General features: G+C 69.2%; 47 protein-coding genes, 1 tRNA gene and 1 pseudogene (1 of these 49 cut by a window edge). 27 read left to right on the top strand and 22 right to left on the bottom strand.

The window, feature by feature from the left end; genetic code table 11:
* From D7X30_RS39075 to D7X30_RS39055, 5 genes are all read right to left on the bottom strand, one after another.
* Nucleotides 1–159 carry the 5' portion of a hypothetical protein gene (locus D7X30_RS39075; protein WP_120568076.1) on the bottom strand. 99 nt of this gene lie to the left of the window's left edge, so 159 of the gene's 258 nt are visible here — the first part of the coding sequence; the start codon lies at nt 157–159; its stop codon lies off the left edge, out of view.
* A 52-nt stretch (nt 160–211) separates the two neighbouring features.
* Nucleotides 212–1,699 (bottom strand): NAD(P)/FAD-dependent oxidoreductase, encoded by a 1,488-nt coding sequence (locus tag D7X30_RS39070; RefSeq protein ID WP_120568075.1) that lies wholly within the window; start codon nt 1,697–1,699, stop codon nt 212–214.
* Nucleotides 1,700–1,887: 188 nt separating this feature from the next.
* Nucleotides 1,888–2,652, bottom strand: coding sequence for an energy transducer TonB (locus D7X30_RS39065; protein ID WP_120568074.1), 765 nt, complete (start codon nt 2,650–2,652; stop codon nt 1,888–1,890).
* A 117-nt stretch (nt 2,653–2,769) separates the two neighbouring features.
* A complete protein-coding gene (locus D7X30_RS39060) occupies nt 2,770–3,495 on the bottom strand; it encodes a response regulator transcription factor (RefSeq protein WP_120568073.1) in 726 nt (241 codons plus the stop codon).
* Entirely contained in the window at nt 3,492–5,321 is a 1,830-nt protein-coding gene (locus D7X30_RS39055; RefSeq protein WP_120568072.1) for a HAMP domain-containing sensor histidine kinase, read from the bottom strand. The genes D7X30_RS39060 and D7X30_RS39055 overlap by 4 nt, the downstream gene beginning before the upstream one ends.
* 116 nt (nt 5,322–5,437) lie before the next feature.
* Between D7X30_RS39055 and D7X30_RS43755 the strand changes: the two genes are divergently transcribed.
* On the top strand, nt 5,438–6,805 hold the full coding sequence (locus D7X30_RS43755; RefSeq protein WP_233592081.1) for a hypothetical protein: 1,368 nt from the start codon (nt 5,438–5,440) through the stop codon (nt 6,803–6,805).
* Between the two features lie 25 nt (nt 6,806–6,830).
* Here the strand turns inward: D7X30_RS43755 and D7X30_RS39045 are convergent, their stop codons facing one another.
* Nucleotides 6,831–7,859 carry a lipoate--protein ligase gene (locus D7X30_RS39045; protein WP_120568071.1) on the bottom strand — a complete coding sequence of 343 codons (1,029 nt, stop codon included), beginning with the start codon at nt 7,857–7,859 and terminating at the stop codon, nt 6,831–6,833.
* 160 nt (nt 7,860–8,019) lie between these two features.
* On the opposite strand from D7X30_RS39045, the gene D7X30_RS39040 reads away from it, so the two are divergent.
* Nucleotides 8,020–8,772 carry a pyridoxal-phosphate dependent enzyme gene (locus D7X30_RS39040; protein WP_120568070.1) on the top strand — a complete coding sequence of 251 codons (753 nt, stop codon included), beginning with the start codon at nt 8,020–8,022 and terminating at the stop codon, nt 8,770–8,772.
* A gap of 12 nt (nt 8,773–8,784) precedes the next feature.
* On the opposite strand, the gene D7X30_RS39035 is transcribed toward D7X30_RS39040, so the two are convergent.
* Nucleotides 8,785–9,570, bottom strand: coding sequence for a hypothetical protein (locus tag D7X30_RS39035; RefSeq protein WP_120568069.1), 786 nt, complete (start codon nt 9,568–9,570; stop codon nt 8,785–8,787).
* Nucleotides 9,571–9,788: 218 nt separating this feature from the next.
* On the opposite strand from D7X30_RS39035, the gene D7X30_RS39030 reads away from it, so the two are divergent.
* Complete coding sequence (locus D7X30_RS39030) at nt 9,789–10,715, top strand: triacylglycerol lipase (protein WP_120568068.1); 927 nt, start codon at nt 9,789–9,791, stop codon at nt 10,713–10,715.
* Between the two features lie 22 nt (nt 10,716–10,737).
* Nucleotides 10,738–11,793 (top strand): lipase secretion chaperone, encoded by a 1,056-nt coding sequence (locus D7X30_RS39025; RefSeq protein ID WP_120568067.1) that lies wholly within the window; start codon nt 10,738–10,740, stop codon nt 11,791–11,793.
* A gap of 6 nt (nt 11,794–11,799) precedes the next feature.
* On the opposite strand, the gene nadE is transcribed toward D7X30_RS39025, so the two are convergent.
* The 8 genes from nadE to D7X30_RS38985 all read right to left on the bottom strand — a co-directional run bounded on the left by nadE (nt 11,800) and on the right by D7X30_RS38985 (nt 20,429).
* Entirely contained in the window at nt 11,800–12,795 is a 996-nt protein-coding gene (nadE, locus tag D7X30_RS39020; RefSeq protein ID WP_120568066.1) for an NAD(+) synthase, read from the bottom strand.
* Between the two features lie 2 nt (nt 12,796–12,797).
* Nucleotides 12,798–14,396 (bottom strand): class I adenylate-forming enzyme family protein, encoded by a 1,599-nt coding sequence (locus tag D7X30_RS39015; protein ID WP_120568065.1) that lies wholly within the window; start codon nt 14,394–14,396, stop codon nt 12,798–12,800.
* A 67-nt stretch (nt 14,397–14,463) separates the two neighbouring features.
* Nucleotides 14,464–16,434 (bottom strand): asparagine synthase (glutamine-hydrolyzing), encoded by a 1,971-nt coding sequence (gene asnB, locus D7X30_RS39010; protein WP_120568064.1) that lies wholly within the window; start codon nt 16,432–16,434, stop codon nt 14,464–14,466.
* A 7-nt stretch (nt 16,435–16,441) separates the two neighbouring features.
* Nucleotides 16,442–16,690 carry an acyl carrier protein gene (locus D7X30_RS39005; protein WP_014398060.1) on the bottom strand — a complete coding sequence of 83 codons (249 nt, stop codon included), beginning with the start codon at nt 16,688–16,690 and terminating at the stop codon, nt 16,442–16,444.
* A 108-nt stretch (nt 16,691–16,798) separates the two neighbouring features.
* Nucleotides 16,799–17,395, bottom strand: coding sequence for an acyltransferase (locus D7X30_RS39000; RefSeq protein ID WP_120568063.1), 597 nt, complete (start codon nt 17,393–17,395; stop codon nt 16,799–16,801).
* A complete protein-coding gene (locus tag D7X30_RS38995) occupies nt 17,392–17,934 on the bottom strand; it encodes a DapH/DapD/GlmU-related protein (RefSeq protein ID WP_120568062.1) in 543 nt (180 codons plus the stop codon). Before D7X30_RS38995 ends, D7X30_RS39000 begins: the two co-directional genes overlap by 4 nt.
* A gap of 3 nt (nt 17,935–17,937) precedes the next feature.
* Nucleotides 17,938–18,804: a hypothetical protein gene (locus tag D7X30_RS38990; RefSeq protein ID WP_120568061.1), complete on the bottom strand. Its 867-nt coding sequence runs from the start codon at nt 18,802–18,804 to the stop codon at nt 17,938–17,940.
* A gap of 134 nt (nt 18,805–18,938) precedes the next feature.
* Entirely contained in the window at nt 18,939–20,429 is a 1,491-nt protein-coding gene (locus D7X30_RS38985; RefSeq protein ID WP_120568060.1) for a mechanosensitive ion channel family protein, read from the bottom strand.
* 83 nt (nt 20,430–20,512) lie between these two features.
* Between D7X30_RS38985 and holB the strand changes: the two genes are divergently transcribed.
* The 5 genes from holB (at nt 20,513) to D7X30_RS38960 (ending at nt 26,618) form a co-directional block, all read left to right on the top strand.
* Nucleotides 20,513–21,547 carry a DNA polymerase III subunit delta' gene (gene holB / locus D7X30_RS38980; protein ID WP_120568059.1) on the top strand — a complete coding sequence of 345 codons (1,035 nt, stop codon included), beginning with the start codon at nt 20,513–20,515 and terminating at the stop codon, nt 21,545–21,547.
* Nucleotides 21,548–21,555: 8 nt separating this feature from the next.
* Nucleotides 21,556–22,860 (top strand): DNA polymerase III subunit delta, encoded by a 1,305-nt coding sequence (gene holA, locus D7X30_RS38975; protein WP_120568087.1) that lies wholly within the window; start codon nt 21,556–21,558, stop codon nt 22,858–22,860.
* Between the two features lie 25 nt (nt 22,861–22,885).
* On the top strand, nt 22,886–23,335 hold the full coding sequence (locus D7X30_RS38970) for a hypothetical protein (RefSeq protein WP_120568058.1): 450 nt from the start codon (nt 22,886–22,888) through the stop codon (nt 23,333–23,335).
* A 338-nt stretch (nt 23,336–23,673) separates the two neighbouring features.
* Complete coding sequence (locus D7X30_RS38965; RefSeq protein ID WP_120568057.1) at nt 23,674–25,569, top strand: M4 family metallopeptidase; 1,896 nt, start codon at nt 23,674–23,676, stop codon at nt 25,567–25,569.
* A 158-nt stretch (nt 25,570–25,727) separates the two neighbouring features.
* A complete protein-coding gene (locus D7X30_RS38960; protein WP_120568056.1) occupies nt 25,728–26,618 on the top strand; it encodes a patatin-like phospholipase family protein in 891 nt (296 codons plus the stop codon).
* A 16-nt stretch (nt 26,619–26,634) separates the two neighbouring features.
* Here the strand turns inward: D7X30_RS38960 and D7X30_RS38955 are convergent, their stop codons facing one another.
* Complete coding sequence (locus tag D7X30_RS38955; RefSeq protein WP_120568055.1) at nt 26,635–27,432, bottom strand: NRDE family protein; 798 nt, start codon at nt 27,430–27,432, stop codon at nt 26,635–26,637.
* A gap of 109 nt (nt 27,433–27,541) precedes the next feature.
* Here D7X30_RS38955 and metG point away from each other — a divergent pair, with 109 nt between their 5' ends.
* The 3 genes from metG to D7X30_RS38940 all read left to right on the top strand — a co-directional run bounded on the left by metG (nt 27,542) and on the right by D7X30_RS38940 (nt 31,672).
* Nucleotides 27,542–29,668 carry a methionine--tRNA ligase gene (gene metG / locus D7X30_RS38950; RefSeq protein ID WP_120568054.1) on the top strand — a complete coding sequence of 709 codons (2,127 nt, stop codon included), beginning with the start codon at nt 27,542–27,544 and terminating at the stop codon, nt 29,666–29,668.
* 256 nt (nt 29,669–29,924) lie between these two features.
* Nucleotides 29,925–30,899: a HEAT repeat domain-containing protein gene (locus D7X30_RS38945; RefSeq protein WP_120568053.1), complete on the top strand. Its 975-nt coding sequence runs from the start codon at nt 29,925–29,927 to the stop codon at nt 30,897–30,899.
* Nucleotides 30,896–31,672, top strand: coding sequence for a TatD family hydrolase (locus D7X30_RS38940; RefSeq protein ID WP_120568052.1), 777 nt, complete (start codon nt 30,896–30,898; stop codon nt 31,670–31,672). Before D7X30_RS38945 ends, D7X30_RS38940 begins: the two co-directional genes overlap by 4 nt.
* Here the strand turns inward: D7X30_RS38940 and D7X30_RS38935 are convergent.
* From D7X30_RS38935 to D7X30_RS38915, 5 genes are all read right to left on the bottom strand, one after another.
* Nucleotides 31,659–33,629: an HD domain-containing phosphohydrolase gene (locus D7X30_RS38935; RefSeq protein WP_120568051.1), complete on the bottom strand. Its 1,971-nt coding sequence runs from the start codon at nt 33,627–33,629 to the stop codon at nt 31,659–31,661. The genes D7X30_RS38940 and D7X30_RS38935 overlap by 14 nt on opposite strands.
* Before the next feature lie 5 nt (nt 33,630–33,634).
* Nucleotides 33,635–35,161 (bottom strand): HD domain-containing protein, encoded by a 1,527-nt coding sequence (locus D7X30_RS38930; protein ID WP_120568050.1) that lies wholly within the window; start codon nt 35,159–35,161, stop codon nt 33,635–33,637.
* A 56-nt stretch (nt 35,162–35,217) separates the two neighbouring features.
* Nucleotides 35,218–36,357 (bottom strand): class I SAM-dependent rRNA methyltransferase, encoded by a 1,140-nt coding sequence (locus D7X30_RS38925; RefSeq protein WP_120568086.1) that lies wholly within the window; start codon nt 36,355–36,357, stop codon nt 35,218–35,220.
* Between the two features lie 127 nt (nt 36,358–36,484).
* Nucleotides 36,485–36,859 (bottom strand): hypothetical protein, encoded by a 375-nt coding sequence (locus D7X30_RS38920; RefSeq protein ID WP_120568049.1) that lies wholly within the window; start codon nt 36,857–36,859, stop codon nt 36,485–36,487.
* A 48-nt stretch (nt 36,860–36,907) separates the two neighbouring features.
* Entirely contained in the window at nt 36,908–38,503 is a 1,596-nt protein-coding gene (locus tag D7X30_RS38915) for an NAD(P)/FAD-dependent oxidoreductase (RefSeq protein WP_120568048.1), read from the bottom strand.
* 320 nt (nt 38,504–38,823) lie between these two features.
* Between D7X30_RS38915 and D7X30_RS38910 the strand changes: the two genes are divergently transcribed.
* Together D7X30_RS38910 and D7X30_RS38905 are read left to right on the top strand one after the other, a co-directional pair.
* On the top strand, nt 38,824–39,036 hold the full coding sequence (locus tag D7X30_RS38910) for a hypothetical protein (RefSeq protein ID WP_233592079.1): 213 nt from the start codon (nt 38,824–38,826) through the stop codon (nt 39,034–39,036).
* A 186-nt stretch (nt 39,037–39,222) separates the two neighbouring features.
* The gene (locus tag D7X30_RS38905; RefSeq protein WP_120568046.1) at nt 39,223–39,630 is read left to right on the top strand and encodes a YciI family protein; all 408 of its coding nucleotides are present in this window, start codon (nt 39,223–39,225) and stop codon (nt 39,628–39,630) included.
* 57 nt (nt 39,631–39,687) lie between these two features.
* Here D7X30_RS38905 and D7X30_RS38900 read toward each other — a convergent pair whose 3' ends face one another.
* Entirely contained in the window at nt 39,688–40,332 is a 645-nt protein-coding gene (locus tag D7X30_RS38900; RefSeq protein ID WP_120568045.1) for a diacylglycerol kinase family protein, read from the bottom strand.
* Nucleotides 40,333–40,412: 80 nt separating this feature from the next.
* Here D7X30_RS38900 and D7X30_RS38895 point away from each other — a divergent pair, with 80 nt between their 5' ends.
* The 13 genes and pseudogenes from D7X30_RS38895 to D7X30_RS38825 all read left to right on the top strand — a co-directional run.
* Complete coding sequence (locus D7X30_RS38895; RefSeq protein WP_120568044.1) at nt 40,413–43,283, top strand: N-acetylmuramoyl-L-alanine amidase; 2,871 nt, start codon at nt 40,413–40,415, stop codon at nt 43,281–43,283.
* Between the two features lie 97 nt (nt 43,284–43,380).
* Complete coding sequence (gene gap, locus D7X30_RS38890) at nt 43,381–44,394, top strand: type I glyceraldehyde-3-phosphate dehydrogenase (RefSeq protein WP_120568043.1); 1,014 nt, start codon at nt 43,381–43,383, stop codon at nt 44,392–44,394.
* A 56-nt stretch (nt 44,395–44,450) separates the two neighbouring features.
* Nucleotides 44,451–45,644: a phosphoglycerate kinase gene (gene pgk, locus D7X30_RS38885; RefSeq protein WP_120568042.1), complete on the top strand. Its 1,194-nt coding sequence runs from the start codon at nt 44,451–44,453 to the stop codon at nt 45,642–45,644.
* A gap of 36 nt (nt 45,645–45,680) precedes the next feature.
* Nucleotides 45,681–46,442 (top strand): triose-phosphate isomerase, encoded by a 762-nt coding sequence (gene tpiA / locus D7X30_RS38880; RefSeq protein ID WP_120568041.1) that lies wholly within the window; start codon nt 45,681–45,683, stop codon nt 46,440–46,442.
* A gap of 84 nt (nt 46,443–46,526) precedes the next feature.
* A complete protein-coding gene (gene secG / locus D7X30_RS38875; protein ID WP_120568040.1) occupies nt 46,527–46,925 on the top strand; it encodes a preprotein translocase subunit SecG in 399 nt (132 codons plus the stop codon).
* A gap of 85 nt (nt 46,926–47,010) precedes the next feature.
* Nucleotides 47,011–47,092: transfer RNA gene (locus tag D7X30_RS38870), tRNA-Leu, on the top strand.
* A gap of 681 nt (nt 47,093–47,773) precedes the next feature.
* On the top strand, nt 47,774–52,747 hold the full coding sequence (locus tag D7X30_RS38860) for a type ISP restriction/modification enzyme (RefSeq protein WP_120568038.1): 4,974 nt from the start codon (nt 47,774–47,776) through the stop codon (nt 52,745–52,747).
* A gap of 205 nt (nt 52,748–52,952) precedes the next feature.
* Nucleotides 52,953–54,557, top strand: coding sequence for a Tox-REase-5 domain-containing protein (locus tag D7X30_RS43750; RefSeq protein ID WP_120568037.1), 1,605 nt, complete (start codon nt 52,953–52,955; stop codon nt 54,555–54,557).
* A 12-nt stretch (nt 54,558–54,569) separates the two neighbouring features.
* Nucleotides 54,570–55,283 carry an immunity 52 family protein gene (locus D7X30_RS38845; RefSeq protein WP_120568036.1) on the top strand — a complete coding sequence of 238 codons (714 nt, stop codon included), beginning with the start codon at nt 54,570–54,572 and terminating at the stop codon, nt 55,281–55,283.
* Between the two features lie 243 nt (nt 55,284–55,526).
* Nucleotides 55,527–56,069: a DUF2378 family protein gene (locus D7X30_RS38840; RefSeq protein ID WP_120568035.1), complete on the top strand. Its 543-nt coding sequence runs from the start codon at nt 55,527–55,529 to the stop codon at nt 56,067–56,069.
* 178 nt (nt 56,070–56,247) lie between these two features.
* Nucleotides 56,248–56,583: an IS66 family insertion sequence element accessory protein TnpB gene (locus D7X30_RS38835; RefSeq protein WP_233592078.1), complete on the top strand. Its 336-nt coding sequence runs from the start codon at nt 56,248–56,250 to the stop codon at nt 56,581–56,583.
* Between the two features lie 4 nt (nt 56,584–56,587).
* The gene (gene tnpB, locus D7X30_RS38830) at nt 56,588–56,953 is read left to right on the top strand and encodes an IS66 family insertion sequence element accessory protein TnpB (RefSeq protein ID WP_120568033.1); all 366 of its coding nucleotides are present in this window, start codon (nt 56,588–56,590) and stop codon (nt 56,951–56,953) included.
* Nucleotides 56,954–56,999: 46 nt separating this feature from the next.
* Nucleotides 57,000–57,310: pseudogene (locus tag D7X30_RS38825) on the top strand (IS66 family transposase); the annotation flags it as partial.

Genomic DNA, 57,310 nt, shown 5'->3' with positions numbered 1-57,310 from the left:
GGCGTCGCTGTAGTACCGGTACAGGTTCGCGTTCGGCTCGTTGGAACAGTCCGGCAGCGGCGCCTCCTGCGTGGCCAGGTTCGGCTCGGACTCCTGCTCCATGGGACCGCCACAGCCCACCGCCATCGCCAACAGACCGCCCATCAGAAACGTGCGCATGTGTCCTCCGTGAGGGGGCACAAACCATACGCGGTTTACGTCAGACAATGCTTCAGCGCACCGCGGCGATGCTTGCCGCGGTGCGCACGCCACCCACCGCGGTGGCCAGCGTGCTCTGCCCCGGGAACACGGAGTCCCCCACGAGCCACAAGCCACGCTGCGCCTGGAACGGTCCCAGGATGCGGTAATTGTCCAGCCCCGCGCGCCGGGGAACGCCGCCCACCGCGCCGGCCTCTCGCAACGTGAAGCGCTGGAACGTGCGCGGCGACGCCGTCATGACGTGCACGACGTTGGCCATCCACTCCGGGAGCAGCGCGTCCAGGTTCTCGCGCATGCGCGCATGGAGCCCGGCGAACCAAGGCGCCTGTTCCTCCGGCGTCATGCCCACGAGCTTCTTCAACGACACGTGCGTGGACACCGTCACCGTGCGCTGTCCCGGCCGCGCCCGTCCTTCGTCCGACGCTCCGCTTACTGAGGCGAAGAGGTGGTTGCCTTCGATGAACGGTGCCTGCTCATCGCGCACCAGTTCGAAGTGATGCGCGCTGGCGGAGTCACCTTCGGGAGGCCGCACCACGAGATAGAGCATCGCCGCGCCCCAGCCGTCGTCCACGCGCTCCGCGAGCGCATCCACCCGGGGCATCCGCCCCACCGGAACCTCCAGCAGCGTGCGCAGCCCTTGAGGCAATACGTTGGCCACCACATGCCGGGCGAGCAGCTCACCCCTGCGCGCCGTCACCCGCCAGCCCCCATCCACCGGAGTCACCGCGCGCACCCGGTTCGCCATGAACACGTCACCGCCCCGGGCCGAAATGGCCTTCGTCAGCGCCGTCGCCAGCCGGCCGATGCCGCCCCGGACATGGCCCGTGCCGCGCCAGTAGTAGTCCATCGCCGCGAACGCGAACGGCGCCTCCGCCTCCGCCGCGGGGCACTGCACGGTGATTTGACAGAGCGCATCCAGGTACGTGCGCAGCGGCGTGAAGCCCTCCAGCCCGTGATGCGCGAGCACCGCGCCCAGCGGGCGGCCCAGCCACCGCGCCAGCGGCGCGTACGACCACGCGCGCCCCGCGTGCCGCATCAGCGTCTTCAGGTTCAACGGCGGCAACAGCTCCGGGTCATCGAACAGCGGCCACAGCGCACCGGCCACCTGTCCCTGCAACTCGAAGAAGCGCCGCACGCCTCGCACGGGCGCTCCAGGCAGCGCACAGAGTTCCGCGATGAGCCGGTCCCGGTCGCGGTGCACCGGCAACCGCATCCCCGGGGTTCGCAGCTCCACCAGGGGATCCAACCAGTCCACCGTCACGTCCAGCGCATGCTCGCGGATCCACCGGCCGAAGATCTGATGCTCACCGAAGCCGGAGAACAGCGTGGCGTCGGATTCGAAGCCGTAGCCACCACGCCGGAAGGTGCTCGCGCAGCCGCCCGGGTAGTTGAGCCCTTCGCACAGCGCCACCCGGGCGCCCCGGCGGCACAACTCCAGCGCCGTACCCAGGCCCCCGAAGCCCGCACCCACCACCACCGCGTCGTACCAGGTGTCCGCCATGGCTCGAGTGAAAGGACCGGCACCGGAAGCGGGCCGGGGGAGACCCGCTCCTTCCGGTGCCGGTATCGCGCACATGGCCAGGCGCGACGGGAGTCTCCTAACGGGCCCGCACTCCCGCCGCGATTCTTTTCCCCACTCGAGGGGGAGACAGGCGGCCAGCCGCTTCCACTGGCGGACACCCGCCCCTGCTACCGGGGCATCTTCAGCCTGATGTTGAACGTGTACGACACGTTCACCGGACGGCCCTGGAAGGTCAGAGGCTGATACGTCCGCGAGTAGAGGGACTCCAACACCGCGTCATTCATGAACGGCAGGCCCTTGATGATGCGGCAGTCGCGCACCCGGCCCTCCGTGGTGATGACGCACTTCGCGATGATCATCCCCTCCACGCCCGCGCGCTGCGCATCGAGCGTGTAGCTGAACTGCGAACCACTCAGCATCTTCGGGGGCGTCATCCCACCCTGGAAGGGCAGCACGTCCGTGCCCGTGGGCGCGGTCGGCACGAGGCTCGCCACGGCGAGCGCGCCGATGGGGCTGGTGCTGTTCGGATCCCCGTTCGGGTCACCCACCGGACCGGTCTCGCCCGTGCCCGTCGCGTCGGTGGTGGCCGCCGCGTCCGCGATGGTCGTCGGCTCCGGATCCGGCGTCGCCTCCGGCGGATCCGCGGGCAGCGGCTTCGGGTTCAGCGGGATGCGGTCCGTGCGCGGCTTGGGCTTCGGCTTCGGTGCGGTCGTCGTGGCCGGCTTCGGCTGCACGGCCTGCTTCGTCCCCAGCTGGATGGTAGGCGGACGGAAGACGAGGTCCCCGAGCGGCTTCTCGACGATCTCGGGCGCGCGGCCGGAGATGAAGAACACCAGGCCCAGGAGCCCCGCGTGCACTCCGATGGACACCCACGCGCCCGTGCCGAACCGTCCCGAGCGCACTCCCCGCCGTTCGATGACCGACTCAAACATCTGACCCGCCTCCTGTTCGGGGCGGACGCTCCAGGCGTCCCGTCCCCACAAGATGCAAGGTACGAAGTCCCGCCAGTCGAAAGGCCGACGGGGCTCCATGTGTTGGTCATGGTTGCGTCATGACGGGCCGCCGCCCAGGACCTCCATGCGGTAGCCCACGCCGCGCAGCGTGTGGATGGTGAAGCCGGACGTGCTCGTCCACCCGAGCTTCTTCTTCAGGTTCGACACGAAGTTGTCCACCGTGCGCGGATCCACCACGACGTCGCGGCCCCACACCGCGTCCAGGATTTCGCCCCGGGGCAGGGCGCGGTCGCGGTGGCGCAAGAGGAACGCCAGCAGGTCGAACTCCGTGCGCGTCAGGTCCACTTCACTGCCGTCCGCCCGCAGCACCGCGCGGCGGCCCAGGTCCAGCGTGAAGGCGCCAAAGGTCACCACCTGCGGCGGCGCCGTGCCCGCGCGGCGCACCAGCGCCTGCACACGCGCGAGCAGCTCTCGCAGCCGGTAGGGCTTGGTGAGGTAGTCCTGCGCGCCGGCCTCGAAGCCGCGCACCAGGTCGTCCTCCAGCGAGCGCGCGGTGAGCATCAGCACCATGCTCTTCACGCCCTCCGCGCGCAGGCGGCGGCAGAAGCTGTAGCCGTCCTCGCCCGGCAGCATCACGTCCAGGATGAGCAGGTCGAACACCCGCGACTCCAGGTGCGGCGCGGCGTCCTTCGCGGACGGGGCGTCCGTCACGTCGTAGCCTTCGTCGCGCAGGTTGTCGCGCAGGCCCATGCGCAGGTTGGCGTCGTCCTCGACGATGAGGATGGTGGGGCGGGTGGTGGAGCCTGGCGTCTGCGTCGTCATCGGCGCGTCTCGGGAAAGGTCAGGGCGAAGGTCGTGCCTTCGGGACCGGAGGAGGCCACCTGGATGCTGCCCTGGTGCAGGCCCATGATTCTGCGGCACAGCGCCAGCCCCAGGCCACTTCCATGCACTTCCGGCCCGGGCGTTGTCAGACGGTAGAAGTCCTGGAACACGCGCTCCCATTCCTCCGGGGGAATGCCCACCCCGTTGTCGCTGAAGAGCACCGTGGCGCCAAAGCCCGGCTGCGGATAGGCGCGCACCGTAAGGACCACCGGGCTTCGCAGGTTGTAGAGACAGGCGTTGCGGCCCAGGTTGGCGAAGAGCATCCGCACGAGCGACGCGTCCGCGTCCAGCTCCACGTCCCCCACGTCCGAGCTCAGCTCCACCGGCACGGTGACGGCGTCCATCAGGTCGTCGCGCAGGTTGCCCACCGCCTCCTCCAGCCGCACGCGCGCGGGCCTGAGCGCCCATCGCCCCTTGTCGATGCGGTTGAAGGACAGGATGTTCTCCACCAGGAAGTGCAGCCCCTCCGCCGCGCGCACGATGCGGGTGGGGTAGTCCCCCGCCTCCGGACTCTTGCCCAGCCGGCGCTCCAGCGTCTCCCCCAACAAGCGGATGGACGCGAGCGGCGTGCGCAGTTCGTGGGACACGGTGGAGACGAAGTCGCTCTTGAGCTCCACGAAGCGGTACTTGCGCTGCTGGGCCACCACCGCCAGCGCCGCGATGGCCGACGCGAGCGCGCCGCATGCCGCGACGAGCAGCGTCTTCAGGCCGTACCGCGCCTCGATGTCCGCCTCCGCCGCGGCCCAGCCGGGCGTGGCCACCTCCAGCCCCGGATGCTTCAGGGGCCGCGCCACGCCGCCGGGCCCCAGCCGCACCTGGCCATCCCGGGGGATGAGGTTGCGCCCGCGCAGCTCCTGCGTCAGGTCCGACAGCAGCGCGCCCATGTCCACGGCCAGCCCGTGCACCTGCTCGGCCGCGGGCTCCACGTACCATTGCTCCGCGAGCAGCGTGGGGCCGTCCAGCGGCTCCGGCAGCACCAGGGCGCCCGCGCCGGCCTCCTGCACGCGCGCCACGAAGGCTTCGGACGGCTCCGACAGGGTGCGGCTCAGCGCCACGATGCGCGCCTGGAGGAAGTTGAAGTCCGGCTGCGTGAGCTGGGACCGGGCGCGCAGCAGGTTGCGCTGCAGGCCCGCGTCCCGCGCCATGCCGCCCAGCTCCTCCGGAAGGCCTTCGCGCACCAGCGCCCGGATGAGGGGCTGCGTGTCCTCGCCGCGTTGCAGGTACTCCACCATCAGCAGGGTGAAGGGCAGCTCCTGATCCGCCGGCAGCGGGTGCGCCGCGTGGTAGCGCAGCAGGGACTCCACCGCCGCGTCCTTGCGCGCCTCGCTGCCGGAGGCCAGCGCGGCCTCCGTCGCGCGCAGCCGGGCCAGCCGCTCCTGGTAGGGCGAGGGGGCCTGACCGTCCCCCAGCGCGTGCGCCAGTATCGTGTAGTTGGCCTGGGCCGGGACGTCCGCGCCCTCCCGGGGCCAGTCCACGCGCGGCAGGAACTGGTGGCCGCGGAAGAGCAGGTAGTAGCCCTCGGCGGGCAGCAGCGGGTCGCCCACGGCCGCGTTGAGCTTCGGCAGGTGGGTCTTCATCATCTGCGCGAGCGCGGTGCGCAGCGACTCGGCCGCCAGCTGCTCCAGGGCAATGCGCCGCGAGCGCACCTGGGCGCGCGCGTCCTCACGCTCCTGGGTGAAGATGCGCTGGAGGCTCACCAGCCCCCATCCGAGGGCCAGCAGTCCGCAACCCAGGGCGAGCAATGTGGGGAGGAGTCGGCGCAGCATTCGCGTCCCGCGGGACTGTAGCAGTGTCGACAGGTTTGCGGGCCTGGAGCCTCCAGGGTGAATAAAGTGGGGGAAGCCCGCGTCCCCTCGGGTGTCTGAAGATCGGAGACGGAGTCATGGGTTCTCGATGGTGGATGGGTTTGATTGTCGGCCTGGCGACCCAGGGGGCGTTCGCGCAGACCTCGCCGGTCGCCGCGGATGACTGGGGTGATGACGGTTACGCCCAGCAGTCCAACGCGGATGACTCCGGGCCCATCGCGCCCTCGCCGCCCCCCGACCTGCCCGCCGAGTCACCGACCCCCCGGCCCTATGCCGGCGCGGTCTGGACGTCCGGGCACTGGTACTGGGACGGCGACAACTGGCAGTTCAAGTCCGGCGGCTGGGTGGAGCGCATGCCCGGCTACCAGTACGTCAACGGCTACTGGGCGCAGGACGATGACGTCTGGCGCTGGGTGTCCGGCGGCTGGGCCCAGGAGGGCTCCACCGAGGTGGAGATCCCCGTGGAGGTCGCCAGCGAGGACGTGACGGCCACCCAGGCGCCTCCGGCCCTGCGCGTGGAGTCGCCGCCCCCCGCGCCGGCCGTGGGCTACACGTGGGCGCCGGGCTACTGGTACTGGGGCGCCAACGGCTACGAGTGGGTCTCCGGCTCGTGGATGGAGCCGCCGCGTCCGGGCCTGGTGTTCGTGTCGCCGCACTGGGTGCGCCGCGGCCCGTCCTGGGCGTTCGTGGGCGGTGGCTGGGGCTGGAATGGCTCGGTGCGCGTCGTCGTCCCGGTCTACCGCCACGCGCACATCTCGTTCTCCTTCGGCCGTCCGAACCCGTTCCTGCGCACGTGGTACCGGTACCCGGGCGTGTCGTGGCGCTACTACGGCTACGGGCACAGCCGCTACCGCCCGGGCGGCTACCACTACTCGCGCCCGGGGCCGTACCGGTACAACAGCCCGCGCATGCATGACGCTTCGCCCGGGCGCTACACGTCCAACGGCGGCCGGGGCAACAGCCGTCCCGGGCCCTACCGTCCGCAGGGCAGCGGCGTCCACTCGTCGAACAACGGCAACGGCGGCAACAGCGGCGGCTGGGGTGGCACGCGCGGCCCGCCTCCCGGTGGGCGCGGCACGAGCGGCGGCGGGCACCCGTCCAGCGGCGGCAACAGCGGTTGGAATGGCGGCTCCAGCCCCGGGCGTCCGTCGTCGGGTGGCGGCTCCAGCCCCGGGCGTCCGTCGTCGGGTGGCGGGGGACGCTCCTCGTCCAGCAACGGCAGCGGTTGGGGCGGCGGCAGCTCCGGCCGCGTCCAGCAGACCGGCGGCGGGTCCTCCAGCAGCAACAGCGGCGGTTGGGGTGGCGGCAGCTCCGGCCGCGGCGGTGGCTCCTCCTCGCGCGGCTCCAGCGGCGGTGCGTCTCACGGTTCCAGCCGCGGCGGTGGCAATGGCGGCGGCTGGGGTGGCAACTCCGGCGGTGGCCACGGCGGTGGTGGCCATCGCTGAGTGAAGTGACGGCGGATGGGCCGGGTCAGACCTCGACCTGGCCCATCAGCCACGTCCCCAGCTCTCCCAGCTCGCGCTCCTGCGAGGGGTGACGGGCGCGGACCTCGGCGACGGCCTGCTGCATCCCGTCGCGGCTGTGCGGCTTGCCGGTGATTGCCGTCTGCAGGTCCTGCACGAGGTCCGGGTAGAGCGCATCCGAGAAGACCTGCGCGCGGGTGACGTGTCCGTTCTCCGCGTCGACGTGGACCTCGAAGAAGCCCCACGACAGGTACTCCACCATCTGGTGGCTGAAGCGGGGCGCGTTGCCGAAGCGCCAGTCCCATGACGCGTAGTGATCGAAGGTGCGCTTGAGCGACGGCTGGCCCTCCAGGAACGAGGGCTCCAGGAGCTCCGGCTCCGCGGTGGCGCCGTGGAAGTCGCAGAAGGCGCCAATCATCGCCTTCACCAGCGACTCATGGGAGGCCTCCGGCTGGAGGTCGCGGATGTTCATCACGCGCGAGCGCACCGACGCGCTGCCCTTGGACTCCAGCTTCTTCGGGTGCGGCGTGAGGTAGTTGGCCAGCCGCGACAGGTTGGCGTGGATGAGGAACGTGCCGTGGTGGAAGGCGCGGTCCTTCGTCTCGCGGTACGCGCTGCCGCTGATCTTCCGGGGGCCGTCCTCCAGCGGAATCACCAGGTCGTTGCGCCCGGACGCCTGCGCCGTCACGCCCAGCCGCGACAGCGCGTCCAGCAGGATGGTGACGTTCGCCGTCTTGTTGTAGCCCTCCTTCGCGGACAGGAACGTGAAGCAGGTGTTGCCCAGGTCGTGGAACACCGCGCCGCCGCCGCTGGTGCGCCGCGCGAGGAAGACCTGGTCCTCCTCCATGCGGGAGAGGTTGCACTCGGACCACGGGTTCTGGTTGCGGCCGATGACGACCGTGTTGTCGTTGCGCCAGAGGAAGAGCGTCTGGGTGGAGGGATCCAGCTCGCGGAAGATCCAGTCCTCGGTCGCGAGGTTGAACCAGGGGTTGTACGTCTCCGACAGCAGGATGCGGACGCGCGGGGCTTGAGACATGGGCCCGGAGCATAACCGCCCGCCACGTGCTTGCAGGGACTTGCGCCGTCCCGCGCAGGACATCCGCCCCGTCCCGGGGGCAATGGCCGTGGAGGGGCCCCCTCCGGAAGACTCCGGCGCGTGTCGGGCGCGGAATGCAGGTGCGCGCCAGGGGGCGGCCATGCGTGGAGTGTTTTCCCTGTCGCGTCCGCGAGCGAGCGGTCCGGTGGTGTTGTGGGGCGGGGCGCAGCCGTCCGGCAGCCTCAAGTACCTCACCTTCGCGCGCTACCTGGCCGCGATGCCGCCGGGCTCGCGCGGGCTGGTGGAGCTGTCCGGCGCGTCGAGCGCGCTGGCGCTGGACCTCCTGGGCCGCGAGCGGGGCCTGCCCACGGTGGCGCTGACGGACGCGGCGGGCGCGACGTACCTGCGCGCCCACGGCTTCCAGGGGCAGGTGCGGCAGGTGGACTCGATGGCGGACATGTTCCACCAGGCCCAGTCCCTGGAGCGCGAGGGCTGGTCCTGGCCCCGGCAGCTCACCAACCGGGCGCTGGTGGCGTGCGTGGAGGCCTGGGCGTCGGGGCTGCGCGCGCAGGTGCGCGAGCGCTTCCCCACGGTGCGGCACGTGGTGTGTGGCTTCGGCACGGGCGCGACGCTGGTGGGCCTGACGCGCGTCTTCATGGCCGGTGGCTTCACCGTCACCGGCCTGCAGCCCGCGCCCGGCAATTCGATGCCCGGCTGGCGCACGTGGGGGGCCCAGAACCTGGGCGCGGAGGACCTGTTCTTCGAACACCAGCCGCGCATGCTCCTGGCCACGGCCGCCCCCGCGCCGGATGCCTTCACCGCGCTCCTGGACTGGGCGCGCCGGCAGCCGAATCCCGAGCGGGTGCTCGTCATCGCGCACAACGCCCGGGAACCGGACTCCGCCCGCGCCTGAGGTGCCGCGCGCCTACCGGTGCGCCGCTTCGATTCGCGCCCGCACGGCGGCCACTCCGTCGCGCGGGTACGCGGGCACGTGGGACAGCTCGCGCTCGGCCAGTCGCAGGAGCGTGCGCGCGAGGCCGGGCGTATCGCCCTCCATGGCTCGCGCCAGCTCACCGCCGGTCTCCGGATACACGCGCTCCACGCGCCGCACCGGATCCAACCCGTCCAGCAGCGAAGCAGCAGGGGCGGGGACATGGCGCGCGAGCAGCAGGCAGAACAGGCGCACCGCTTCGTGGAGCCGTGAGCGTCCGCTGAGCCCTTCGCCGCGCGCGTGGCGCCCCACGCCCACCAGCACCTGCGTGAGCCACTGCCCGAACAGCCACGCGTCGTCCGGGGCCGTGCGCTGGAGCTCCACCGCCGTGTCCCGCGCGCGCTCGTTCATGCGCTCCGTCACGCCGCCCTTGTCCAGCAGCACGCGGTAGCGGTTGACGCGCGCGAACGACAGCTCCTCCAGGTCGAACACCGCGAACTCCAGCAGGTGCCCGTCGCGGTACACGACCTTGAGGCCATGCGCCGTCTCGCGGAACGCCAGCGCCACGTCCTCCGCGCGGGGCAGCCAGCCGCGCTCCTGTCTCAATGTTTCAGCGTGTCCGGGCCAGGCGACGACGAAGAAGTCATGGTCGCTGAAGTCATCCGGCGCGTAGTCGCGCGCCGCCATCGAGCCCAGCGCCACGAGCCCGCGGAACCGGCCGTCCGCGTCAGCCCTGCGCGTCAATTCCGTGGTGAAGGCCTGATAGGCGGCGGTGTCCAAGCGAGTGCTCCTCGGGAAGGGCCCGCATGCTGCCACTTTTCATGACGCAACGGGTCGCAGAGGGAAGGGCCGCAAACGCATGCGTCTGTCTTGACCCGGAGCTGACATGCTTTTCGGTTAATTCTGAGGTTGGCTTGATTTTTATCAGTGTCTCGCTTTATGGGCTGATTCGCGGGTCAATCCCTTCGATGATCCGCCCTCCCCAATCAGGAGCCTGTATGCGAAACGCCGTCCGGACCCTCGTTCTGACTGTCGCGGTTCTTGCCCTCTGGGCGCAGCCCGCCCGCGCGGATACGTACACGCAGACGAAGTACCCCATCGTGCTGGCGCACGGCATGGCGGGTTTTGATTCGCTGTTCGGGGTGCTCGACTACTTCTACGGCATCGAGTCGACGCTGAAGTCGGGCGGCGCGAAGGTCTACATCACGCACGTTCCGCAGTTCAACACGAGCGAGGCGCGCGGCGAGGCGCTGCTGGCGCAGGTGCAGGACGTGCTCGCGCGTTCGGGCGCGAAGAAGGTGAACCTGATTGGCCACAGCCACGGCGGCCTGGACGTGCGCTACGTGGCGGCGGTGCGGCCGGACCTGGTGGCGTCCGTGACGACGGTGGGCTCTCCGCACAAGGGCGCGGACCTGGCCACCTACCTGCGCTCGAACATCAAGGGCGGTTCGTTCACGGAGAGCGTGCTGTCGTACTTCGCGAACAACCTGGGCATGGTGCTGGGCCTGCTGTCCGGCAAGACGCAGCCGCAGGACGCGATTGGCGCGCTGTCTGCGCTGTCCGCTTCGGGCGCGGCCACGTACAACGCGAAGTTCCCGGCGGGTCTGCCCACCACCTCGTGCGGCACTGGCGCGGCGACGGGCACGCAGGGGCAGCGCTACTACTCCTGGTCCGGCACGGATCCCTTCACCAACGTCTTCGACGCGTCCGACTACGCGATGAAGCTGTCGTCCTTCTTCTACAGCGAGGCCAACGACGGCCTCGTGGGCCGCTGCAGCTCGCGCTTCGGCACGGTCATCCGTGACAACTACGACATGAATCACCTGGACGAAGTGAACCAGGTGCTGGGCCTCACCGCGTTCTTCACCGACCCGAAGTCCGTGTTCCGCACCCAGGCGAACCGCCTGAAGACCGCGGGCCTGTAATCCGCTCCAGGAGCGCCCCGCCATGAAGAGCCGCGCCGTCATTCTCGTGGTCGCGCTGTGCGCCCTCCTGGGGGCCGGTGTCTTCTCGTGGTGGAAGGTCCGGGCGGAGGATGCGCCCGGACCCGCTGTCCCGCCGTCCGCCGTTCAAGTCGCCCAGGGGCCGAAGCCGCTGGGGACGCCTTCCGCTGTTCCCGGTGCCGCCGCGACGCCGAGCCCGGCTCCGCAGGCTGGCTCGCCGCTGCCGCCGCTGCCCGGTTCGCTGAAGGACACGGAGGAGGATGGCGCGGTGCTGGTGGACGCGTCCGGGCACTTGGTGCCGAACGCGGACCTGCGCCGGTTCTTCAACTACTACCTGTCCGCCACGGGCGAGGAGCCCGCGTCGCTCATCCGCGAGCGCATCCTCACTGCGCTGCGGGCGAAGAAGCTGCCTGCCGCCGCCATGGACGAAGCGGTGCAGGTGCTGGATGACTACCTGGCCTATCTGGAGGGGGCGCGGGGGCTGGCGTCAAAGGGCTCCGCGGCCACGATGGATACCGCCGAGCGCCTGGAGTCCCTGCGCAAGCTGCGCCGGGAGCACCTGGGCGGCGCGGCCGACGGCCTCTTCGGGCAGGAGGAGGCGGTGGACGCGGTCGCCGTGGAGCGGCTGAAGCTGATGCAGGACGCGTCGCTGACGAGGGAGGAGCGCGAGCAGCGCATGGCGGCCCTGGAGGAGCGGCTGCCTCCGGACGTGCGCGCCAGCCGCGAGGAGGCCGTGCGCCCGCTGCGGCAGCAGGCCGTGGAGCAGGAGCTGCTGGCGGGGGGCGCGACGGCGGAGGACCTGCACCAGCACCGGCTGTCCACCGTGGGGCCGGAGGCCACCGAGCGGTTGGAGGCGCTGGACGCGGAGCGTGCGCAGTGGAAGCAGCGGCTGGCGGACTTCCGCGCGAAGCGCGCGGCGCTGGGCCAGAGCGAACCGGACCCTGCCCGGCGTCAGGCCGCGGTGCAGCGGCTCTTGTTCGACTCGTTCACCCCGGAGGAGCGCCTCCGGGTGGAGGCCGCGGACAGCATCGAAGCGGCCTCCGGTTCCGGAGGCGGGTGAAGCGCTTCAGGAGATCTTGAAGGGCTTCAGCTCGCTGACCTCTTCGAGCAGCAGCGGCTGCGCGTGGAGGTACGCGGTGGTGCGGCGCTTCTGGTCGATGTCGTCGTAGACGCGCTGGATCTGCTGCGGCGTGAGGCCCATCTCCGGGGAGACCTCCTCGGGCGTGATGCCGTGGTTCTTCGCCCAGAGGATGAGGTCCAGCTGCGAGTAGTGCACGGAGAAGTAGAAGTCCTCCTGCGACTGCTCCAGGCTGAACGTGTCCGTGGTGGGCTCGCGGTTGAGGATGCCGTCGATGACGCCCAGGTGCCGCGCGAGCTTGTACGTCTGCGTCTTGTAGAGGCTGGCGATGGGCTTCACGTCCGCGGAGCCGTCGCCCAGCTTCACGAAGAAGCCCTGATCATACTCCAGGCGGTTGGGCGTGCCGGACGCGGCGAAGTTCAGCCGGTCCGCGTGGAAGTACTCCATCATCTTGCGCGCGCGCTGCTTGAAGTTGGTGGCGGCGACGATCTGCACGTAGGCCTGGGGCGTGAGGCGGAAGCGCTGCTCCTGCCCGTCCACCTGCACCACCACGTAGAAGACGTTGAGGGCGTCCGTGTTGAGCCGGTCGCCGTGCATGACGATCTTCCACTTCATGTCCGGCTGGAACGCGGGGAACACGGAGCGCACGGCCGCGTCGCGCTGCGAATAGCACCCGGCGGCATCCAGCATGGGCGCGATGTCGTGCAGCGTGTACTGGATGCCCAGCTTCTCGCAGAGCTCGCGGCCCAGCTTGGAGGACAGGCCGCTGGAGTCGCGCTCCGGCAGGAGCAGGCCGAAGACGCGGTCCGGTCCCAGCGCGCGCACCGCCAGCGCGGCGACGCACGCGGAGTCGATGCCGCCGGAGACGGCGACCACCAGTCCGCGCTTGCGCAGCTTCTTGAGGACGGCCTCCTTGAGCCCGTCGGACAGCGACGCGGCCTTGGCCTCCCAGTCCAGTTCCAGCACCTGCTTGGAGAACTTCATCGTCACGACGACCTCGATTCAGGAGAAGAGAGTGAAGACAGCACGCGCGTGCGCAGGTCGGCCTTGAGCACCTTGCCGGTGGGCCCGCGAGGGAGCGCGTCGGTGAACAGCACGTGGCGTGGCACCTTGTGGGCCGGGAGCGCCTCGCGGCAGAAGCGGCGGAGGTCGTCCTCCTTCGTGGTGGTGCCGGGGTGGAGGACCACGGCGGCGCACGCGGCCTCGCCGCCCAGGTCGTCCGGCACGCCCACCACGGCGACCTCCAGCACGGCCGGGTGGCGCGCGAGGACGTGCTCCATCTCCGCGGGGCTCACCCGGTGGCCGCCGACCTTGAGGATCTCCTTCGCGCGGCCGACTAGGAAGAAGAAGCCGTCCGCGTCGCGCCACGCGAGGTCGCCGGTCCACAGCCAGCCGTCATGGAGGATGGCGGCCGTGTCGTCAGGAGCGTTGAGGTAGCCGGAGGTGACGTTGGCGCCCCTGGCCACGAGCTGGCCCACTTCACCGTCGGGCAGGGGTGTGGCGTCGTCACCGACCACGGCCAGCGTGACGCCGGGGATGCCCTGGCCGATGGAGCCCGCCTTGTCGGTGGCGCGCGAGGGCGGCAGGTAGGAGAGCCGCGCGGTGGCCTCCGTCTGGCCGTACATGACGAACAGCTCCGCCGGGTGGAAGGACTCGCGCGTCCAGCGCACGGTGTCCGGGGACATACCGCCGCCGGCCTGGGTGAGGTAGCGCAGCTTCAGGTTCGCGAGCGAGTCCGGTGCGGCCTGACGGCGCAGCAGCTCGAAGGTGAGGGGCACGCCCGCGAAGCCGGTGCAGGACTCGGTGGCCATGGCCTCCAGCACCACCTGCGGGTACATGAAGCGCGGATCCAGGAACACGGAGCCGCCCGCGAGCAGGTGCGTCTGGAGCACGCTCTTCCCGTAGCAGTAGTGCAGGGGAAGGATGAGCATGGCGCGGTCGCGCGGGGTGAGGCCCAGGTACTCCACGATGGAGCGCGTGTTCGCCGCGATGTTGGCGAACGTCTGCACGACGCCACGGGGCGTGCCCGTGCTGCCGGACGTGTAGACGATGGACGCGGGCGCATCCGGAGGCAGCGAGGGCAGGGCGGCCAGCGGCTCCAAGCTGGCCTCTGGATCCACCGCGCCGTCCTCCTGCAACCACGTGCACGGAGCGGGCTTCAGCAGTCCGACCATGCGCTCCGGAGGACGGGAGCCGTGGACGATGAAGAAGTGGGTGAGCTGCGAGCGTCCCGTCCAGCGCCGCGCGTCCTGACCGAAGATGACCGCGTGGCGGGCACCCGTCTGCGCGAGGATGCTGGTCAGGGAGTCCGCGCCCGTCTCACGGTCCAGCTCCACGGCGCAGGCACCCAGGGCCTGCACCGCGAGCCCCGCGACGGCCGCCGCGCAGCCCAGGGGCAGGGCAATGAGGACCCGAGCCCCGGGCTCCACGCCGGATGCACGCAGCTGTCCCGCGAGCGCCAGCATCCGTGCTTCGAGCTGGGAATAGCTGAGCCGCGCCCACGGAGAGTCCACCGCCGGCGCGTCCGGCGTCGCTGCCGCATGGCCACGAACCCATGACGGCGCGGTGTCCGCATGCGCGCTCACGCTCCCTCCCACTGCGCATGCGAGCGTGGCGCGGGCGTGCTCGCCACTTCGGTGCCTGAAGGCGTGCTCACGCGGCCTCCAACTGCACCGCGTCCACGTCCGCCTGGGGCACGGGCTTCGGCTTCAGGAAGTGATGCGCCAGCAACTGCGTGGACGCCACGGCGAACAAGGCCATGGTGTCCGCTTCGCTCTCCGCCGAGTTCGGCGCACGCAGCTTCGCGACCAGCCGCTCCACCTTGCGCGCGTCGAAGACGCCCGTCGCCGCCACCGCCTCCGGGGCCAGCAGCTCGCGCGCCCACGCCGGCGCATCCGGGCCCACCAGCGCTCCCGCGATGGGAGCACGGTACGGGAACTTGCTGCGCTCCAGGATGGACGCCGGCACCCGGCCCTTCGCGAAGCGCTTGAGCAGGTGCTTCTCATCCAGACCCCGGAGCCGCAGCCGCTCCGGCACGCGCGCGGCGAACTCCATCACGCCCGTGTCCAGGAACGGGAAGCGCCCCTCCACCGCGTTGCCCAGCAGCATGCGGTCGCCCTGCGCGGACAGGAGGTAGCCCGACAGCAACGTGCGCGCCTCCAGGTACTGCGCCCGCGCCAACGGCCGCCACTTCGCCACCGCGTCCGGCACCGTCGCGAGCACCGACGCCACCGGATCCTCGTCCGCCACCTTCGCGGCGAACTCCGGCGCGAGGAAGCGCAGGATGCGGCCGCTGTTGCCCCACCGCACCAGGTGCGAGAACCCCAGCGCGTCCGGCGTCTCCAGCCCCGTGCCGAAGAACTCGCGCAGCAGTTCCACGTTCTGCTGGCTCACCGACAGCGTCGGGTACAGCCGGCGCAAGAGCAGCGGCCGGTACTTCGAGCCCGGCTGGCGCGCCCAGAACTGGCGCACCTGCGTCTCCTTGAAGAGGTCGTAGCCGAGGAACATCTCGTCCGACCCTTCACCCGTCAGCACCACCTTGATGCCCTGGTCGCGCACCCACCCGGACAGCCGCAGGAACGGCGCGGGCGCGGAGCGCATCATCGCCTGCTCCGCGTGGAAGATGACGCCCGGCACCAGCGCGCCAATGTCACCGTCGCGCATCTCCACCACGCGGTGCTCGGTGCGCAGCTGCTCCGCCACCGTCGCCTGGTGCGTGCGCTCGTCGAACCGCGCGTGCGCGAAGCCCACGGAGAAGGTCCGCAGCGTCCCGCCCAGCTGCTCCTGCGCCAACGCGCACAGCAGGCTGGAGTCCAACCCACCCGACAGATACGCCGCCACCGGCACGTCCGCGCGCAGCCGCAGGCGCACCGCTCGGTCCAGCACCGCGCCCAACTCCTCCAACAGCCGGGGCGCCTCCGCTGCGTCCGGCGTCACCCCGAAGTCCAGGTCCCAGTAGCGCTGGAGCGTCAGCGCTCCATCGCGCCACTTCGCCACGTGCGCGGGCGGCAGCAGCGACACGCCCTCGAAGGACGTGCGCGGCGCCACCGGCGCCCAGAGCTGGAACGTCTGCTTGAGCCCCCGCGCGTCCAGCGCCGGCGCCACCAGACCTCCAGCGAAGAGCGCCTTCGCCTCCGACGCGAACGCCAGGTGCCCTTGCGGCAGGTGCGCGTAGAACAGCGGGCAGATGCCCACGCGGTCGCGCGACATCCACAGCGTGCGGTCGCGCGGATCCCACAGCGCGAAGGCCCACTGGCCCTCGAAGCGGCGCACGCAGTCGATGCCCCACGTGAGGAACGCCGCGAGGATGACCTCCGTGTCCGAGCGCGTGCGGAAGGCATACGCCCCCGACAGCTGCTCGCGCAGCTCCACGTGGTTGAAGATTTCGCCGTTGAAGACGACCGTGAGGCCGGTGGCCTCGTCGCGCATCGGCTGGTGACCGGAGGCCAGGTCGACGATGGACAGCCGCGCGTGCCCCAGCGCGGCGCCGTCCAGGAGCAGGGCCCGCTGCGCGTCCGGCCCCCGGTGCTTGATGCTGGCGGTCATGCGGCGCAGGCGGTCGGCGTGCTGCGCCGTGCCCGAAGCGTCACCCGCCGGGAAGGTGAACCCCGCGATGCCGCACATGGGCGTCTCAGCTCGCCTTCGCCAGCGACTGCTTGCGGTCCACGAAGGCCACCACGCGCGACAGCGAGTCCAGGTTCTCCGGCACCAGCTCCTTGTCGTCGAGCTTGATGTGGAACTCCGTCTCGATGAAGGCCACCAGCTCCATCATGCCCGTGGAGTCGATGAGGCCCTTGCGCAGGAACGAGTCGTCGTCCGCGAAGTCGTCCACGAAGAAGGTGTCGACGATGAAGGTGCGAAGCGTGTCACGCGTGCTCATGGGTTGGGTCCTGTCGTTGAAGCGAAAAATGGGGTGTGGAAGGGGATGCGGAAAAGAACGCGCCCGGCGCGTTTTGCTGAGCGCCGGGCGAAGCAAGCAAGCGGCCCGTCAGGTGCCCGTGGCGCCGCGGGCCACCAGGTCCAGGCTCATGCTGCGCGCCGGGTTGCCCATGGCGAGCGAATCCGGGGGCACGTCCTGCGAAACGATGCTGCCGGCGGACACCACCGACCGTGCACCGATGCGCACGCCGGGTAGCAGGATGGCGCCGTGGGCCACCCAGACGTCGTCCTCGATGATGATGGGGGCGATGCGCTGGCCGTCCCGGTCGCTCACGCGCACGAACGACGCGAACATGCACCGGTCGCCAATCTGCACCGACTCCCAGGCCTCCACCGACGCGCCGTAGTTGAACTGGGTCTCGTTGCCCACCAGCAGCCGCGCGTGCTCGTAGCAGACCACCGACGTGGGCAGCATGCCGCCCAGGAACGTCAGCTTGTCGCCCAGCTCCGCGTGGCCGTCGTTGCGCGCGGCCACCGGGCCATACGCCGCCACGTCCCGGCCCATGCGGAAGTCGCGGAACAGCCAGCGCGCCCGCGCCACGGCCACCACGCGCTCGGCGCGCGGAAGCACCTCCGTGCGCACCATCTGGAGGCCCGCGCGCGCCATCTGGAGCGCCTCGGCCCGGGAGGGGAGGGGAGGCTTCATCGCGCCACCTCGCGCCGCAGCACGCGGGCCGGAGCCCCACCCACCGTCACGCCCGGCGGGATGCGGCGGGAGATGACCGTGCCGGAGGCCACGCTCGCGCCCTTCTGCAGGTGCGTGCCCGGCAGCAGGATGGAGCGGCTGCCCACCGTGACGCCTTCCTCCACCACCAGCGGCACCGACTGCGGCCGCTCGTGCCGGTTGCCCCGGACCGGGTGGTACATGTTGTCCATCAGCTTGCACCACATGCCCAGGTGGCTGCGCGCGCCCACCGTCACGCATGACTGCGCTTCGATGGAGCTGCCTCCCTCGATGGTCACGTCGTCTTCAATCACGATGCGTCCCCCCCGCTGCGCGTGCAGCTCGATGGGCGCCATCCGCGCGTCGAACAGCACGCGGTCCCCCACCTGGATTTCACCCTCGCCGTGAATCCAGACGCGCCCCCAGACGGTGGGGGTGGCGCCCACGACTCCACAGCGGCGCAGCTTCAAACGCGCGACGGTCGGCCCCAGGCCGAGCAGCATCATCAACGGAACGCGCATGTCTCAGGGCCCGGCCTTCGCGGCGGCGGGCGCCTCGCGTGGGGTTTCCGGCAGGGCCGCCAGGAAGGTGACGAGCGCGGAGGCCACGCGCGCCTGCCCCTGCGCGTTGAGGTGCCCCCCGTCATCCGAGTAGGCCGGCACCATCGCCGGATATGCGCGGCCGTTGACCTCGTACGTCTCACGGGTGCCGTCCGGCTGCGACGACTCCAGCGCCGCCAGGTCGAACAGCGGCTCCTTGCCGCCGTAGGTCTGCCGCATCAGCGCGTTGAACGCCTCGCGCGACACGTTCTCCCCCACGCCGAACACCGCGCGCCCACGCAGCTCGTTGAACCACGCCTTCGCCCCGCGCTGCACCGTCGTCAGCGGCGCGGTGACGTGCACGAAGGTGACGCCCGGGTGGCGCGACTTCAGCCCCGCCAGCGTGGCGCGGTACTTCTCGAACAGTGACTTCGCGTCCGTGCTGGAGGTGAAGTCGATGTAGCAGAACTTCACCAGCGCCACGTCCACCTGCGTGGCGACGCCGCCGTCCAACAGCTGCTCGAAGTGCGCCAGCTTCGTCTCCGGCTGCTCGTTCTGGCCCACGAACGCGTGCGCCAGCGTGCCCCGCGGAATCGTGGCGCTCGCGTCCTTCACCTCCACGATGGCGGGCGCCTTCGCATTCGGCAGGCCCCGCACGCCGTCCAGGATGTTGCCGCCCACCGACTGGTGGCCGAAGAAGACCCGGCGGTGCGTCAGCCGCTCCAGGCCCGCGACCGTCGCGTCTGGCTTCACCTGGGCCGTGGCCGCGGCGTTCTGGGGCAGGGCCATCAGCAGCGCGCCGGGAAGCAGCAGCGCGCCCAATCGCGCGGGGAAGCCACGAATGTCTTGCATGTGTGAACCTTTAGACCTTTCAGGCTCCAAGCGTCAAAGGCCCCGGCGTCGCGGCTGGATGCATGCCTTCCAGGCCGCCACGCAGTGCGTAACAGAGGGTCGTGATTGCCCCGGAGTTGTGCGGGGAAAATCCGCTATTCGTGCTTCAGGCCGAAGAGCGAACGCAGCCTTCCGAGGATGCGGCCCGCCTCGGGCGAGTGGTCCGGCCCGCCACCCGCGGCCTGGGCCACGGCGCGCAGCTGGGTGCGGCGCTGGGCGAGGAGCGCGGAGAGCTGCCGGGCGAGGCCCGGGTAGTCGGAGAACAGGCGCGCGAAGGTGGGCCGGTCCAGCTCCAGCAGCACGGAGTCCTGGAGCGCCACCACCGTGGCGGCACGGGGCTCGCCGGTGAGCAGGGACATCTCCCCGATGTACTGGCCCGGGCCCAGCCGCGTGATTTCGGACTGGAGCGTGCCGGCGCGCACGCTGACCTCGCCGGAGGCCACGACGTAGAAGGTCCCGCCCTCGTCGCCCTCCTGGATGACGCGCTCGTTGCGGCCGAAGCGGCGCACCACCACCTCGCACTGCAGCCGCTCCACCTCCTCCGGGCCCAGCGGCGCGAAGAGGTCCACCTGACGCAAGAGGTCACGCACGGTCTCGTCCGCCAGCTCGCGGCGGCGCTGCTTCGTCTCGCGGCGCAGGGTCACCGTGCGCTGGGCGTGGGGCAGCTCCATGCCCTCGCGGCGCAGGCGGTACCACAGCCGCGTGTGCAGCTCCTCCTTCACGCTGTCCGACAGCGCGAAGTCGTTGAGGAACACGCGCACCATGTACTGCGTGTTGGACTCCGTGAAGCCCACCGTGCGCGCCAGCGGCGGCGGCTGAACGAGGACCTGGGGAATCTCCCGGGCCACCTCCAGCAGCGCCTGCTTCACCTGGTTGGGCGGCGCGTCCAGTGACACGCCCACCTGCACCTCGATGCCCACGGGCTCGCGGTGCTGGGTGAAGTTCTTCACGTGCTCCTTGCCCACCATGCTGTTGGGCAGGGTGATGACCTCGCGCCGGAAGTTGGCGATGCGGATGGAGCGCCACCCGATGTGCACCACCCGCCCGGTGTGCTCGCCAATGCGGATGAAGTCGCCCACCTCGAACGGCCGGTCCAGCTGCAGCGACAGGCCCGCGAAGAGGTTGCCCAGCGTCTCCTGGAGCGCCAGACCGATGACCACCGTCAGCACCGCGGTGGACGCGACCAGGCCCGCCAGGTCCAGGTCGAGCTGGCTCTGGAGGATGGGGACGGTGGCGAGCGCGTACAGCGTGAAGTCGATGACGTCGCGGAGAATCTTGGGCGTCGTCACCGGCGAGCGCATCCGCACCAGCTTCAGCGCGAACGCCACCGCGGCCCGGATGACGCCGTAGACGAACGTGAGCATCCAGCCCACGTTCACGAACTTGCGCAGGCCCTCCGGCGTCGAGGCCTCCGGCAGGAGGCGCGCCGCCAGCCGCAGCACCAGGAAGGCGAGCAGCATCCGCACCGCGCCCCGCAGGTCGTCGCGCAGGTCCGGGTCGCGGGTGGTCCGCTGGATGCCCAGCAGGAGCACCGTCAGGATGGAGCCCGCCAGCAGGGGGAGATAGCCTTCGAGGAAGTTCAACACGCCCGGCGAATCAGACCGGTGGCGCGCGCACGGGTCAAGGTGGCGGTTGACGGGTGGGCCCCGAGCGGGGATACACGCCCCCCATGACGCTTGCCTCGGTGCAGGGACAGTCCCGCGCGATGGACGCGCTCCAATCCGCCCTGCGGTCTGGCTCGGTGCATCACGCCTACCTGTTCGCCGGGCCCGAGGGGGTCGGCAAGGAGCTGGCCGCGGTGGGCCTGGCCCAGGCCCTCACCTGCCCGGAGGCCCCGGAGGTGGGCTGCGGCAAGTGCGCCAGCTGCGTGCGCCTGGCCAAGGGGCTGCACCCGGACGTCACCTGGGTGATGCCGGACGACGAGCGCGTGTCGCGAGGACTCGCGGGCCGCTCCGACTTCACCGGCACGCCCAGCCGTGAGCTGCGTGTGGAGCAGATAAGGCAGCTCCAGGAGCGCCTGGCGCTGCGCGGCCTGGAGTCCAAGCGCAAGGTGGCCATCCTGGTCAGCGCGGAGCAGATGAACGTCCAGGCGCAGAACGCGTTCCTCAAGACGCTGGAGGAGCCGCCCGCGGAGACCACCCTCATCCTGGTGGCGAGCGCCATGGACCGGCTGCTGCCCACCATCCGCAGCCGGTGCAGCAAGGTGTACTTCGGTCCGCTGCCGGTGGACCTGGTCGCTCGGCGCGTGCAGCAGGAGCGCAAGCTGGACGCGGACACCGCCGCCCTGGCCGCGGTGATGTCCGGCGGCAGCCTGGGCCGCGCGCTCGCGCTGGACGTGGACGCGCTGAAGGAGCGCAAGGACGTCCTCACCGCCTTTGAAGCCCTGAGCGGCAACGACATCCCGGCCCTGCTGCGCTTCGCGGAGGCGCACGGCGGCTCGCGCGAGGACGCGGACGCGGCGCTGGAGCTGCTCATCCTGTGGACGCGGGACGTGGCGCTCGCCAAGGCCGGGGCGCTGGAGTCGCTGGCGAACCGCGACCTGACGGCGCTGGCGGAGGACGCGGCGAAGCGCACGTCGGAGGCCGCGCTGCACCGGCGGCATTCGCTGCTGGAGTCAGCGCGCACGGCCATCGGCTCGCGCAACGGCGCGCCAAGGTTGCAGCTGGAGCGGCTGCTCATCGAACTGTGCGTGGAGGGCCGGTGAGCGCGGACATGGACGAGGTGCTGGCGGAGGTGAAGGGCGGCAAGGTGTGGCCGCTGTACCTCCTGTGGGGCGAGGAGTTCCTGGTCAGGAAGGGCGCCGACGAGCTGGTGAAGACGCTGGTGCCGGACGCCGCCATGGGGCTGAACCTCGCGGTGCTGGACGCGGCCTCCCCGCGCGAGGTGGCGCAGGAATTGGCCACGCTGCCGCTGTTCCCCGGGCGCAAGGTGGTGCTGGTGCGCGACCCGGAGTTCCTCGCGCCCAAGAAGGGCAAGGGCGACGCGCTGGCCAAGGCGCGCGACGCGTGGAAGGCGGGCAAGCGCAAGGAGGGCGCCCGGCGGCTGCTGGCGCTCGCGGGCCGCGCGGGCTGGGGCGTGGACCAATTGGACCCCCGCGTGCCGGGCGCGCCCTCGGTGGAGCAGTGGAAGGAAGAGCTCAACGTGGACCTGGCGGAGGCGGACCTGGCCTTCCTCCAGGAGGCGGCGGCCTTCTGCCGCGACGAGCGCATCAGCGCTCCGGAGGGTGACGCGTCCGCGCTGCTGGAGCTGCTCCAGAAGGGCGTGCCGCCGGGGCACGCGCTGGTGCTCGCGGCCACGGACGTGGACTCGCGCAGCCCGCTGCTCAAGTTCGCGCAGGACAAGGGCCGCCTCTTCGAGCGCAAGGTGGCCGCGCGCCACAAGGACCTGGACCTCAGCGAGATTTCGAAGGAGTTCCTCGCCCCCTTCAAGAAGAAGCTGGGGCCGGGCGCGCTGGAGGGCTTGAAGGAGCGCATCGGCGGCAACATCCGGCTGCTCCAGTCGGAGCTGGAGAAGCTGGCCGTCTACGCGGAGGGGCCCACCATCGAAGCGCAGCACGTGGCGCTGCTGGTGCACCACGCGCGCGAGGAGGAGTTCTTCGAGCTGACGGAGGCGCTCCAGAAGCGCGAGCTGCGCGACGCGCTCTCCTACGCCGAGGACGCGATGGGGCAGGGCACGCACGCGCTACAGCTCTTGGGCGCGGTGACGTCCATCGTCCGCTCGCTCCTGGAGAACCACGCCTGGCTGGAGAAGTACGCGGGCGGCCAGCCGCCGCGCACCGGCCGCGACGTGGAGGCGCGCATCCTCCCCAAGCTGGAGGCGGAGCTGAAGGCCACCAAGCGCAAGACGCCCAACGCGTGGGCGCTCGCGTTCGGCATGCAGGCCGCCGCCCGCTACGAGCGCCGCGAGCTGCTCAACGCCCTGGTGGCGTGCGCGGACGCGGACCTGGCCCTGAAGTCCTCCGCCAGCGGGAAGCTCGTCATCGAGCGGCTGTTGTGGACGGTGTGCACCCGCGCCTGAAAAGGCCCGGGCTGAAGGAGCCGCCATGGCGGACAAGCGACGCTTCGACCTCTTCGCGGACCTGCTCGTCACGCGCTTTCCCCAGGCCCTGCGCGTCTATGACATCGCCGGCGGCATGGGGAAGCTGAACGAGTCCCTCACCCAGCGCGGCCGCACGGTCACCACCTTCGACCTGCGCCACAAGCACCTGCCCGTGAAGTACGCGCAGCGGCTCTTCACCCTGGAAGAGCCCTGCGAGGCGGAGCTCGTCGTGGGCATGCACCCGGACGGCGCCACGCGGATCATCATCGAGTACGCCGCGCGCCACGGGCTGGGCTTCGCCGTCGTCCCTTGCTGCTCCGACAATGGGATGCCCTACAAACCGTGGATGCGGCACCTGGCCGACGTGGCCCGCGACGCCGGCTACACCACGGTGGAAGAGGCCGCGCTCCCCATGGACGGGCGCGCGCGGGTGCTGCTCGGCGTGTGGCGCTGACGCACGGCGCGCGAATTCAGGGCCTTGCTTTGCGTAGCAAGAAAAAGCCGTCAGCCTGGGATTGTCCGAATAGAGGACGCACCCCCGTGTGCACTGTCATGGTTCAGGACAGGGACCCACGAAGGGCGAAAAGCCCAGTAAGAACGGGCCTTTGTGCCAAAGGCGTAACGAATACTTCCACATTACCGAAGATTTACTGGGCACTGATGTGCCAGCCGTTTTTCAGGGCCTTCCCGTACTGCGAGGCATTTCGCGGACTTAATGAGTTGGCCTGAAGAATGCTGAAAGGAGCGCTGTCCCGGCGACCACCCCCTTTGCGCCGGGCAGGAGGCAGTACCTTGGTTCGCACTCGTTTCGTTTCAGCCCTGCTGGCCTTCCCCCTCGTCGCTTGCGGCGTCGGTGAGATGGACTCCAACACTCAGAAGGATCAGCAGAAGCCGGATGAAGTCGCCGAAGTGCAGAACGCCCTGAGCGTCATTCCGGGCGCCCAGATTGTCGGCACCAACGCGGATGGGACGCCGCACACCATCCAGGGCCGCCTGGGCCAGGCGGACCGCCCGCTGACGGGCTTCGCGTCCGCGGAAGTGCACTCGGCCATCGCCGGGTCGCTGCCCTCCATCGCGTCGCTGTTCCGCCTGAACGCCTCCGACCTGCAGGTCCGCCGCATCAACGTGGACGAGCAGGGCGTTTCGCACATCCGCTACGCGCAGACGCTGAACGGTCTGCCGGTGGTGGGCGAGGAGCTGGTGGTGCACGTGGACAGCTCGGGCGCCATCTTCGGCGCGAACGGCTCCGCGCGCTCCGGCGGCGCCGTGTCCGCGCGTCCGCTGGTCGCCGCGGAGGCGGCCCAGACGGCGGCGCTGCGCGACACGAAGGGCACGGACCTGGCCGCGGAGGGTGCGCGCCTGGTGTACGTGAAGGCCGAGGACGGCCGCCTGCGCCTGGCGTACGAGGTGAAGGTCACGGGCGAGAGCGAGCTGATGCCGCTGCGCGACCGCGTCTATGTGGACGCCATCAACGGCGCCATGCTGCTGCGCGTGCCGGAGATCCACACCGCGCTCAACCGCAAGGTCTACAGCGCGAACAACGGCACCAGCACCCCGGGCACGCTCAAGCGCAGCGAGGGCCAGGCTGCCATCGGTGACTCGCACGTCGACACCAACTACGACATGCTGGGCTACACCTACGACTGTTACAAGGTGCTCTTCAACCGCGACTCGCTGAACAACGCGGGCACGGCGCTCATCAGCACGGTGCACTACGGCAACAAGTACGTGAACGCCTACTGGGACGGCACCCAGATGGTGTACGGCGACGGCGACAACGTGAACTCCATCGAGCTGGGCAAGGACGCGGACGTCACCGTCCACGAGCTGACCCACGCCGTGACGGAGTACGAGTCCAACCTCACGTACTCCGGCCAGTCCGGCGGCCTCAACGAGGCGATGTCCGACACCTTCGGCGCCGTCTGCGAGAGCCGCGTCAACGGCTGGAGCACGGCGGCGGCCATCTGGATGGTGGGCGAGGACGTCTGGACGCCGGGCACGGCGAACGACGCGCTCCGCTACATGGACGACCCGGCGAAGGACGGCGTGTCCAAGGACTGGGCGGCGAACGTGACGTCCAGCACGGACGTGCACTACAGCTCCGGCGTGCCGAACCTGGCGTTCGCGCTGCTCTCCAAGGGTGGTCTGCACCCGCGCGGCCGTAGCACCATCAACGTGCCGGCCATCGGCGTCGAGAAGGCCGCCCGCATCTGGTACTACGCCAACACCAACCTCTTCACGGCGAGCACCACGTTCGCGCAGGCCAAGACCTGGACCGTCCAGGCCGCCGTGGCCCTGGGCTACACCGCGGCCGAGCAGGCTGCCGTGACGGCCGCCTGGGAAGCGGTGGGCGTGGGTGGCACGGTCACGCCTCCGACCTGCACCGCGCTGACCAACGGCGTCGCGAAGACGGGCCTGTCCGGCGCGACCGGCTCCGAGACCCTGTACTGCATCGACCTGCCGGCCTCCCGGTCCTCCTCCTACGTCCTGAGCGGCGGCACGGGCGACGCGGACATGTACATCAAGTTCGGCTCCGCCCCGACGACGTCGTCCTACGACTGCCGTCCGTACCTGGGCGGCAACAACGAGACGTGCAGCGCGGCGGCGAAGGCCTCGGCGGGCAAGATGTACATCATGCTGCGCGGCTACTCGACGTACAGCGGCACGTCGCTCAAGGCCACGTACTAGTTCCCAACGCGGGTCCGGCGTGAGTCCACGCCGGGCCTCGTGAAGGTCACCTTCCGCCTCCGGGGCTCCTGTCCCGGGGGCGGTCGTGTTCTGGGGGCCATGACGCCTGTCGCGCGGGAACGGGGTAGGGTGGCCCGACTTCGCACGTGGGAGGCTGCATGGGGCGGCGGTTGGGGCTGGTGTTGCTGACGGTGGTGGTGGCTTCCGGGGCCCTGTCGTGTCACCGGGACACGCGCGCTTCGCGCACCTGCGTGGTGCTGTCGGTGGGAGGCACCAAGGGGCTCGCGCACGTGGGCGCGCTGGATGCGCTGGTGGCCCGGGGCGTGCCCATCGACTGCGTGGTGGGCAACAGCATGGGCGCGGTGGTGGGCGGCCTCTACGCGTCCCAGCCCGGCGCCAACCTGCGCCAGCGCTACCATTCCTTCTTCACCACCTACGAAGAACAGACGCGCAAGGTCGCGGTGACACGCGGCGCGGTGGGCGCGGCGGTGGGCCTGCTCGCGGTGCTGGTGTCGGGCGGCGCGCTGGGACCGGCCGTGGCGGCGGGCGCGCTGGGCGCGGCGGGTGGCGCGGCGACAGTGCCCCCCTTGAGCCATGAGCGCTTCACCCAGGTGCTGGATCAGTTCTACGCGGGCGCGCGCGTGGAGGAGCTCCCCGTGCCCTTCGCCACCTTCCACCAGGAGCCCTTCGCGGGCGGCATCCGATTGGTGACTGTCACGCGCGGTCCGCTGTCGGAGGCCGTCTCCGCGAGCGCCTCCAACCCGCTCCTGTTCAAGGACGCGACGCTGGAGCGAATCGACCCGGGCGCGGACCGCGTGTCCGCGACGCCCATCCATGACGCGTGTCAGCTGTTCCCGGGCGCGCGGCTCATCGCCATCAACGTCACGGGCGAGCCGGCCTTCTACCGCTCCGACCTGGGCTGCGACGTGCGGGAGGTCCGCGTGGACGTGGCCATGCCCCCGGTGGAGGCCTTCACCGGCCGGGGCCCCGCCTTCGAGGCCACCTACGACGCGGGCCGCGACGCGGTGATGCGCGCGCGGCTGGACTGAAGACGCGGCGGGCCGCTCAGGGCGCCGTGAGCAGCCCCGTCACGTCCCGCCAGCCGCCCTGGCAGGGCGCGATGTCCGTGGCCAGGTAGTGCCCCACGCGGCCGGGCCCGAGCGCGACGATGGCGGACGAGCGCGTCCCGTAGCCTTCTTCCGTGTGGATGCACAGTGCCTGGAGCTGCTGGAGGAAGTCCGCAGGCAGGCCATCCTCCGAGAGCGGCCCCGTCGCGGACTCAAGGGGCGGCAGGGCATGGTCGGCCAGGGCCGCCTGGAGCCCCGTCACCAGCTCCGGCCACGGGCGCTTCGCCACGCCTTCCGCCAGGGCATGGGCCCGCCGCACTTTCGGGAGCGCCAGGTTGTCCAGGCTGTCGTTGGGGAGCACGTGCACGCCGTCCGGGACGTCCTCGTGCAGCAGGTGCTCATGGCCCGGCCGCGCGTAGGCCACCCGGAGGGTGTGCGCGTCCCCATAGAGCAGGTTGAAGGGCAGGAACTCCGGGGCGGGCAGGGTGCCGAGGTAGCGCTCGATGGCCTCCACCGACCCGGCCTGCAGGGCGCGCAGCACCACCTCGCCCCGGGAGCGGGGGGCCAGGCCCAGGCTCCGGGCGCCGCGCTGGTTCGTCAGGGCGACCACGACTCCCTCGTGGGTGACCCCCATCCACGTGCCGCCCCGCTCCACGTCCTGGCCGCCCACCACGCGGGGGGACTCGGAGAGGACCTTCGGCCCGTGGGCCGGACGCGCGTAGAACTCATCCCGGTTGGCGGCGAGGACCAGCGGCCACTCGGGGTGGACGTTACGGAGGAGGAGGACGGTGCACATGGCGTCCGCTCGATAACATCCCCCTTCGCGCCATGCAGCGTCCGGCCTGCATGTTGGCGATGACCTCGTATCCCCGAGCGGCTATGGTCCGCCGCCCTCAGGAGAGTCCATGGCGGAGAGAACCCTCGTCACCAGTGCCCTTCCGTACGCGAACGGCGCCATCCACCTCGGCCACGCTGTCGAGTACATCCAGACGGACATCTACGTCCGCTTCCTGCGCTCGTGCGGTCAGGACGTCGTCTACTTCTGCGCGGATGACACCCACGGCACGCCCATCGAAATCAACGCCGCGAAGCAGGGCATCCCGCCGGAGCAGTTCGTCGCGCGCTTCCACGACGAGCACCAGCGCGACTTCCGCGACTTCGACATCCGCTTCGACTACTTCCACTCCACCAACTCGCCGGAGAACCGCCACTACGCGGAGCTCATCTACGGGCGCTTGAAGGACGCGGGCGACATCGACCGCCGCGACATCGAGCAGACCTACTGCGAGAAGGACAAGCGCTTCCTGCCGGACCGCTTCATCCGGGGCACCTGTCCCAACTGCAGGTCCACGGATCAGTACGGCGACGCCTGCGAGAAGTGCGGCAAGACGTACAACCCCACGGACCTCATCGACCCGAAGTGCGCGCTGTGCGGCACGCCGCCCGTACGCCGCAACTCCGTGCACCTGTTCTTCAAGCTGTCGCGGCACGCGGACTTCCTCCAGGAAGTGCTCAAGCGCCCCGGCTTCATCCACCCGGGCCTGGCCGCCCAGCTCCAGGGTTTCTTTGAGAAGGGCCTGTCGGACTGGGACATCAGCCGCGACGGGCCGTACTTCGGCTTCGCGATTCCGGGTGAGACGGACAAGTTCTTCTACGTCTGGCTGGATGCGCCCATCGGGTACATCGCCACGACGGAGAAGTGGGCGAAGGAGTCGGGTCGTGTCCCGGACGCGCTCGCGTACTGGGGCAAGGACGCGCCCACGCGCATCGTCCACTTCATCGGCAAGGACATCGTCTACTTCCACGCGCTCTTCTGGCCCGCGGTGCTGAACGTCGCGGGGTTCCACATCCCCAACGAGATCAAGGTGCACGGGCACCTGACCGTGAACGGGGAGAAGATGAGCAAGAGCCGCGGCACCATGGTGGCCGCGCGTGACTACCTGGACCTGCTGGACCCCAGCTACCTGCGCTACTTCTACGCGGCCAACCTGGGCGCGGGCGTGGAGGACCTGGACCTCAACCTCAAGGACTTCCGCCTGCGGGTGAACGGCGAGCTCGTCAACAACGTGGGCAACCTGGCCAACCGCGCGCTGTCGCTGCTGGCCGGGCCGCTGGAGAAGAAGCTCGCGCCGGGCCGCGCGGAAGGGCCGGGGCGCAAGCTGGTGGAGGACGCGCTGGCGCGTGTGCCGGAGGTGCGCGAGGCGTTCGAGAAGCTGGAGTACCGCAACGCCATCCGGGTCATCACGGAGATTGCCTCCACCGCGAACGCGTTCCTGCAGACGGCGGCGCCGTGGGCGCTGGTGAAGAAGGACGCGGAGGCCGCGCGAGCGGACCTGTCGGACGCGGCGGACGTGGCGTACCTGCTGGGCGCGCTCCTGGCGCCGGTGACGCCGCGCATTTCGGAGAAGCTGTTCGCGCAGTTGGGGGCGGAGCCGCTGACGTTCCAGGCGCTCGCCACCGCGAAGTATCCGCTGTTGGACCGCACCCGTCCGCTGGGCACGCCGGAGCCGCTGTTGCCCCGGCTGGAGGAGGAGCGCGTCAACGCCATCATCAAGGTCCCCGCGGGGACGCCGGTCGCCGAGCCCGTGAAGGCAGGCGGCAAGGACAAGAAGACGGAGAAGAAGCCCGTGGAAGCGAAGACTCCGGAAGCGGTGACCACCACGCAGGCGTCCCCGGGAGCGGGGGCGGCGGAAGGCGCGCCCGCGGCCGACATCGAGTTCGCGGACTTCGCCAAGGTGGTGCTGAAGGCGGGGCGCATCGTGGCCGCGGAGAAGGTGAAGGGCGCGGACAAGCTGCTCAAGCTGGACGTGGACCTGGGTGAAGGCACGCCGCGCACCATCGTGTCCGGCATCGCGGAGGCGTACGCGCCCGAGGCGTTGGTGGGCCGGCGCGTGGTGGTGGTGGCGAACCTCAAGCCGCGCAAGCTCAAGGGCATCGAGTCGCGCGGCATGCTGTTGACGGCGGGCTCGGGCGGCAAGGACCTGTCCCTGCTGGATCCGGGCGATGTGCCGCCCGGCGCCGACGTGAAGTAACTCGAGCGGTGGCATCCCGGGCGGCCGCCGAGCTCCCCGGGATGTGAGCCGTGCGCGCGCACGCGGGCGGTCGCTTCCGGTCCGGGTGGGAGCAGGGTAGGGCGTCGTCCGGAATGCCCTCCCGCTCTGAATCCATGCGGCGCGGGAGTGGTTTCAGATTCGGGTGGAGCGATAGGCCCCTGGCGTCGGACGGCGACGGGAACTCCAAGGACGCGCTGGGCATGGGAAGGCCCGGGCGCCAGAGAGGTGACGAGACGTGGCGGACTGGCGTGCCGAGCGGGACCGCGCCCTGTTGACCCTGGAGCGGGAGAAGCGGCCGGCGAGCCGGGCCGAGGCGGCGGAGCTGCTGTTCCAACTCGCGTCGGAGGAGCCCGCGCACGCGGCGGAGTTCACGGACGTGCTCGTGCGGCTGCTCGCGGATGCGCAGCCGGAGGTGCGCCGCTCCGGCGTGAGTCTGGCGTCCGTCATCCTGCCGCCGGATCAGCTCCCGGACATGCTCCTGCCGAGGCTGCGCGACGAGGACACCCGCGTGCGGCTGGAGGCCACCGGACGGCTCGCGGACCTCGCGCTGCCGCACGCGCGCGGAGCCCTGGCCGGAATGCTGGAGGACCCCACGCCGGAGGTCCGCTTCGAGGCCGCGCGAGGCATCGCCGCCCTCAAGCACCCCGCCGGCCTGGACGTGCTCGTTGCCGCGCTGGACGTGGACACGCTGCGCTTCCGGGCGCTGGGCGCGCTGGCGGAGCTGGAGGACACGCGGGCGCTGCCGGCGGTGAAGCGCCTCTTCGGCAAGTGGTTGCTGCCCGCGTTCGACAAGACGCAGGCGGCGGGCGTGCTGCTGAAGCTGGGCGACCCGGAGGGCGCGGACTGGCTGATGCAGCGCACGCGCAAGAAGTGGAGCGCGGACCGGGCGCTCGCGGTGGAGCTGTGCGGTGAATTGAAGGTCCCGGGCGCGCTGGAGCGGCTGAAGGACATCCTCGCGGACGCGAAGGACCCCTGCCGGGGCGCCGCCGCGCGCGGGTTGGGCCGGCTGGGGGATGCGCAGGCGCTGCCCTGGTTGCTCGCCGTGCTGGAGGACCGGAGCACGCCGGAGGACGACCGGCTGGATGCGGCGGACGGCGTGTGGCGTCTGGGCGTGGCGGAGGGGCTGGAGCGCGTGCGCGCCGCCGTGCCCACCTTCGCCTCGGAAGATGCGCGGATGGAGCTGGAAGAGCTGTTTCAGGAGAAGCCATGAAACTGGTTGATGCGCACTGCCACCTGGAGCCGAAGGACTACGCGGACGTGGCGCCCGTGCTGGAGCGCGCGCGCGCCGCGGGGCTGGTGCACGCGGTGCTGGTGGGGCAGTTCCACGCCCCCGGGGACTGGGGCCACGCGCTGGAGGTCGCCGCCCGGCACCCGGAGTTCCTGTCGCCCACGCTGGGCATCCACCCGCACGCGGCCGCCCGCGCCACCGAAGCGGACTTCGAGATGCTGGAGCGCACCTGCGCCCGTCCGGAGCTGCGCGCCGTGGGCGAGGCCGGGTTGGACTACTACTACGACTACTCGCCGCGCGAGATTCAGGCCACCGTCTTCCGGCGGCAGTGCGCGCTCGCGAAGCGCCTGTCCAAGCCGCTGGTGGTGCACGTGCGCGACGCGCACGACGACTGCGAAGCGGCTCTGGCGGCCGAGGACGTCACCAGCGGCGTCATCCACTGCTTCACCGGCGACACGGCCGCGGCCCGCAAGTACCTGGACCGGGGCTTCTTCCTGTCGCTGTCCGGCGTCGTCACCTACAAGAAGACGGAGGCCCTCCAGGACGCGGTGCGCTTCGCGCCGCTGGAGCGCCTGATGGTGGAGACGGACAGCCCGTACCTCGCGCCGGTGCCCCACCGCGGCCGCAAGAACGAGCCCGCGCACGTGCTGGAGACAGCGAAGAAGGTCGCGGAGCTGAAGGGCGTGTCGCTGGAAGAGGTGGCCCGCGTCACCACGGCGAACGCGGCCCGCCTCTTCAACCTCACGCTGGCGTGAGCGCGTTGGCCAGGGCTTCCAGGTCCTGGTCCAACTGCGGCATGTCCAGCAGCAGCGCGTCCGGGTCGTAGACGAAGTCCGCCTGCTTCAGCTTCAGCAGGGCCTGCAGCGCGGGTTCGCCCGCGTGGCCGCCGAACGCCGCGTGCACCACGCGGCCGCGCTCCAGGTGCAGCGAGCCCTCCAGCGTGTGGCTCCGCAGCTGGAGCTTCCCGCTCTTCTTGCCGCCGCCCAGCGTGCGCAACAGCTCCTTCGGGGGCAGCTCGTCGAAGCTGCCGCGCACCACCCGGCCCGGGCCGTTGTGCTGCACGCGGTCCTGGAAGAGGGACAGCACCGTGCGGGCGACCTCCGCCTTGTCGCTCGGGGAGCGCACCGCCGTCGCGCCCGCCATGAGCAGCCGCTCGCGCGCCTGGGCATCCGGTTCGCCCACCACGGCGATGGGCAGACCCGCGCTCTCCGGCATGGAGCGCACGGCCTCCAGCAGGTCCATCACCTCCTGCTGGCCCAGCCGCAGGCTCACCACCAGCACGTCGCAGTCCTGCCGCGACAGGCCGTCCAGCGCACCGTCCAGCGTGGAGAGCGCGTGCGCCACCAGCTCCTGCTTGAGCACCGCCTCCAGCAGCTCGCCGCGCGTGGCCTCGTCCGGCTCCGCGATGAGCACCTGGCGGCCCTCGCTGGCCAGCCGGTGCACCAGCAGCGCGCCGCTCTGCAGCTGCCCGACGATGTCCGCCACCACCGGATCGTAGAGCACGCCCGCGTTCTTCTTGAGGTGCTCCAGCGCCTGCTGCTTGGTGAAGACGCGGCCGAACGCATTGCCCGGGTTCTTGGTCAGCTCCAGGAAGCTGTCCACCGCCGCCAGGATGCGCGCGCCCAGGGTGATGTCCTCGCCCTTGGCGCCCTGGGGCGTGCCGGAGCCGTCCCAGGCCTCGTACAGCTGCGCGAGGATGGTGTTCACCTGCGCGGGCAGGTGCACCGTCTCGAAGAGCTTCGTGGGCGCGCGGCAGCACGCCTTCGCCTGGGCCTTCCACTCCGGATTGGCCGCGTTGCTCGCCAGCGAGAAGTGCCGCTCCGGGGGCTTGCCCAGGTCGTGCAGGTACGCGGCGATGGACAGCGCCGCCAGCTCCTTGTGGGGCATGCCCATGCGCTGGCCGACGATGCCCGCCTGCCGCGCCAGCTGCGCGGAGTGTCCCCGGTGCCGGGGCCGGTCCTGCTCCAGCAGCCCCACCATCAGGCTCAGCGTCTCCACGTAGTCCGTGTCGCTGATGAGCCCGCGCGGGCCGCCCGGCTCGCGCCGCTGCGTGGAGACACGCGCCACGTTGGTGCCGCTGCCGGCGCGCTGCAGCCGCATCCGCGCGTCCGTCTCCAGCCGCATGCTCAGGCTGGTGGCGTTGCTGCGTCCGCCGGAGCTCCCACTGCGCCCGGGCTCCGCGCCCACGTGCGTGTTGGAGGGCGTGTCCGGACGGCGCGGGCCATTGTTCGCGGAGGGGCCCTCCAGCAGCGTGGAGAACGCCGTGGGGTCGCCGTAGTAGTGCTTGCGGATGGCCGCGGAGATGGCGCTGCGCAGGCCGATGTACGCGTAGACCTCCGACATGCCGGTGACGAGGGCGATCTCGTCGAGCAGCGACTTGTTCTGCGGCTCGGCGGCCACCACCGAGAGCAGCTTGCGCTCCGGATCCACGGCCAGCGGGAGCACGTTCTGCGCTTCCGCCAGCCGCACCGGCAGCTTGTCCAACACCTTCGTGTCGATGCGGACCTTGGCCAGCTTGTCCGCGGTGACGAAGCGGGTCTGGAACTCGTTGGCCAGGAGCCGCAGCAGCGCGGCCTCCTGGAGCAGGCCCAGCTCCACCAGACAGTCCCCCAGCTTGTGGCCGGTGATCTTCTGGTGCTCCAGACCCTGCTCCACGGCCCCCGGAGTCACGAGGCCGGCCTCAATCAACCGCTCTCCCAGCCGCTTCGCCATGGACTTCAGCCCTCCGAGGAGCCACCACCCTCATCACCGGACTTCGGGGCCGGCGCCAGCGCGCTGAACGGCTTGAAGGTCAGCTCGCCGGGCAGGCTCTTGGGGTCGCGGGGCGGACGGTCCTCGCGCGGCGGACGGGCGGGGCGCTCCTCGCGGGGACCCCGGTCCTCACGCGGCGGACGCTCGGCGCGGGGCTCGCGCGGAGGCCGCGGCGGACGCTCCGGACGGGCCTCCTGGGACGCGGGGGCGGCAGCGCCCTCGCCAGCCTGGGCCGGCGGACCCTTGTCGGCGCGCGCCTTGCGCTTCTCCTCGCGGTGCTTGCGGCGGCCGCCCTCCACCGGAGCCCGGCCGCGGCCGGTGGGCACGAAGCCCTTCCAGAGCGAGCGGTCGTACGCGCGCAGGTGGTCCGTCCAGCGCTCGTTCGGATCGCGCTGCATGGCCTCCACCCACGAGGAGATGCGCGCGTCGAGCGAGCTGAGCGTGTCGACGATCTGCGCCTCCAGCGTCACCGGCACCTTCGCGCTGGGGGCGCCGGACGGCCCCGTCTGGGAGATCGCCAGGTGCGTCAGGTGCTGCTCCAGGAGCGGCGGGAAGCCCGGGATGCCCAGGGTCTTCTCGCGGATCTTCTGCGCGGCCAGCACCGCGTGGCCCACCAGCCGGCCCTCGTCGGAGGTGTCGAAGCCCTTGTCGGACGCCCCGTCGCCGCCCTTCATCACGTCGTGCAGGAACGCGCCGGCCAGCAGCAGGTCGCGGTCCGCCATGGGGTAGTGGTCCGACACGCGCAGCGTCAGGCGCATCACCGACAGGACGTGCTCGGCCAGCCCGCCGCGCCACGCGTGGTGCACGCCCTTGGCCGCCGGGGCCACCGGCAGCGCCGAGGACACCTGCGCGTCGTCCAGGAACGCCAGCAGCAGCTGCTTCACGAACGGGTCGTTGACGCGCTCGGTGACGAGCTCGCGGATCTGCCCCACCGCGCGCGGGCCACCGCCGCCCTCGTGGCGCTCGGCCTTGCCTTCAGCCTGCTTCGCTTCGCCCGACTTGGACTCGGCCTTCGCGTCGCCCGACTTCGCTTCGCCGGCCTTGGACTCGGCCTTCGCGTCGCCAGACTTCGCTTCGCCGGCCTTGGACTCGGCCTTCGCCTCGGCGGGCGGGGCGGGGGGCGGCTCGAACTCCTTGGGGTCGAGCGGCTCCGGATCCAGGCGCTCCATGGCCTCCACGACGACCTGGGTGCGGCCGTGGAAGACGATGACGCTGCCCTGCACGAGGACGAAGTCACCGCTCTGGAAGGCGGGCTCCAGCGCGTCCACCTTGTCGAAGACGCGCGCGTCCACCGTGCCGCTCTTGTCGGCCAGGGACAGCGACAGGAACACCTTGCCGCTGCGCGCGTTCACCTTCTCCTTCTTGGTGACGCGGAAGACGGTGTTGACCTGGTCCTTCTCGCGCAGGTCCGCCGCGTACACCTTGCGGACGGTCTCGACGGAAGCCTCCGGGGTGGAAGAGGTCGCGGCCTGGGACTCGTTTTCGGTTGTCATCGCGGCGCGGACACTAACACCGAGGAGGGCCCGTCGAGGGCGAAACAGCACGGGCTTCAGCTCACCTCGAGCGCCACCGCCTCCAGGTACTCGGCCCCTGGGGAGCCGACCGGCGCCGGGTGGTCCGGCGGCAGTCCCATCCGTACCAGCCGGAATGCGATGCGCGCCTCCTGCTCGCAGGCCGTGGCCACGCACTCCGTGAACGAGCCCAACGCCAGCGGTGGGTGATAACCGACCACGAGCAGCCGTCCGCCATGGCGGGTGCGCCGCAGGGCCAGCCGCACCTGTTCGATGAAGTCCTCCTCGGACGCCACCCCCAGCGTGTCGAGCAGCACCAGGTCGAAGGTCTCCTTGAGGGCCCGGAGCACGGCCAGCGGCTCGCCCTGTTCCACCGTCACCCGGCCGAGCAGCCCGTTGGCCTCCGCGTTCTCCCGCGCCAGGTCCGCCGCGTCCGCGTTGCCGTCGAAGGCCAATATCTGCTTCGCCCCGTGTCGCCCCGCGTGGACGAAGAGGCCGCCCACGTTGCACGCCACGTCCAACACCCGGTCCCCGTTGCCGGTGCGCACCAGGAAGCGGCGCAGCTCGCGGTGGTCATACGCGTAGCCCGTGCCCCGGCCGTAGGTGAGGTCCACGGTGAAGCGCGCGCCCATCTCCAGCAGGCGGCACCAGCGCGGCGGCGTGCCGTACATCACGTGCGGGCGCTGCGCGGGCAGGCCCAGCGCCTTGCGCCGGAGCGTGTCGTTGCGCAGCAGCACGGAGGCAGCCCCCGTCACCTCTCCCAGCGTGCGGGTGATCTCCTCCTGCCGCGCGTCCATGGAGCGGGTGAGCGTCTGGACGACGAAGTGCTGATCATACCGGTCCACGATGAGGCCCGGCAGGCCGTCCCCGTCGTCGTTGACGATGCGGCAGAAGCGCGGGTCGTCCACCAGCCGGCCGCGCCGCTCGAAGGCGTGGCGCACGTGGCGCGGGATGAGCCCCTCCACGGATTCGTCCGGCAGGCCCAGGCGGCGCACCGCGTACGAGGCCTGGAGGTCCACGTCTCCCAGCCCCAGGACATGCCCGTCCTCGTCCTTGAGCTGCATGGGCGTGCCGGGCTGCGGCTCGCCCTCCATGGAGACGATGTCCTCGCGGCGCAGCCAGGGGGCGCCATGGCGAAGCTTGCGGGCGGCTTCTCGGGACAGGTAGGTGCTGAGCAAGGTGCGGTCCTCCTCCAGCGCGATGGAAGGCACCCTGCGGGGTGCCTTCCATCAAACATGGGCCGTGTGGGGCCTGCTGGCGGCGAGGGCCGTGCCGCTGCCTTGGAGGGCAGGGGAGGGAGCGTCGTCAGAGGACGGGCGGAGGCCGCTTGTATGCCTTGAAGGACACCCGGGTGAGCATTCCGCTGACCACCAGGGCCAGCGCGATGCCCATCATCCGGACATTCCAGTTCGTACCGGTGAAGAGCAGCACGAGCGCGAGCACGCCCGCCGCCACCGCGCCCACCACCGTGAGCGTCTGGGCGCGCTTGGCCGTGTCCTGGCCGTGGGGCTTCTTCGCCCGGGCCAGGACGGGCAGCGAGGACGCCTTGCGCCACTTCTCCGCGCCGTCCTCGCGCACCTCGTCGTCTGGGTCCACCAGTCCCTGCACATAGGCGCGCTCGATGTCGCCCAGCGAGGGGAACATCAGCTCACCATCCGGAGTGCGCACGCGGTACGCCATGGGTCTTCCTCCCTCCCGGCCTACCCTGCCCGGAAGGGGGCGGGGACCTCAAGCCAGCTCGGTGGCAATCTGCTCAGCGGCGCGCAGTCCATCAATGGCGGAGGACACGATACCGCCCGCGTAGCCGCAGCCCTCGCCGACCGGGTACAGGCCGCGCATGGACACGGACTGGAGGTCGTCACCCCGGGTGATGCGCACCGGCGAGGACGTCCGGCTCTCGATGCCGATGAGCTTCCCTTCGTCGCTGATGAAGCCCCGCATCTTCCGGTCGAACGTGCGCAGCGCCGCCTTGAGCGACTGCGTCAGCCGCTCCGGGAAGAGCTTGTTCAGGTCCGTGTGCGCCAGGCCCGGGCGGTAGCTGGTGTCGCCGGGGTCCTTCTTCACGCGGCCGGCCAGGTAGTCCGGAATCGTCTGCGCGGGCGCGAAGAAGCGGCCTCCGCCCAGCTTGTAGGCCTCACCCTCCCAGTGCCGCTGGAACTCCAGGCCCGCGAGCGGCCCGTGGAAGCCCTCGCGCGCGAAGTCCGCGACGGACACGGACACGACGATGCCCGCGTTGGCGTACTTCGCGTTGCGCCGCGAGTTGCTCATGCCGTTGGTGCACTGCAGCCCCTCTTCCGTGGGCGTGGGCACCACGATGCCGCCGGGGCACATGCAGAACGAGTAGACGCCGCGCACCTCGCCGTCCACGTCCAGGTTCTCCGCCAGCTTGTAGTCCGCGGGCGGCAGCTTGGAGTGCTTCGCCGCGGAGCCGTACTGGATGCCGTTGATCAGCGACTGCGGGTGCTCCGCGCGGAAGCCCAGCGCGAAGGGCTTGGCCTCCACGCTCACCCGGCCGTCGGCGGCGAAGCGCTCGTACAGCTCGCGAGCGGAGTTGCCCGGCGCCAGGATGACGCGGTCGCTCTCCAGCGTGCGCCCGTCCGCCATCTTCACGCCCGCGATGCGGCCGTCGCGGTAGAGCAGGTCGTCCACGCGCTGCTCGAAGTGCACCTGGCAGCCGCCCGCGATGAGCTCGTCGCGCAGCTTCGCCACCGCGCCGGGCAGCAGGTCGGAGCCGATGTGCGGCTTGCCCTCGATGAGGATGTGATCCGGCGCGCCGTACTTCGCGAAGGCTTCAATCACCTTGCGCACCATGGGGTGGTTGATGCGCGTGGACAGCTTGCCGTCCGTGTACGCGCCCGCGCCGCCCTCGCCGAAGTTCATGTTGCTCTCGCGGTCGAGCGACCCGTCGCGCATGAGCTTCGCCACGTCCTTGCGGCGCGTCACCACTTCCTTGCCGCGCTCCAGCAGGATGCTGCGCACGCCGCGCTCCAAGAGGCCCAGCGCGCAGAACAACCCCGCGGGTCCGGTGCCGATGATGAGCGGCAGCTTCTCCGGCTCCTTCACGCGCGGCGGCAGCTCTGGCAGGGGCGGGGCCTCGCTCACGTCGGGGGGCAGCCGCGGCGCCTTGCGGCCCGGGGCCAGCTCCACCTCCAGCGTGTAGATGTAACGCGGGCTGCCCTTCTTGCGCGCATCCAGCACCGAGCGCACCACTCGCACGGAGGCGAGGTCGCTCCGGGTGACCCCCAGCTTCTCCGCGGCGCGCTGGCCGAGCAGCTCCTCCGGCTCGTCCAGCCACAGCCCGATGTTGTTCACCCGGTACGCCATTGTGTTCTGACTCCTCGGTGGGGGCGCGTATGTGCTCCACCCCCCGGAGGGAATGCAAGCACTTGAAAAGACAAGATGGCCCGTGGGGTGGGTGCGTACCCGCCGATGCACCCGGGAACGCCGTTCCAGGCTGAGCGGACGTCCGGGTGCGTAACCCCCTTCGCACACTCCACGTTCCGTGCCGTCCACTTCCGGGCTTCAACCCCTGAGGACTGCTGGAGAATCCGTTCGGAAGAGAACGGCTGGCACGGAGGTTGAAGACCGGACTCGCACGTAGTTGCGGCGCCGAACATGTGACGCCGATTCCGGAGGCAATTCCCGTGAGCACCGACCAGAAGGGCACCCGCATCCTCGCGCGCACGTTCTTCAACCAGCTGCGCGCAAGCGGTTACACGCCGCACCAGGTCATCGGCATCGCCACGGAGCTCCTGGAGCTCGTGACAACCGACCTGAAGGAAGGCGACAAGGCGGTCGCCGCCGCCCAGTCGACGCCAGCCCCCGACTCCGGGGCAGGCTTTCATCAGCGCGCGTAGCCCCTTAGACTCCCCTGCATCAACCCTCCGCGGGTGAGCGGGCTCCGGACTGGTTCCGGGCGCCCCACCCGCGAGGTGGCGGGAGCAGACCCGAGCAGGATTCGTAGAACGCAGTCGATCTCCGACATTCCCGTTCGTCGCCACGGTGAGTCGCCATAGAGGCCGGCTCAAACCAGGAGGCAGACGATGCGGGTGATGGTGTTCATGATCGCCAATGAGGACAGCGAAAAGGCCGTGCCCCCCACGCCCGAGGCGTTCGAGGCGATGGAGCGGTACACCGAGGAGCTGGTCAAGGCCGGTGTCATGGTCGCCGGCGCCGGCCTCAAGCCCACCTCCGAAGCCAGGCGCATCACCTGCGAGGGTCCCGGCCGCACGGTCATTGACGGGCCGTTCACCGAGGCCCGCGAGCTGATCGCCGGCTTCTCCATCTGGAAGGTCAAGGACATGGACGAGGCCGTGGCCTGGGCGAAGCGCTGCCCCAATCCCATGTCGGGCCGGAACACCATCGAGATCCGGCCGTTCTTCGAGGCGGAGGACATGGCCGAGGCCCTGTCGACCGATGCCCAGACGCGCGAGAAGCTCGGCGTCGCCTGAGACCGTCGGCCGCCGGTCTTTCAGGGCCGCGCGACGCGCCGTGTCGTCCTCAGGGCTTCAGGGCTGGGGATGGCGCCTGCGCTCGCGGGCCGCCGCGGCGGCGATGACGAGCAGCGCGGCGGTGAGCGCGGTGAAGACGAGGCTCGCGGACGTGGGCGCCGTCAGCGCGAGCAGCCCCAGGGCCAGCAGGAACGCGAGCACGTCCACGGCGGCGGGCCTGGGTTGGGGCAGCACGAGCACCGTGGCGCAGCCGGCGAGCGGCAGACCTAGCGCGACCTGCCGGAAGATGGCGTCGGTGCTGGTGCGCACCGTCTCCCAGTAGTTGATCAGGATGGCGGCGAAAATCACGACCGTGCCGCCCGCGAGCACGAGCACGCCCGCGGCCGCCGCGTCCTTGGTGAGCCGGGCCTTCTCATCGAACTGCTGCACGGCCAGGTCCACCAGTTGCTCCAGCGCGCTGTTCAAAATCTCCGCGAAGAAGATGAGCAGCACACAGAAGATGAGCGTGACCTTCTCCGCGAGCCCCAGCGGGATGCCGCTGCCGACCAGCCCCACCAGCACGCCGGAGATGAGGTGGATGCGCATGTTGCGCTGCCAGGCCACCGTGTGGATGAGCCCTGCCCACGCATGTCCGAACGAGGCGAACAGGCCGTTGCTGCGGCGGGAGGGAAACTGGGGACGAGGGGATACAGGAACGGTCATCGGAAGGTGAAGGGGTGGGCAGGCTAGCACCCACGGGTCCGATTGAAGCGGGGGAGTGAAGGGGTAAGGTCGGTCGCGTGATGCGAACGTTCCTTTCGTCCTGGTCGCGCTCGCTGGCGCTGACCCTGCTGTGCACCTCCGTCCTCGCTCATGCGCAGGGCAGTCCCGAAGCTTTTGAAGGCGACGACCTGGGGGTGGAGCCGCCGGGTGTTCAATACCTGCCAGCTCCGGCGCCCCGGGCGCACGAACAGCGCCGCCTGTCGCCGGACGCGCCCGCCGTGGTGCGGCGTGAGACGCGAGCCGCGAAGTCCAACGTGAAGGCCGCGGGCGTGCCGCAGACGCGCCGGGGCGAGGGCGCGCTGTCCGGCAAGGTCATCTACCTGAGCCCGGGCCACGGCTTCTATCGCGACAACGGCCTGAAGCGCTGGGCGACGCAGCGGCCCAACACCTGGGGCGTGGTGGAGGACTTCATCTCCGTGGAGGTGGTGTCGCAGGAGCTGCAGCCCATGCTGATGGCGGCGGGCGCCACGGTGGTGTCCGTGCGTGAGACGGACCTGAACCCGCTGATCGCCACCGTGGACAACGGCGGCACGGGCTACGTGGAGGGCGGGGACACCGCGCGCTTCCACGCCTCCACGCAGAAGGGCTGGGCGCCTCCGCCCGTGCCCATGGGCAACGGGGTGGAGCCCTTCACGCTGGGCACCACGCGCACGCTGGACACGGCGGCCACCTCCACCGCGAAGGTGACGTGGACGCCGGATGTGCCGGCGGACGCGGCCTACAACGTCTACGTCTCCTACGGCTCCGACCCCACGCGCGCGACGGACGCGCACTACGTGGTGAAGCACGCGGGAGGGGAGAGCCACTTTCGCGTGAACCAGCAGCGCCACGGCGGGACGTGGGTGCTGCTGGGGCGCTTCTACTTCAAGGCGGGCTCCGGCGCGGTGGTGCTGGAGAACGACTCGGCGCAGGGCACGGGCGCGACGCTGTCCGTGGACGCGGTGCGACTGGGCGGTGGGCGTGGCCTGATGGGCGACGCGGCGCAGGGGCCGCTCTTGCGTCCGCGCTTCGAGGAGAGCGGGCGCTACCACGTGCAGTACAGCGGGGCGCCCTTCAGCGTGTACGCGCCGTCGGGGGCCAACGCGCTGTCCAACGAGCGCAACGCGGACGTGACGTCCCGGCCGCGCTTCGCCGCGTGGCTGCATGAGGAGGGCGAGGACGCCGTCTACGTCGCGTGGCACACCAACGCGGGCACGTCCGGCACGATTCGGGGGACGGAGGCCTACGTCTACGGACCGAACCCGGTGGACGGCACGCTCAACTTCACCGGCGTGACGGGCGGCGATGTGCTGGGGCGCGCACTCTTGTCCCAGATTGAAACGGACCTGAAGCGCGAGGTGGATCCGAACTGGCGGGTGCGCAGCCTGCGCTCGGCGAACCTGGGCGAGGTGAACCCCACGCACAACCCGGAGATGCCCAGCGTGCTCCTGGAGATGGCGTACCACGACAACACGACGGATGCGGCGAACCTCAAGGAGGCCCGAGTCCGCCACGTGGCCGCGCGCGCCATTGTGCAGGGGCTGATCAAGTACTTCGCGACCCGCGACAGTCAGGCGGTGCACCTGCCGCCGGAGACGCCCGGAGCGGTGGTGGCGCGCAATGCGACGCCCGGCGCGGTGGAGGTGAAGTGGTCGGCGCCCCCGCAGGTCGTGTCAGAGGAGGGCCGTGACGCGCCCACGGGCTACCGGCTCTACCAGAGCGCGGATGGCTTCGGCTGGGACGAGGGCACGGAGGTCCAGAACACGTCGGCCACCGTCACGCTGTCGGCCGGCACGCTGCGCTACTTCCGAGTGGCCGCGGTGAACGCGGGCGGAGAGTCCTTCCCGTCCGCCACGGTGGGCGTGCGGGTGGGAGGCACGGCGCCGGTGCTGATGGTCAACGCGTACGAGCGCCTGGACAGGACGGTGGCGTGCGGCGAGGAGCTGGAGACGCCGTACGACCTGGAGGCGCCGCTGCGCGTCTACCTGGAGGCGATGAACGACGGCAGCTACCTGCGCCAGCACGGCGCGGCGTTCGTGCAGTCGGCGGTGGCCTTTGACAGCGCGACGGGCAACGCGGTGGCGGCGGGGCTGGTGTCGCCCACGGGCTACCGGCTGGTGGACTGGTCCACCGGGCGCGGAGGCGTGGGGGGCGCGGGCCTGACGCGGGCGGAGCAGGACGCCCTGCGCGCGTTCGTCACCGGGGGGGGGCACCTGATGCTGTCGGGCGGACGCACGGTGTCCACGCTCGCGGCCGGCAGCGCGGACGACAAGCTGTTCCTCACGGACATCCTCCGGGCGTCCATCGCGGCGGGGGCTCCGGCGGCCCGGGTGCAGGGCTCGGAGGGCGGGCTCCTCGCGGACCTGGCGGCCACGCTGCTGGCGGATGGGACGCTCGGGGCCTACCCGGTGGGGGTGACGGACGTGCTGGCGCCCACGGGTGGTGGCTCGGACGTGCTGCGCTACACCGGCACGTCGCTGGGCGCGGGCGTGCTCTCCGCGGGCACGGCGCCCGCGGGCCAGGTGCTGGTGCTGGGCTTCCCGTTCGAGGGCCTTGCGTCCAATCGTGAGCGTTCACGGCTGGCGGGCGCGTTCCTGGTGCGTTCGGGAATCATCACCCAGGCGCCGGCCCTGCCCGACGCGGACGTGACGCCCGCGGTCAGCCCCCGGCCGCTGTCGTCTTGCGTAGCGGTGCGGGAGGTGGATCCGCATCCGCCGGTGGACCCGGGCCCGGTGGACCCGCCGCCGGAACCCACGGTCATTCCGGCGCTCCCCAATGACTATTCCCCCAAGGGGGACAGCGGCTGTGGCTGCGGGGCCGGTGCGGGAACGGCCTCCGGGCTCTGGCTGTTGGTCGGGGTGATTGTTCAGCTCCGGCGTGCACGCGCGAAAGCGGCCCACGCGAAGCGTTGACTCGGCGGGGGCGCCTGCCTACGGTCGCCCGCCTTCTTTACGAGATTCATGACGGTGGGCCGCGAAGGCCCACTCCTTCAAGGAGACGGAAAACACCATGGCCATCAAGCTCGCCATCAACGGCTTCGGTCGTATCGGTCGCTGCATCCTGCGCGCCGCGCTCAGCCGCAAGGAAGACCTCGAGATCGTCGCCATCAACGACCTCGACAAGCCGTCGGCGCTGGCCCACCTGTTCAAGTACGACTCCGTGCACCGCACGTGGCCGGGCGAGGTGTCCCACACGGACAAGGGCATCGTGGTGAACGGCAAGGAGATCGCCGTCACCGCGGAGAAGGACCCCTCCGCGCTGCCGTGGAAGAGCATGAACGTGGACGTGGTGCTGGAGTGCACCGGCCGCTTCACCGCGCGCGACGCCGCCGCCAAGCACCTGGCCGCGGGCGCCAAGAAGGTCGTCATCTCCGCGCCGGCCAAGGGCCCGGACCTGACCATCGCGTACGGCATCAACCAGAACGAGTACGACCCGGCCAAGCACCACATCGTGTCCAACGCCTCGTGCACCACCAACTGCCTGGCGCCCATCGCCAAGGTGCTGGTGGACAACTTCGGCATCGAGAAGGGCCTGATGACGACGGTGCACAGCTACACCAACGACCAGCGCATCCTGGACCTCACCCACGAGGACATGCGCCGCGCCCGCGCCGCCGCGCTCTCCATGATCCCCACCAGCACCGGCGCCGCGAAGGCCATTGGTGAGGTCATCCCGTCGCTCAAGGGCAAGATGCACGGCATCTCCGTCCGCGTCCCCACCCCGAACGTGTCCCTGGTGGACCTGACGGTGAACACCACCAAGAAGGTCACGGCCGAAGAGGTCATCGCCGCGATGAAGGCCGCCGCCAACGGCGCGCTCAAGGGCGTGCTGGAGTTCAGCGACGCGCAGACGGTGTCGGTGGACTACAACGGCAACCCGCACTCGGCCATCTTCGACGCGACCAACTGCTTCGTGATGGGCGACAACATGGTCAAGGTCATGGCCTGGTACGACAACGAGTGGGGCTTCTCCAACCGCATGGTCGACACGGCGAAGTTCCTCGTGTCCAAGGGCGTGGCGTAAAGCCTCCCCGCACCGGCACCCCACGCTGACCGAGACAGGCACAAGGGACACCCAAGATGATCCGCTACATCGATGACCTGCAGTTGACCGGCAAGCGCGTCTTCATCCGTGTGGACTTCAACGTCCCGCTGGAGGGGCGCCGCGTCACCGACGACACCCGCATCCGTGAAGCGCTCCCCACCATCCGGCGAGCGCTGGAGATGGGCGGCAAGGTCATCCTGGCGTCCCACCTCGGTCGGCCCAAGGGGGCGGACCCCAAGCTGTCCACGGTGCTCGTCGCGGAGAAGCTGGCGGAGCTGCTGGGCGGCAAGCACGAGGTCATCCACGCGGACGACTGCGTGGGTGACAACGTGAAGAAGCAGGTGAATGACCTGAAGGCAGGGCAGGTGCTCCTGCTGGAGAACCTGCGCTTCCACAAGGAGGAGGAGGCGAACGACGAGGCCTTCTCGCGCGAGCTGGCGGCGCTGGCGGACGTCTACGTCAACGACGCGTTCGGCACGGCGCACCGCGCGCACGCGTCCACGGCCGGCATGGTGCCCTTCGTGAAGGAGAAGGCCGCCGGCCTCCTGATGCGCAAGGAGATCGAGTACCTGGGCGACAAGGTGCTGCGCAATCCGCAGAAGCCCTTCGTGGCCATCCTGGGCGGCTCCAAGGTGAGCGACAAGATCAAGGTCATCGAGAGCCTGCTGCCCAAGGTGGACGCGCTGCTCGTGGGTGGCGCCATGGCGTACACCTTCCTGAAGGCGCAGGGCATCGAAGTGGGCAAGAGCCGGGTGGAGGAGGGCGACAAGCTGGCGCTGGCGGCGAAGCTGCTGGACACGGCCAAGCGCCTGAAGACGCCGCTGGTGCTGCCCATCGACCACATCGTGTGCGCGGACATCGACGGCAAGGGCCCGGTGAAGGAGACGCCGGATCAGGTGGTGCCGGCGGACATGATCGGCCTGGACATCGGTCCCAAGACGCGCGCGATGTACACGCAGCGCATCCGCGACGCGAAGACGGTGATCTGGAACGGGCCCATGGGCCGCTTCGAGGTCGACAAGTTCGCGGAGGGCACGCGCTCGGTGGCCGCGGCGATGTCCATCAACAAGGACGCCGTCACGGTGATTGGCGGCGGCGACAGCGCGGCGGCGGTGGAGCAGATGGGCTACGCGGACAAGATGAGCCACGTGTCCACGGGTGGTGGCGCGTCGCTGGAGTTCCTGGAGGGCCAGCCGCTGCCTGGCATCAAGGCGCTGGAGACGAAGTAGGGCACCCACGCGGTACGCACCGGGGGAGACACCTCGATGGCTCGTCGGAAGATCGTCGCTGGCAACTGGAAGATGAACAAGACGGTGCCGGAAGCGCTCGCGCTGGTGCGGGAGCTTCGCGGCGCGGTGGCGGCAATGGGCGACAAGGTGGAGGTGGCCATCGCGCCCCCGTTCGTCGCGTTGCAGCCCCTGCACGTCGCGCTGGAGGGGGCACCCCTGCAGCTGGCGGCGCAGAACTGTCACTGGGAGTCCTCGGGCGCCTTCACGGGCGAAATCAGCGCGCCGATGCTGGCGGAGCTGGGGTGTGCCTACGTCATCGTGGGGCACTCGGAGCGCCGGCAGTTCTTTGGCGAGACGGACGCCACGGTGAACAAGCGGGCGAAGGCGGTGAAGGCCGCCGGGATGACGCCCATCGTCTGTGTGGGTGAGACGCTGGCCGAGCGCGAGTCGAACCAGACGCTGACGGTGGTGGAGCGCCAGGTGCGGGGCGCGCTGGAGGGCTTCTCCGGGGCGGACGTGGCGACGTTCGTGATGGCGTACGAGCCGGTCTGGGCGATTGGGACGGGCCGGACGGCGACGACGGCGCAGGCGCAGGAGGTCCACGCGGCCATCCGGGGCCTGCTGACCCGGATGTACGACGAGGGGACGGCCGAGCGGGTCCGGATCCAGTACGGCGGCAGCGTGAAGCCGGACAACGCGGCGGAATTGCTGGGTCAGCCGGACGTGGACGGGGCGCTCGTGGGGGGAGCGAGCCTCAAGGCGGCGGACTTCGTGGCCATCGTGAAGGCGGCTGGCTGAAGCCGGTTTGCCCGTTAGAAGTTGTCACCCGTTGACCACTTTGTGTAGGTTGCGCCCTCTTTTCACGGAGCGTTGGGAACACCCATGCTGACCTTCTTCACGATCGTGCACGTCCTGCTCTGCGTGTTCATGATCTTCGTCATCTTGCTGCAGCCGGGGAAGGACGCCGGCATGGGGTCCGCCCTCGGTGGCGGCGCCGCGACGAGCGCCTTCGGTGGGCGCGGCGCGGTGACCTTCTTGAGCAAGCTGACGGGCGTCTGCGCCGGCTTGTTCTTCCTGACCTCGCTGGGCCTGTCGTTCGTGGGTCTGCGCGGTTCGGTGGCCGCGGGTTCGGTGGCGACGCCGCCGGCGAAGACGGCCCCGGCGACCCCGGGAGCCACGACGCCGCCTCCTGCGGCGCCGGGAGCGGTGGAGCAGGAGCGTTCCGCGACGCCGCCGGCGGAGGGCCAGCAGGCTCCCGCGCCGACGACGCCCGCGCCGTAGTCGTCAGGAAGCATCGGATTCACGCGACCGTTGAATTGGTTGTTGCGTGAATCCACGGGGTCCGGTACATGGACCCCGCCGAAACGCCCAGGTGGTGGAACTGGTAGACACACCATCTTGAGGGGGTGGCGCCGAAAGGTGTGCGGGTTCGAATCCCGCCCTGGGCACTCCGAACAAGAGCCTCCGAGTCGAAAGACTCGGGGGCTTTTGTCGTTTCTGGGGCTGTGTGGCCTCCGGGGCTTGCCCGTGGGGCGCGCCTCCTGCCGGCAGCCTCGACGGAGGCTGGAGTCCGACCTGGGCTTCGCCACCCGTGCGTGACCCAGGCGAGCTTGTCCCAGTCCGCTCCTTCCGCCAGTGCCAGTCTGATGGGGGTCGGCGGGTGTTGCGGTCCCTCCGGCCTCGTAGGCCGAGGATCAGGCCAAGGTGTCCCAAACTTCCTCTGCGGAGCGATGCGCATTCTGGTGAGGAAACGGAGTGCGTAGAGGCCGTGCCGGTCCTCCGGAAGGCTCATGCCTGTGCCGCAAGTCCCGCCAAGCTTGGCTCAGCGAGAGGACGTCGTGGTGCTTCAGCAACGAGTGCTCGTTGTTCCGGGGAGTCCAGTCCAGCAACGACAGCCAGAAACACTCCAGGGGCACAGGTGCGCACTCAGAGCGGCTGCTCCTTGGTTGTTCGGATATGCGCTTGGCTCAGCCACTGCCCTCGGCACTGCGGACGAAAGACGGGTTGGACTCTGCGCCCAGGATGGCTTCCCCCTGCGGTCAACCTGGACAACCGTGGCCACTTGCGCCGAACCTCCGATTGCGGCGGCCAAGCGGCCGTGCTGACCAGCTTTAAATAGGACCCCGTTCGTGAGCGCTCTCCAGAAGATCCTCGGCCAGTTCCGTGCCACCGCCGTCACGCCCCGTGAGCGTGGCACCTACTTCGAAGAGCTGACAGTCGCGTACCTCAAGAACGAACCCGCGTACCGAGAGCTGTACCGCAGTGTCGAGACCTACGCTGACTGGGCCGAGCGCCACAAACGCGACAAGCGCGACGTGGGGATCGACCTGGTGGCAGAGACCGTCACGGACGAGGTCCATGCCATCCAGTGCAAGCTGTATGCGTCCGACTACCGCATCCAGAAGGGCGACATCGACAGCTTCTTCACTGCAGCGGGCAAGAAGCCGTTTACGCACCGGATCATCATCAGCACAACGGACCTGTGGAGCGAGCACGCCGAGGAAGCACTCCGCAACCAGCACATTCCGGTAACGAAAATCGATCTAGCCACTCTCGAGAACAGCTCTATCGATTGGACGCAGTTCGCCCCACGAAAGCAGCTGGTCCTCAGAGCAAAGAAGCAACTCCTTCCGCACCAAAAGGCAGCCCTGAAAGCAGTGTCCGACGGGCTCAAAGAACACGACCGCGGCAAGCTCATCATGGCGTGCGGTACGGGCAAGACATTCACAAGTCTGAAGATTGCCGAGGACTCTGCCGGCGAAGGCAAACGCGTACTGTTCCTCGTTCCGAGCCTTGCACTCCTGTCGCAGACCCTCACCGAGTGGACGCAGGAGAGCCAAACGCGCCTCCAGAGCTTCGCGGTCTGCTCCGATTCGGACGTGGGAAAGAAGCGCAGCAAGGACGACGACGTCGTCCAGACGCTTGTTCACGAACTCCAGTATCCGGCGACCACGAGTGCCTCGCGGCTCTCGACGGAAATGAAGAAGCGCCATGACGCCAAACATATGAGCGTCGTGTTCTCGACCTACCACTCTATTGATGTGCTTCACGAGGCTCAGAAGGAGCACGGGCTTCCCAAGTTCGACCTCATCATTTGCGACGAGGCGCACCGGACGACTGGCGCCAAGTTCGAGGACGAGGAGGAGAGCCACTTCATCAAGGTTCACGACGACAAATATATCTGCGGGAACAAGCGCCTATATATGACGGCGACCCCGCGGATTTATGGCGACACAGCCAAGGCTACTGCCGAGCGGGATAACGTTGCCCTCTGCTCGATGGACGACGAGAGGCTGTACGGACCGGAGCTTCACGTTCTCACGTTTTCTGAGGCGGTGAAACGAGGCCTGCTCGTTGATTACAAGGTCATAGTACTTGCCATCGAAGAGTCGCACGTCAGTCGCAGAATACAGAATCTATTGAAGGACTCGAACAACGAGCTGCGAGTCGACGACGCCGCGAAAATCGTAGGCTGCTGGAAGGCGCTCTCGAAGCATGGGCTCGAAGAGAGCCTCACAGACGACGATGCCCCGATGAAGCGGGCGGTCGCCTTCTGCCAGGTCATCGAGCGCCAGAGGGGCGCCAAGGTCCACAAGGTCGGCTCAAAAAACATCGCCGAGATGTTCCAAGCAGTTGTCGAGGCCTACCAGGAGAGCGGAACGGCACCCCGCGATGATGCTGCGTCGACGCATCTACGGTGCGAGGCCGCGCATGTGGACGGAAGCATGAACGCCTCCGAGAAGGAGGCGAAGATCAGCTGGCTCAAAGCGGAGGCGCCCGAGGACACGTGCCGCATCTTGAGCAACGTGCGCTGCTTGTCCGAGGGCGTCGACGTGCCAGCCCTCGACGCCGTTCTCTTCCTCACGCCCCGCAACTCACAGGTGGACGTCGTGCAGTCGGTCGGTCGCGTGATGCGGAAACCTGCCGACAGCAGCAAGAAGCGCGGGTACATCGTTCTCCCCGTCGTCATCCCAGCGGGGGTTGAGCCACATGACGCCCTGAACGACAGCCAGACGTACAAGGTCGTGTGGCAGGTCCTTCAAGCCCTGCGGTCTCACGACGACCGCTTCGACGCGATGATCAACAAGCTTGATCTCGAAGCGAAGGACCCCTCGAAGATGGAGGTCATCGCGATTACCGACAAGATCGCGAAGCGATCGAGAGCGAAGAACGCCGACGATAAAAAGAAGGCTGCGAAGAGGGCCGCGAAGGCCGGACACAGCATTGGCGTCGCAGAGACCCCGATCAAGTACCCAGTACAGGACGAACTTGAGTTCGAGATTGGTGAAATCGAGCGCGCCATCTACGCCAAGCTCGTCCAGAAGGTAGGGAACCGCCACCACTGGGAGGATTGGGCAAACGACATCGCGAAGATTGCCCGCACGCACATCGACCGCATCACAGGCATTCTTGAGAACGAAAAAAACACACGGGAGCGAGAGGCGTTCGAATGCTTCTCCGAGGAGCTGCGTGACGACCTAAACGACAGTATTACGAGGGACGAGATCGTCGAAATGCTTGCCCAGCATCTCGTGACAAAACCGGTTTTTGACGCGCTGTTTACGGGGCATAGCTTCGCTACTGAGAACTCGATGTCCCGCGCCATGCAGAGCGTGCTTGAAGCGCTGCATGAGCACCACCTGGGAAAGGAGGTGAGGACGCTTGAGGCGTTCTACGAGTCGGTGAAGATGCGCGCCGAAGGGATCAAGAGTGCTGAGGGGAAGCAGAAGATCATCGTCGAGCTTTACGACAAGTTCTTCCGTAATGCGTTTCCCAAGATGTCGGAGCGGCTCGGCATCGTCTACACGCCCGTCGAGATTGTCGACTTCATCCTGAAAAGCATCGATCACCTGCTTCGCGATGAGTTTGGGCAGACGCTCGGAAGCGAGGGCGTGCATATCTTCGACCCATTTACGGGCACTGGAACGTTCATCACGCGGCTTCTCCAGAGCGGCCTCATCTCGGGCGCAGAGTTGCCGCGCAAGTACGCGGAGGAGATACACGCAAACGAAATCGTTTTGCTCGCCTACTACATTGCAGCGATTAATATCGAGGCTGCGTATCATGGCATTATCGGCAGCGACTACCGGCCGTTCGAGGGTATCTGCCTCACGGATACGTTCCAGCTATACGAGAAGGACGATCTCGTTTCGCAGGTACTGGTCGACAATAGCGCACGCCGAAGGCGTCAGAAGAAACTCGACATTCGCGTGATTATCGGAAACCCCCCGTGGTCAGTAGGACAGCGAAGCGAGAATGACAATAATCAGAACGTAGCGTATCCATTGCTTGATTCGCGTATTGCTGAAACATACGCAGCGCGGTCCAGCGCGGTGCTCAAAACCGCCCTGTATGACAGCTATATTCGTGCGATCAGATGGGCGAGCGACCGCATTGGCGACAGCGGCATAATAGGCTTTGTCACCAACGCTGGCTTCGTCGAAGCCAGCACTGCGAACGGTCTTCGGCAGTGCCTCGCGGAGGAGTTCAGCAGTCTTTACGTCTTCCATCTTCGAGGTAACCAGCGGACCGCAGGTGAACTCTCGAAAAGAGAAGGCGGCAAAGTCTTTGGCAGTGGCAGTCGCGCCCCCGTCGCGATCTCGCTGCTCGTGAAGAACCCGAGTTCGAAAGAGCGAGGCAACATCCATTTCCGCGACATCGGCGACTACCTGACGCGCGAGGAAAAGCTCGCTGCTATCGCGACCTTTGGTAGCGTCGCAGGCATTGCCGAAGCGGACGGATGGACCCGCATAACCCCCGACGCCCATGGCGACTGGCTCAAACAGCGAGATGAAGACTTCAATCGCTTCATAGTAGCGGGAGATAAGAGCGGATCCGAACCGGCACTCTTTGCGAACTACTCGAATGGTGTCAAGACCCAACGCGACGCTTGGGCTTATGGCACATCGAAGCATTCCGTGACCGAGCAAATGGAGCGGCTGATCAGCTTCTATAATGCCGAGGTGACGCGATTCGAAAAAGAGCATCAAGGGCTCGATAAGAAGGCTCGCGAGGCGCGCATTGATGCCTTTGTTAATGCTGACCCCACTAAAATCAGTTGGACCGTCAATCTGAAGGCTGATCTCGCGAGAGGTGCTCGATTGGCATTCGATGCTACGCGAATCGTGCCGAGTCTTTATCGCCCGTTTGCGAAACAATGGCTCTACTTTGACCGGAAGCTTAACGAGAGAGTGCTGCAAATGCCCCGGATTTTTCCCACTGCGGGATTGAAAAACCGGGTCATCGGCGTATCGGGAAGTGAGACTCGCTCCTGCTACTCGGTCCTCATGACCGATGTCGTTCCGAGCCTCCATGCCGTGGATATGGTCGGATCGCAGTTCTTTCCGCTCTTCCTCTACGATGATGAAGACATCGAATCGGAGGCTGGCGCCAGAGTTTCTCGTTTTGCATCGCCTCGGAAGGCGCTGCCTGAGGCAGCTCGGAGGGACGGGATTACCGACGTGGGTCTGGCCCACTTCATGGCTGCTTATCCCGAGGAGGGCATCACGAAGGAAGACATCTTCTACTACGTCTACGGCATTCTCCACTCGGCCGACTACCGCGAGAGATACGCTGACAACCTTGGCAAGGAACTCCCCCGTATTCCCCGCGTGAAGAAGGCCGGTGATTTCTGGGCGTTCAGTCGCGCCGGCCGCACACTCGGCGAGCTCCACGTTGGGTTCGAGCAGGTCGGGGAGTACCCAGTTCGTATCGATAGCTCCGCCAAGCCTACCGGTACGGGCTACCGCGTCGAGAAGATGAAGTTTGGCAAGGGCAAGGACAAGAGCGTCATCCACTACAACGACTTGATTGCTGTTCGCGACATCCCATTGGAGGCTTACGAGTACGTCGTGAACGGCAAGTCGGCGATTGAATGGGTGATGGAGCGCCAGAGCGTTGCCACTGACAAGGCGAGCGGCATCGTGAAGGACGCGAACGCCTGGGCGAACGAGACTGTCAGAGATCCGCGTTACCCGCTATCTCTGCTGCTGCGTGTCATCACTGTGAGCCTTGAGACGATGAAGATCGTCAAGTCACTTCCTGCGTTGGAGATTCTTGACGAAGGTGCGTCTTCAGTTGGAACGAGTGCCTCGGTTGCCTGAAACAACCTGGCGCTTCCGGCGGCCTTCGGGGTTCGGGGGGAGGGGACGGCCTCAGGCCCGCTACCTGGGCGGTGCGGAGGCGCGTTGGCGCTTCCCTCGGCGAGAGGCTCTACGCGACGGGGGGCGGAGGGCACACTGCTGTTCCCGGAGAAGACCGGTACGCTGCGGGCGGGGGCCTTCGCCTCCCTGGTCATGGGGGTAGACAATGCGCGCTGACGTCCTGCTGCTTGCCCTCACCGTATTGGCGACAGGTTGCGTCTCGGTGTCGCCCACCCCTCGTCCAGGCTCGAGCCTGAGCTACGCGGAGCGCCCAGCCGCCGCACCGGCATTGGCGCATGCGCCGCGTGAGGACGAGTCTCCCATTCGGGCCTCGTCGCGGACCTCCTTCGCGATTTCCGGGGAGCGAGAGCGGCTGGCGCGCCACCGGAATGTCCGCGAGGAAGCGACGGGCGAGGGCTCGCGAGGAAGGGCAGGGGCCGTGGGCGGCAGCCTTGTTCGCCGGGGCACGAAGGAAGACGCCTGGGAGCAACTCCTCATGGACGCAGGCCTGGAGGCCCAGGACACGCGGCCCCTGGCTGCGGGAGGACTGACACCCACGCAGGCCGCGCGGCTGCTGGGGCAACTGGTGCAGAAACCTGTGACGCTGGGCAACTTCCCTCCCCGCATGGCGGTGGGCTTCCTGCTGCGGGAGGTGCTGGAGGGCGGCGAAGTTTCGCGGGGCGAGTTGCTGCTCCGGGTGGCGCGCTTTTCCCGGGAGCAGGTGGCCGTCCTCCGGCCGGATGGCTACCTCGCGTGGGCCCTCAATGGAAACACGCAGCAGAAGGTGGCGCCCGTCGAATGGAAGGACGGCGCGTTTCGCGCGCATGGCTTCGAACTGGGGCGCTTCTACAGCGGCAAGGGCGGTGTCTTCCGGCAAGTCGATGCCCAACTCCAGGCTTCGGACTGGCGGCCCTTGGCCGAGGTGTACAGCGATGCGGATGTCATCGGTCGCTCGCTGGATGGGGCACAGGATGCCTTCGTGGATCTGTACCACGCACTGGGGCAGACCCTCTCCCGTCCCATGGACAGCATCGCGGCGCTGAGCAACCTGCCGGCCGGTGTGGCGGCCCTCATCGCGTCGTCGCCCGCGTACTGGGAGCGCTTCCGGTACATGACGCAGGGCGAGCAGATCCGCGAGGTGGCGCGGCTGGCGACGAGCTTCATCGCGACCTGGGGCGCGGCCTCGGCCACGGCGCGGACGTTGACGGGAATGGCTGCCGGCGTGGAAGCCACGGTGCCGGTGCTCTCGCTGTCAGTGGAGGGTGCGCTGGTCGTCGAGCGCGTCACGGTGCCGGTGGGGCGCGCGGCGTCGGTGTTGAGTGGAGGGCCTGGGGCGGCCATCGTCCTTCAGCGGACCGGCGCGGCTTCGGGTCAGCCCTCGTCCCCAGGGGAGCAAGGCCCGGGGAGGTGGGAGAATGCCAGCGAAAGCATGAGCGAGGCATCGCGCAAGTACCAGGCCCAGGTCACCGAGGCGCCGGCAGGGAAGGTCTACAAGGTCCAAGAGGTAAAATTCGACGGCTTCAAGATGGGGGTACTCCTTGAAACAAAGGGGCCGGGCTATTCCAGGTTCCTCATGGATGGGAGTTTCAGAACCTGGTTCCGAGGTGCTGACGGAATGCTTGAGCAAGCAAAGAGACAATTCAAGGCGGCCAAGGGCACCCCGATTCAATGGCATTTCGCGGAGCGCGAAGTTGCTGACGCCGTGAGAGACCTGTTCAGGAACGAAGGGCTTGGCACAATCAAGGTCGTATTCACCCCGCCGTCTCCGTAGGCAACAGACCAGATGAACGAGAAATACTACCTGGGTGCGTACTGGCCGGGTCGGGTTGAGCCAGTCGAGTCATGCGCTCGACGTGCCGAGGTCTTCTTCCGCCTCCTGGCGCCTGTCGAACCTACGTTCAATCGATGGTTCGAGAAAGCCAAGTCTCGTGCTGATGCACTCAGGTACCCATTTGTGCCGAATGAGGAGTCGCTTCTCAACCTCTTCAGCACGAAGTACCGGCTTGAGCAGGTCGGGGTGTCTTTCTCTGCATGGAACGGAGAGCCCGATGGTGCAAGCACTGGCGTCAGGCTCGCATGTGGCTCCACCTCGGATCTCTTGGGGGATCTTTGCGTGATGGAACTTCCGACAAGAGGTGAAGCCAGAGAGCGTGTCCTGACCGCTCCCGTCCTTTCACAGGCGCTTCGCGCAGCGGCTTTGGCTTGGGACCCCCAATGGGGTATCGCCACGTCTACGGCTCATCGAGACAGGGTGTCGGAGTTCGCGGTGCCGGGCACGTTCGTGGGCTGGGTCACGTACTTGTCTCGCCGTTTGGGGACAGTGCCCCCGCTGCCCTCTCCTGTGCATGTCGAATTGATCGAGGACAAAGGGACGCTCATCGTCATATGTCCTGAGCGCTTCACGGTAGGCAATCCGGAGCACATCGCTCTCGCCGAGCAGGTGCACGACCAGCTGAACCGGGCGGGACTGTTGAAGCCGATCCCGCCCCAAGGGTAGGCCCCCCCTGTGCCAGGGAAGTTGTCGCCTCGGATGGGCCCGCCGAGGTCTCCCGGACCCGGTCGAGTCAAACAAATCACGCAATACATGCATTGTGAAATAGCATGGCAAGCCGTGAAACATCGGTGGGACGTCTCAGACCCAGGTCGTAGTCCCAGGGGGCTTCGGATTTGTCGGGGGCATGGGGTACGCTTCTTTGCGACACGGCGGAATGGGACCGCCGGGTTTGGGCCGGGGTGTTTCGTGGAAGAAGAGATCGTCTATCGCCACACGGTGGAGGGGGTGTTCCGCTCCATTGGTGACCGGCTCACTCTGGAGCTCCGGACGAAGCTGAAGGACGTGGGCCTGGACCTGGATGCTCAGTCTCCGCACCACACCCCTCGGAAGACCTTCGCGGAGGCCCTTCGCGTCACCGTCGAGCACCTGTACCCGCAGCTCGATGTGGGTGAGGGCTTCCGGCGCCTGGGTATCGGCATCATCCAGGGGATGGAGCAGACCGTGCTTGGCAAGTCGCTCGTGTCCATGTGGCCCATCTTCGGGCCGGAGCGCGTCGTGGTGCGCATCCAGGAGAGCTTCTCCACCGTCAACAACTACATGCGGTCGGAGCTGCTCACCCAGGGCCCCGGGCACCACATCATCCGCGTCAACGAGTGCAACGGGAACCCGGGCTACCTGCGCGGCCTCATCGAAGCGGGGTTGGCCAAGGCCGGCGCGAAGAGCCTTCGCGTGGAGCCCTTCGACTTCGACGGCCACGCCTGCTCCTACCGCATCCGGTGGGGCGGCTGAGGCTTGAACCCAGGGCGTTCCCTGGAACCGACTTTCGGACGGATTCCTGGCCGAGCAGGTTGCCGGTCGTCACACGATTGAGGGGCATCCCTCCCGTTCCCAACACCACCTCGTTCACTCCGTAGAAACGTAACCGTCCGGCCAACGACGTGCCGTGAGGGATTGCCGGGGTAGCGGCGTGCGGCGGACGCTTCCGGGCATGGCGAAGCAGGTGGAGAAGCCGGAGTGGGCGCGCGTCGCGGAAGCCTTCGAGGCCAGCGGGCAGACGCAGCGGGAGTTCGCGTTGGCGCGGGGCGTGCGGCTGAGCACGTTGCAGTCGTGGGTATATCGGGCACGTCGGGCCGCGCCGTCACGGGCGGAAGCAGTGAGACTCTTGCCGGTGCAGGTGACGACGGCGCCCGCGGCGACGGAGTCCCTGCTGGAAGTGGTCGCCGCGAGCGGAGCGCGGGTGCGATTCGCGGTAGGCACTGACGTGACGTACGTGGCGCGTCTCGTCGCGGCGCTGGGGCGCTGAAGCGGTGTTCGCGCTGCCTGCGTCGGTGCGCGTGGTGCTGGCGGTGGAGCCGGTGGACATGCGCAAGTCGATTGATGGCCTCATGACGCTGGTGCGCGGCGCGTGGGAAGAGGACGTCTACTCGGGGCACCTCTTCGCCTTCGTCTCCAGGCGGGGCGACCGCATCAAGGTGCTGACGTGGAGCCGGGGCGGCTTCGTGCTGCTGTACAAGCGACTAGAGGCGGGACGCTTCCGGCTGCCGCCGGTGGACGCGGGCGCGCAGGCGGTGACGCTGGACGCCACGCAGTTGGCCATGCTGCTGGACGGCATCGACGTGGCCCAGGTGAGGCGCCAGCCCGCCTGGACGCCTCCCGGGCGCACGGGCACCTGACGCGCCCGGCCCGGGACGCGGCGTGGCGCAGGCGTGTTGAGGCGAAGTGCCGCGCGAGCTCCCCCAGGACCACTTCTGCCCCTGGCGCGAGGAGGCGGAGGAACTCAAGGAGCGCCTGACGTCGCTGGAGGCGAAGATGGCGACGCTGGAGCGCCACGTCTTCGGCCGCAGGGCGGAGAAGCTGCCGGCGGTGGCGACGGAGCTGCGCGGGGCCGCGGACTCGACGGCGGCCCGGGCCGAGGCCGCGAAGAAGAAGCGGCAAGAGAGAGCCGCCCGCAAGGCCGAGGAGGCCCTGGCGCGGGAGATTCGCCACGCGGTGCCTGCCGAGGAGCGCCACTGCCCGGCGTGCGGCAGCGA

Origin of the sequence: Corallococcus sp. AB011P, assembly GCF_003611605.1 — a bacterium.
GTDB classification, from domain to species: domain Bacteria; phylum Myxococcota; class Myxococcia; order Myxococcales; family Myxococcaceae; genus Corallococcus; species Corallococcus coralloides.
Note: the sequence above shows the minus strand (reverse complement) of the source record. Positions and strands in the feature narration are given on the sequence as shown.

What these genes read in the sequence shown, in the direction of transcription:
- D7X30_RS39070 (WP_120568075.1), bottom strand. Translation starts at nt 1,699, where the DNA reads ATGGCGGACACCTGGTACGACGCGGTGGTGGTGGGTGCGGGCTTCGGG.
- D7X30_RS39065 (WP_120568074.1), bottom strand. Translation starts at nt 2,652, where the DNA reads ATGTTTGAGTCGGTCATCGAACGGCGGGGAGTGCGCTCGGGACGGTTC.
- D7X30_RS39060 (WP_120568073.1), bottom strand. Translation starts at nt 3,495, where the DNA reads ATGACGACGCAGACGCCAGGCTCCACCACCCGCCCCACCATCCTCATC.
- D7X30_RS39055 (WP_120568072.1), bottom strand. Translation starts at nt 5,321, where the DNA reads ATGCTGCGCCGACTCCTCCCCACATTGCTCGCCCTGGGTTGCGGACTG.
- D7X30_RS43755 (WP_233592081.1), top strand. Translation starts at nt 5,438, where the DNA reads ATGGGTTCTCGATGGTGGATGGGTTTGATTGTCGGCCTGGCGACCCAG.
- D7X30_RS39045 (WP_120568071.1), bottom strand. Translation starts at nt 7,859, where the DNA reads ATGTCTCAAGCCCCGCGCGTCCGCATCCTGCTGTCGGAGACGTACAAC.
- D7X30_RS39040 (WP_120568070.1), top strand. Translation starts at nt 8,020, where the DNA reads ATGCGTGGAGTGTTTTCCCTGTCGCGTCCGCGAGCGAGCGGTCCGGTG.
- D7X30_RS39030 (WP_120568068.1), top strand. Translation starts at nt 9,789, where the DNA reads ATGCGAAACGCCGTCCGGACCCTCGTTCTGACTGTCGCGGTTCTTGCC.
- D7X30_RS39025 (WP_120568067.1), top strand. Translation starts at nt 10,738, where the DNA reads ATGAAGAGCCGCGCCGTCATTCTCGTGGTCGCGCTGTGCGCCCTCCTG.
- nadE (WP_120568066.1), bottom strand. Translation starts at nt 12,795, where the DNA reads ATGAAGTTCTCCAAGCAGGTGCTGGAACTGGACTGGGAGGCCAAGGCC.
- asnB (WP_120568064.1), bottom strand. Translation starts at nt 16,434, where the DNA reads ATGTGCGGCATCGCGGGGTTCACCTTCCCGGCGGGTGACGCTTCGGGC.
- D7X30_RS39005 (WP_014398060.1), bottom strand. Translation starts at nt 16,690, where the DNA reads ATGAGCACGCGTGACACGCTTCGCACCTTCATCGTCGACACCTTCTTC.
- D7X30_RS39000 (WP_120568063.1), bottom strand. Translation starts at nt 17,395, where the DNA reads ATGAAGCCTCCCCTCCCCTCCCGGGCCGAGGCGCTCCAGATGGCGCGC.
- D7X30_RS38995 (WP_120568062.1), bottom strand. Translation starts at nt 17,934, where the DNA reads ATGCGCGTTCCGTTGATGATGCTGCTCGGCCTGGGGCCGACCGTCGCG.
- D7X30_RS38990 (WP_120568061.1), bottom strand. Translation starts at nt 18,804, where the DNA reads ATGCAAGACATTCGTGGCTTCCCCGCGCGATTGGGCGCGCTGCTGCTT.
- holB (WP_120568059.1), top strand. Translation starts at nt 20,513, where the DNA reads ATGACGCTTGCCTCGGTGCAGGGACAGTCCCGCGCGATGGACGCGCTC.
- holA (WP_120568087.1), top strand. Translation starts at nt 21,556, where the DNA reads ATGGACGAGGTGCTGGCGGAGGTGAAGGGCGGCAAGGTGTGGCCGCTG.
- D7X30_RS38970 (WP_120568058.1), top strand. Translation starts at nt 22,886, where the DNA reads ATGGCGGACAAGCGACGCTTCGACCTCTTCGCGGACCTGCTCGTCACG.
- D7X30_RS38960 (WP_120568056.1), top strand. Translation starts at nt 25,728, where the DNA reads ATGGGGCGGCGGTTGGGGCTGGTGTTGCTGACGGTGGTGGTGGCTTCC.
- D7X30_RS38955 (WP_120568055.1), bottom strand. Translation starts at nt 27,432, where the DNA reads ATGTGCACCGTCCTCCTCCTCCGTAACGTCCACCCCGAGTGGCCGCTG.
- metG (WP_120568054.1), top strand. Translation starts at nt 27,542, where the DNA reads ATGGCGGAGAGAACCCTCGTCACCAGTGCCCTTCCGTACGCGAACGGC.
- D7X30_RS38940 (WP_120568052.1), top strand. Translation starts at nt 30,896, where the DNA reads ATGAAACTGGTTGATGCGCACTGCCACCTGGAGCCGAAGGACTACGCG.
- D7X30_RS38935 (WP_120568051.1), bottom strand. Translation starts at nt 33,629, where the DNA reads ATGGCGAAGCGGCTGGGAGAGCGGTTGATTGAGGCCGGCCTCGTGACT.
- D7X30_RS38930 (WP_120568050.1), bottom strand. Translation starts at nt 35,161, where the DNA reads ATGACAACCGAAAACGAGTCCCAGGCCGCGACCTCTTCCACCCCGGAG.
- D7X30_RS38920 (WP_120568049.1), bottom strand. Translation starts at nt 36,859, where the DNA reads ATGGCGTACCGCGTGCGCACTCCGGATGGTGAGCTGATGTTCCCCTCG.
- D7X30_RS38915 (WP_120568048.1), bottom strand. Translation starts at nt 38,503, where the DNA reads ATGGCGTACCGGGTGAACAACATCGGGCTGTGGCTGGACGAGCCGGAG.
- D7X30_RS38905 (WP_120568046.1), top strand. Translation starts at nt 39,223, where the DNA reads ATGCGGGTGATGGTGTTCATGATCGCCAATGAGGACAGCGAAAAGGCC.
- D7X30_RS38900 (WP_120568045.1), bottom strand. Translation starts at nt 40,332, where the DNA reads ATGACCGTTCCTGTATCCCCTCGTCCCCAGTTTCCCTCCCGCCGCAGC.
- D7X30_RS38895 (WP_120568044.1), top strand. Translation starts at nt 40,413, where the DNA reads ATGCGAACGTTCCTTTCGTCCTGGTCGCGCTCGCTGGCGCTGACCCTG.
- gap (WP_120568043.1), top strand. Translation starts at nt 43,381, where the DNA reads ATGGCCATCAAGCTCGCCATCAACGGCTTCGGTCGTATCGGTCGCTGC.
- pgk (WP_120568042.1), top strand. Translation starts at nt 44,451, where the DNA reads ATGATCCGCTACATCGATGACCTGCAGTTGACCGGCAAGCGCGTCTTC.
- tpiA (WP_120568041.1), top strand. Translation starts at nt 45,681, where the DNA reads ATGGCTCGTCGGAAGATCGTCGCTGGCAACTGGAAGATGAACAAGACG.
- secG (WP_120568040.1), top strand. Translation starts at nt 46,527, where the DNA reads ATGCTGACCTTCTTCACGATCGTGCACGTCCTGCTCTGCGTGTTCATG.
- D7X30_RS43750 (WP_120568037.1), top strand. Translation starts at nt 52,953, where the DNA reads ATGCGCGCTGACGTCCTGCTGCTTGCCCTCACCGTATTGGCGACAGGT.
- D7X30_RS38845 (WP_120568036.1), top strand. Translation starts at nt 54,570, where the DNA reads ATGAACGAGAAATACTACCTGGGTGCGTACTGGCCGGGTCGGGTTGAG.